Raw genomic sequence first — 57,116 nt, 5'->3', positions numbered from 1 at the left:
CTCTCGAAGCGCCCGACGGCGGCACGGTCGTGCACGTCGGCGTCGTCGGACTGCTCGTTGCTCTGACCGCTGAGGTCGGGCTCACCGGGGGCGGGGGTACCCTCCTGCGAGTCGATCATTGTTGTCGAACCCTTCCCAACGACGGAAGGTCTGCCGCACTCAGGCCGTGCCACTCGTCGAAGCCGTGGCTCCGCTCTATCAACTCGCCTTCGATCTCGTTCGGTTCGATCTCACTGTCCGGGTACTCCTCGTCGCACTTCTCCGCGGTGGAAACCAATCGGAGGCCGCCAACTCCACGTTTTTCGAAGAAACTTGACAAGGCCTTCGGAACGGACGGCGTCTTCGCCCGCAAGACCCACGACGTCAAGAACTCTCCACTGCTGGAAGGGTTCGCCGAGTACGTGGCCCAGGAGGCGAAGGCCGTCGAACTGCGCTTGTTCGATCTCGGGATCGTGCCCGGCCTGCTCCAGACGCAGGAGTATGCGGAAGCAATTGCGGCCGGGGCCGTGCGTCGGGGGAGCGTCACGCAGGACCAGGCCGAGAAGCGAGTGGACTACCTCGCGGCCCGTCAGCTTCGGCTGCGTCGGGACCCGCCACCCCTTGTGCACGTCGTGATGGACGAGAGCTGTATCCGTCGGACTGTCGGTGGACCGACTGTCATGGCTGCGCAGTTGGAGCTGCTGGCCGAACTTTCAGCGCTTCCGCACACAGTCCTGCAAGTTGCGCCCTACGCCATAGGCGAGAACCGTGCCTTCGACCTGCCGGTGAACATTCTCACGCTGCCGAACAGGTCGCTGATGTCCTACGCCGAGTCGTCGCAGCAGGGGCACCTCGAACGGGACAGTGACTCCGTGGTGCCGATTCTGACGGCCTACTATCAGCTACAGGTCGCAGCCCTTTCACCGGTGGAGTCTGTGGCTCTGATCAGCCATCTACGGAAGGACCTGCCGTGAGCGAACCTGAGTGGTTCAAGTCGTCGTACAGCAGCAACGGCGGCAACTGCGTGGAGGTTGCAGCAAATCTGGCGACCTCGGCCGGCATCGTGCCGATCCGTGACTCGAAGGACCCCGAAGGCCCCTCCCTCGTCTTCCCGGCTGCGGAGTTCTCGTCGTTCCTCAGTGCGGTGCGCAATGGGGAGTTCGGCGCCGTCTGATGGTGTCTCCTCGATGCCTGCCGACCGGACCCCGTCGCAACAGTGCGGCGGGGTTCCTCGGGACCACCGTCCACCGCCGCCGTGGTCCGTCCGGACGGACCACGGCGGCGGCGAGGGCGGCGACCCCGCCGTGACCGGCGGGTCAGTGGACCGTGCCGGCGGTCGGGGCGAGCACGCCGGCGGTGACCAGGGCGATGATCAGGATGCCGAGAGCGATCCGGTAGATCACGAACGGCAGGAAGCTGTGGTGCGAGATGTACTTCAGGAACCAGGCGATCGCCGCGTAGCCGACGGCGAAGGCGATCAGGGTGGCGAGGACGGTCGGCCCCCAGGCGGGCGCCGGGCCCTCGCCGATCTTGAACAGTTCGAGCGTGCCGGAGGCGAGCACGGCCGGGATCGCCAGCAGGAAGGAGTACCGGGCCGCGGCCTCCCGGCTGTAGCCGAGGAACAGGCCCGCGCTGATCGTGCCGCCCGACCGTGAGACGCCCGGGATCAGCGCCAGTGACTGGGCGGCGCCGTAGACCAGCGCGTGCGGGAAGGTCAGCGAGTCGATCTGCCGGGCACTGCGGACGGCCCTGCTGCGGTCCGCGGCCGCCAGGACCAGGCCGAAGACGATCAGCGTGGTACCGATGATGCGCAGGTCCCGCAGCTGGGTCTCGATCGTGTCCTGGAACAGCTTGCCCAGCACCGCGATCGGCAGCGTGCCGACGATCACGAACCAGCCCGTCCGCGCGTTCGGGTCCCGGCGCAGTGCGGGCGTCCACAGTGAGCGGATCCAGGTGGAAGCGATCGCGGCGATGTCCTTGCGGAAGTAGATCAGGACCGCGGACTCGGTGCCGAGTTGGGTGACCGCGGTGAAGGCGGCGCCCGGGTCGTCCCAGCCCAGGAGCGCGGAGAAGACTCGCAGATGGGCGCTGGAGGAGACCGGGAGGAACTCCGTGAGCCCCTGGACCAGGCCGAGTACGGCCGCGTGGAACCAGCTGATCACCGGACACCCGCCGCGCATGCCCGCTGTTCGCTTCGCATCGTGTCTTCCCGTTCCGCTCGGAGGAGGAGCCCCGGGCGACGGCCCCGGAACGGGCTGCCTGCCCCCGGCTGCGCGGCGCTCGCGCTCCCGGGTGGCCCGGGGGCGCGGCCAGCATGGCGGAGGCAGGCTGAACGTTTCCTGAAGACGCAGGTCACGGTCACCGACGGGGGTCCGCTACCGCCGATCCGCCGCACGGCGCTGGACGGCCGCGAGCACCAGGGCCGCCGCGCACGCCAGCAGCGCTGCCGCGATCACCAGCGTCCAGCCGCGCCGGAAGCCGTCCAGCACGGCCTGCGGCCCGTGCGGGGTGCCGATCAGGCCGACCGTCAGCGCCACGCCCACCACCGCGCCGATCTGCCGGGCCATCGTGGTGATCGCCGAGCCGGTGGCGAAACGGGTGGGCGGCAGCGCCGCGGCGGCGGACCCGATCAGGGTGGGCAGGGTCAGTCCCACGCCCAGGCCGGTGAGCAGCAGTCCGGGCAGCAGTTCGGTGGCGTAGCCGGGCCGGAGTCCGACGACGGCGGTCCACCAGCCGATGCCGGCGGCGAAGAGCAGGGTGCCGAGCGCGGCGACCCGGCCGGGGCCGAGCCGGCGCACCAGTACGGCGCTGCCCAGGGCGACCGGGGGCACCAGCAGCGGCCCGGGGGCGATGGCGAGTCCGGTCCGCAGCGCCGAGTACTCCCAGGCCTGCTGGCACCACAGGACCGAGGTCAGCAGCATGCCGGCGAAGGCGAGGGTGAACAGCAGGGCCGAGGTGTTGGCGGCGGCGAAGACCGGCACGCGCAGCAGCGGCAGTTCGACGATCGGGGCGTGGTGCCGCGCGGAGCGGCGCAGGAACCAGGCGGTCAGCAGGACGCTAGCGAGCAGGCTGCCCAGGACCCGGACCGAGAGCCAGCCCCACTCGTCGGCCTTGACCAGGGACACGGTGAGGGTGGCGATCGCGGCGGTGAGCAGGACGGCACCGAAGAGGTCCGGCAGCGGCCCGTTCCGCTCGGCGCGCAGCCGGGGCAGTACCCGGGTGCCGACGGCGACGGCGGCGATGCCGACCGGGACGTTGGCGATGAACACCCACCGCCAGTCGGCCTCGACCAGCAGTCCGCCGAGCACCGGGCCGAGGCCGGCGGCGATCCCGCCGATCGAGGCCCAGGCCCGGATGGCGCCGGGGCGCTCGGCCGCGGGTGTGGCGTCGAGCAGCAGGGCCAGTGAGGTCGGCATCAGCGCGGCGGCGCCCGCCGCCTGGAGGACCCGGGCGGCGTCGAGCCAGCCGACGGTCGGGGCGAGTGCGCAGAGTGCGGAGGCGGCGGTGAAGACGGCCAGGCCGGCGAGGAACACCGTCCGGTGGCCGATGCGGTCGGCCAGCCGTCCGGCGGGGACCAGCAGTGCGGCGAAGACGATGGCGTAGCCGTTCAGCACCCAGGACAGGGTGGCCAGGCTGCTGCCGTGGAAGTGCTGCTGCATCGCCGGGACGGCGACGTTGACGATGAACAGGTCGAGGTTCGAGACGAAGACCGCGGCGGCGAGCACCAGGAACACGGCGCGGCGGTGGGGGCGGTCCCGGTCGGCCGGCAGGGTCGGCACGGTCGGCCCAGCCACTGGGTTTGATATTCCAACTGACTTCATGGCCCGGAACGCTAGCGGCAGTGAGTTTGAATACGCAACCCACTGTGGCAGGCTGGTGGAGTGACCCCGCACACCGATGCCCGCACACCGGCCGACCGCCCCGCCACCACCGCCCTGCCGGGCCGTCCCTGCTCCATCGCGGCCGCGCTGCAGGTCCTCGGCGAGAAGTGGGCGCTGCTCGCCGTGCGCGAGCTCTTCTACGGCAATCACCGGTTCGACCGGATCGCCCGCAACACCGGCGCCCCGCGCGACCGGCTCACCGCCCGGCTGCGCGCCCTGGAGGAAGCCGGCGTGGTCGAACGCCGCGCCTACAGCGAGCGTCCGCCGCGCTACGAGTACCACCTCACCGAGGCCGGCCGGGACCTCGCCCCGCTCACCCAGGCCCTGCTCGCCTGGGGCGACCGCTGGCTGTCGCCCGAGCCGCCCGTGGTGCTGCACCACCACCCGGGGCGCTCGGAGCACACGGGCCACCCGGAGCACCGGCACGACCCGGGTGGCCCGGACGACGCGCACGACGCGCACGGCCCGGACGACCCGGACGACCCGCACGACCCGGACAGCCCCGGCCACCCGTTGGACGCGGCCTGGACCTGCCGCACCTGCGGGGTGGAGGTGCGCAGCCCGGACGTCAGCCTGGAGGTCCGCTCCCCGGGCTGGGACCACCGGGGTCCCACCGTCCCCGGCAGTGCCGCGGCGTCAGCACCGTGAACCGGAGCAGAAAAGGGGCGGGGCCGGCACCGAGAACCCTTGGGCTCCCGGGCCGACCCCGCCCCGTCGTGCGATCAGGACCGCGGATCACCGTCCGCGATCGGCACGAGCACGAGCACGAGCACGCCCGCGGATCGTGACGCCGGCCGCTCGGACCGACATGTTCGCGGACCGGAGGTCAGGGGTGGAACCCCACCTCCGGGTCGGCCGCGTTCGGTCCGTCGAGCAGCGGCTGCCGGACGCCCTTCAGCTGCAGGTCGAAGAAGGCGGCGACGTACCGGCGGGTGAGATCGACGGCGCGCCCGCTCGCGATGGTGGTGCCGGGCTGCGGAGGCAGGCCCAGTCCGTCGATGAGCACCGGGAAGTCGGTGAAGCTGTGGTGGTCGGTGCCCTCGACGGTCAGCCAACGCTTCCAGCCGTCGAGGCGGGGCCAGCTCTTCTCCCAGCTCTCGTCCTCGGCCTCGCCGTCCAGCGAGTGTCCGATCATCAGGAACGGCTTGCCGCCGATCCCGGTGGCGGGGACCAGGACGTCCATGGTGCCGTCCAGGTTCACCCCGGCCCGGATCCGGCAGTCGGTGAGCAGGGCCGGGACGGCGGCCGCGCCACCGGCGGAGTGACCGGCCATGCCGATCCGGTCGCGGTCGATCATCCGGGCGTAGCGCCACGCCGGGTGAGTGCGGCCGGTCAGTCGGTCGATGACGAACGAGACGTCCTTCGCCCGGCTCTCGTCCACCTTCGACCAGTCCTTGGGAACGCCGCACATCACACAGGGCAGCGTCCGCCCGTCCGGGAAGGTGGTGCCGGTGTTCTCGTAGGTGTGGTCGACCAGCGCGACGACGTAACCGCGGCTGGCCAGATCCTCGGCGAGGCCGGTGACGACCGTCCGCGCGTCGATGAAGCCGGGTGACAGCACCACCAGCGGGTAGTGGCCGCCCTGTGGACGGGCGCCGGTCGCCGACCAGGTCCGGACACCGGCGAGGACCTCGGTCGGGAGGGTGTTGCCCGGCAGCCGGGTGTCCATCATCGCGCGGGCCGCCGCGGCGGTCATGTAGGGGGCCGGGCCGCCCGTGCCGGCGTGGGCGGGGTAGTACATCGACACCATCAACCGGCGCGGACCGGCGGAGGGCACCCACGGGTCCGGACGGTCCTGGTCCACCAGGTGCAGGATCTCCCGTCCGACCGCGTACGGTCCGGTCGGGCGCGGGAGTTCGATGCGGACGGCGGCCGGGTCGCTCGTCGTGGCGGGGCCGCCGGATGCGGCGGCACCGAACGCGGGGGCGGCACCGAACGCGGGGGTGGCGGAGGAGGCAGCGGCGTTTCCTGTCGGCGGCGGTGCGGCCGGGGCCGGGCCGGCGGCGGCGACGGACAGGGGCAGCGCAAGCAGCAGGGCTGCCGCGCCGACGGTGGCGCGAAGTCGTCTCATACCGGCGACGGTAGGTCGCAGGCACAGGAACTGACGTCCACTCAGCGGTGGACCTGCCCCCTCCGGGAAGGGGCCTTCGCGCCCCCTAGGGGGTTCCTCCCCGGCCGACCGCGGTCCGCCGTCCGCCGTCTGAGCCGGGGCGGTGAATTCCTCACCCGGACGCCGGACCGGGCGTTCGACCGGTGCTGGACCACGGGAAGCAGCGACTCCGGGCTGCTCGGTATGAGGAAGATCCTCGTGCCGGTGTCCTCGATCAACCGTACGATCAACGTCATCGGGCCCTGACCGGCGCGACCGCGCGGCATTCCTCACGGCTGCCGCGCGGCCGCGCGGCGGTCCGGACGACGTGCAGGCCCACGACCGACGCCGCAGCCGCCAGGACGCACGTTCCCGCGCCCTCGCCCCCGCACCCCGCGCCCCCTGGAGCGTGCCGTGCGGGCGGCCCGCTCCTATGGTGGAAGGACCCCCCGCACGGGCAGGTGGATCGTGAACGGACCCGTCATCGACTACCAGGCCGTCTTCCAGGCGCTGCCGGGTCCGGCCGCGCTGCTGACCCGCGGCCTGGTGTACGCGGACGTCAACGACGCCTTCCTGGCCGTGTCCGGACGCACCCGCGAGCAGCTCATCGGCCGCTACCTGTTCGACGTCTTCCCCGACAACCCCAACGACCCCTCGGCGAACGGTGTGCGCAACCTGCACGCCTCGCTCGAGCGGGTCATGGCCACCGGTGAGCGCGACACCATGGCCCTGCAGCGCTACGACGTCGAGGACCCCGAGCGCCCCGGCGTGTGGCACGAGCGGCACTGGAGCCCCGTGAACGCGCCCGTGCTCGCCCCGGACGGCACGGTGGCACTGCTGCTGCACCGTGTCGAGGAGGTCACGGACCTCATCACGGCCCGCGGCTCCCACGACGGCGACCGCGCCCGAGCCCTGGAGGCCGAGCTGTACACGCGTGCCCAGGAGCTGCAGGAGATCAACGAACGCCTTCGCGACGCCCACGCCCGCGAACGCGAGGTCGCCCTCCACCTCCAGGAAGCGATGCTCCCCGCGCCGCGCCCGCTCGGCCACCACCGGGCGGCCGTGCGCTACCGGCCCGCCGCCGGGGCCCTGAACGTCTGCGGCGACTGGTACGACCTTGCTGACCTGGCCGACCTGCCCGGCACGGCCCGCACCACCGTCGCGCTGGCGGTCGGCGACGTCGTCGGCCACGGACTGCGCGCCGCCGGTGTGATGGGCCAGTTGCGCAGCGCCCTGTCCGCGGCCTCCCGGGTCGCCGGCGGTCCCGCCACCGCCCTGGACGTGCTGGGCCTGTACGCCCGCTTCGTCGACGGTGCGGAGAGCGCCACCGCCGTGTCGGTCTTCGTCGACTGGACCGGGCACACCCTCACCTACAGCAGCGCGGGCCACCCGCCGCCCGCCCTGTGCGACCCCGACGGAACCGTGGCCTTCCTCGACCGCGCCACCGATCCCCCGCTCGGCGCCCGCCCGGAACACGTCCCGCGCCCCCAGGCCCGGACCGGCTTCACCGAGGGCTCCGTCCTCGTCCTCTACACCGACGGGCTGGTCGAACGCCGGCGCGAGGACATCGACACCGGGCTCGACCGGCTCGCCCGCTCCCTCTCCCGCCACCGCCGTGCCGACCCCGAGACCCTCGCCGACGCGCTCCTGACCGACCTCGTCCCCCCGGCCGGTCTGACCGACGACACCGCCCTGATCGTCCTGCGCCTCTGACCGCCAGGACCCGCACGCCACCGGTCCCTCCGACGCGAGGAGAGGGGGAGGCCCGTGGCGGGCCTCCCCCTCTCCTCGCGTCGTGTCACGGCATCACGCGACGGCGCACACGGTCACCGGGTGAGATTGCTGGTGAACTCGTTGGCCGCGTCGTCGCAGTGCACCACCTTGTTCGGCCGGTTCCCCGGGCCGTCGCCGATGACCGGAGCCGGGGCGTCGACCGCCCACGGGTTGCCGCCGCTGCCGCGGGTGGCGGCCGAGCAGGAACCGTAGGCGTTGCCGTTGGGGGCGGTGGCGGGGAAGTTGGAGAAGTTCCTCCAGTCCCCGCCGCTGATCCGCTGGTTCGACGGGCGGCCGAGGTTGTCGGTCAGCCGGTCGTCGACGTAGAGGTACAGGTCGGGCATGTAGGACTGGAAGACGATCCCGTTGGACGGGGTCGCGTCGCCGTTGCGCTGGTAGTGCGTCGGCTTCACGGACCCGTCGGCGCAGAAGGCCGCGGCGATGTCCTGCCAGATCGGGGGCGCGTTGCCGATCATGGAGCCGCCCATGTTGTTGTTCCAGGATCCGGTGTTCTTGAAGAACATCGCGTAGACGTCGCCGGCGAACCGCTTCACCGCGTGGTTGGTCCTCAGGCTCGCGTCGACCTTGTCCACCCACGCCTTGACGTTGTCGTTGACCGACTTGTGGCCGATCATGGCGCGGTAGCCGTGCACACCGCCGCCGACGGCGCGGAAGTCGACGCACTGCTTGGCGTCGTCCACCCGTGCCCCGCGGAAGTGCGGGAAGTACGCCTGCCCCGGGGTGTCACCGTCGGTGTAAGGGTGGGAGATCTGGACGTTGCCGTACTCCAGCGCGTCCTGCGTGGTGTAGTCGATGTCCGGTGCCGCGATCCCGTAGTCCGCCTCGATCGTCTTCATGATCCTGGTGACGAAGTGGGGCAGGTGGGCGTTGCCGACCCGGGCCCGGTAGTTCGACCCGGCGCTGCCGTCGACGATCTTCCCGTCCTCGCCGACCACGAACGTCACGCTCACCTCGGACTTGATCTTGTAGCTGTTCGGGTCGCTGAAGGCCTGGGAAGCGGGCCTGGAGACATCAGGACGCAGGTTGGACATCGCCATCCAGACCGGGATCGACATCGCGGGGGCGGAACCGTCCGCGCGCGGGGCCCAGCCGCCGGCCCTGATGTCCTTCGCCCACTGGTCGGCCACGTCCCACGTCTGCTGCCCCGTGCACTCGCCGACGGCCTGCGCCGTCGGGCACCGCGCCTCGGAGGTCAGACCGTGGGCGTCGGCCCCGTCCGGGTTGTTCCACAGCGGCCCCTGGTCGGCCAGGCCCAGCCCCCAGTCGTAGAGGGCCTTCATGGACCGCACGGGCGAGTTGATCTCCGTCGACACCGGCCAGTTGGAGTTCAGCTCCTGGTTCGGGTCGAACACCGCGGCCGCGGTCAGCGAACGCTGGACGAAGGTGCCCCTGATCGGCTTGAAGGCCACTGAGTTCCACGCGATGTCGCGGTCGGCGGTGCCCGCCTTCGAGTAGTTCGTCAGTGTCACCTTCGGCGTGGAACCGAACCTGTACGCGCCCAGGGACACCCACTGGCCGTTGTTCGCGTTCTGGTCGACGTACCGCTCGTACGGACCGCCGACCGCGCCGCTGATGACGTACTTCGCGTCCTTGGTCTGCGCCCCGGTGTCGGGGACGTAGGCGTAGACGGCGGCGAGGTCGTACGACTTGCCCGCCGTCCACTCGCCCACGATCGTCATCCGGTTGCCGTCGCCGCCGTAGTGGTCCTCGTCACGGGTGTGGGTGTACCAGAAGTGGCCGCCGTGACCGCCCCCGATCGAGTGCAGATCGGCCTTCGCCTCGTAGTGCTGGTCCATGTCGGCGTGGAAGGTGAACTGGAACGTGCCCGTCGAGGCGGCCGCTCCGCAGGCCGACCAGGTCGGCGTGCCGGCGGGGACCGAGGTGACGACGTCGGAGCCCGCCGGGGCGCCGGCGCACACCGGAGTGCCGTTCTTCAGCCGGTAGCCGCGGCCCGGCTCGGCCCGCAGGGTCTGGTACTTGATGTTCTCGTGCCCGCAGGTCTGACTGCAGTCGGGCTTCCAGGTCGCGTTCTCCTGGTTCCACCAGAACTGGCGGTAGCAGGCCTCGTCCGGGCAGTCCACCGGGCTGGCGGGGTTGCAGTTGTTCATCGTGTTGCAGAAGGTCCCGATCGGCGGGCTGACCCGGGAGCGGTCGGCGGGGGTGGCCCACCAGGCGGGGTTGAAGCCGGCCGAGTTGAAGCCCGATTCGCCCTTCCAGTCCTGGCGTCCGTCGGTGCCGTAGGAGAAGCCGGCGTCGATGGACCAGGCGGACCAGCCCATCACCTTCATCTGGTACGGCCAGTACTGCGGGGTCGCCGCGTCCCGGATGTTGTTCGGGTTGAGGCTCACATCCATGAACGGGTGGTCCCAGGCACCCTTCTTGTACATCGGGTTGGCGGGGTTGTTGTACCAGCCCAGGCCCCAGGCGCCGCCGTTCCGGCCGGCCTCCGACTTCGGGTTGAAGCCGAGGTTGTAGTTCCAGGCCGCCGTGAACCAGTTCTCCGGACGGGACGGGTCGTCGTTGTTGACCGTGATCCGCTGCCCGTCGGCGTGCACCTCGTTCCACTTGTCGGCGAGGATCTTCATGGAGGCGGCGATGTTGGTGGCGTAGTCGACGGCGATCGCCTTCTGCAGCGCCGGCTCGAGGCTCGTCTCGCCGGGCTTCTCGTGCCCCTTCAGCCGCATGCCGTCGGTGACCTGGCCGACGCCGTAACCGCAGTCGGACTTGTCCCAGTTGATGCGCCAGTAGCCGAGCAGCGTGTCCTTCGCGCTGTGGCCGTAGTACCCGTCCACGGCTGCCAGCGGGCTGCCCGTCTGGCCGGGGATCGCGCCGGACTCGGCCTGCCACAGGTTGGACTCCTGCGCCAGGATGCCGAGCAGCACATTGGCGGGGATCCGTCCGCCGCCCTTCAGCTCCGGGCGGGGGAACAGCCCCTGCGGGTCGATCGTGAGCAGCCCGGCCTGGCCCCGGTAGTCGCCCTGCCGGATCCAGTTGCTGCGCAACTCGCCGCGGACGGCCATGTCCACCGCCCACTCGACCTGGTTGGGCGTCGGCTGCAGCGCCTGCACACCCATGTCGTTGCGGGAGACCGAGCACCAGCGGTCGGTGTCGCGGGGGTCGTGGGAGTCGGGCGCGCCCGCGGCCGCGGCCGCGGGGGGCGTCGTCCGCGGTTCGGCGTCGCCGGTCAGGGCGGGGGACGGATCGTCGGCGGGGCTCGGCTGCGCCGGGGCGACCCGCTGCCGGACCTCCTTGCCCGTCGCCGTGACGGTCGAGGTGACCGTCGTGGTGCCGTCGACCGGGGCCGGGGTCCCGGGACGTGTCCCCGAGGGGTCGGGGGCACCCGCCTCGGGGGCGGCCGCCCCGTCGAAGCCCTTCCCCGCCGCCTTGATCCGCGTCAGTCCGGCGCGGACACCGGGGGTGAGGACGGGGGCGACGGCGAGGTGGCCCTCGGAGGAGACCTCGGTGCCCGCCGGCGCGTCGAGGCGGGTGACTCCGCTCCCCTCCACGTCGACGGTCCGGGGACGGCCGGTGAGGAAGACGCGCCCCTGCGCGCCGGACACCAGCTCCAGCTCTCCGGGGTTCCCGGTGGCGACCGTGAGCGGCTCGTCGCCGCTGCCGCCGTACACCTTCGCCCGCGCGGTCCCCGAGTCCTTGCGGTCCACGAAGCCGACGCGGTCGTCCGCCATGGGGCGGATGTCGAAGGGGATGCTGTCGCCCGCGGCGAGCCGGCTGATCGTGCCGTTGCCGTCGATCCGGACGAGATCGCGGCCCAGACCGGCCACCACACCGTCCTTCACCGGCACCGCCGACGACACCTGCCCCCGCAGCTCGCCCGTCCTGGTGACGACGGTGCCCGCCGTGTCGACGGTGACGACCTGGGTCTTGACCTGCGCCGCGTCGTTCATGTCGCGGTACTGGGTGAAGGCGGCCGTGTGCGTGGTGGTGTTGCAGGCGGGGTCGAAGTAGGCGAGCGTGGCGGTGAACGGCAGCTTCGTCACCTCGCCCGTCCTGGTGTTGACGATCGCCGTGAACGCGCCGCCCTGCATCAGGTCGGGCTTGTTCGTGAAGGCGCGCGGGGCGTACACGGCGGCCACGTGCGAGTCGTCCATGACGCACTGGTTGCCGATCCAGGAATCGGCCGGCATCCCGGGCTCCGCGAGCGCGGCGACCGTCTTCCATTCGTACGCCGCCGCCTCGTCGGCGACGAGTATCTTGAACGCCTCGGCGTCGGCCGCGCCGGTCACCGCACGGTCCTCGGAGGCCTTCCACTCCTTTCCCAGGGTCTGGTCCGGACTGTCCACGCGTAAGGAGGCGGCGGGTGGCGGCACGGCCCCGGCGGAGGGGGCCGGTGCGGCGGTCGCGGGAGGGGCTTGGAGCAGGCCCGCGGTCAGGGCCGCGCAGGCGGCCGCCGCGGCGGCCGGCAGGCATGCCCGTCGGATGGATCGCAAGAGAGAAGTCCCCGTATCTCGTCGTTCGGGGGCTGTGCCCACCCGGGCACAGCCGGGTCCACTCGCCGCGGCGGGGCGGGACGTTGAAGGTCCGGTGCCCCGCCGGGGCGGGTGTCCGCTCGGCCGGTCCGCACATCCGGTGCGGCCGGCAGGTCCCCGGTGGACGGACCGCCGGGCCGGAGGCCGGTCCGGTGCCCGCCCGCCGGGGTGCCGTCCGTCAGTACCGCATCTGCCAGTGCTGCTCCGGCGGGAAGTCCGCGGCACAGGTCCACAGGGTCAGGTAGGTGCCGTTGCCGGACGAACCGCCCTTGTTGGTCAGGCACTTGTCCGAGTACCTGGTGTGCATGGACCAGTCCGAGGACCAGAAGTTCTGGCTGGGGGTGTTGCGGTAGTCCCCGCACGGCCACAGGGTGAGCACCGCGCCGTTGACGCCGTAGGCGTCGCCCTGCGGCGTCAGGCACTTCCCGCTCGCCTTGTGGAAGATCTGGTGGCCGTCGTGGTCCCACTTCTGGAGCTCGTCGCCCGTGCAGTTCCACAGGGTGATGATGGTCCCGTTCGCCGTGCTGTTGCCCTTGGGAGTGGCGCACTTCGCGGGGTACCAGGTGCCGGGGCCGACCGGCGTGAAGAGCTCGCCCCAGAAGGGACCGCCTTCCGCCGAGGCCTGCGGAGCCGTGGCCGCGTGGAAACCCGCCGCCAGGAGGGCCGTCGCCAGGAACACTATTGGCTTGCGCATGACATGCCTTTCATCAGGAACAGCCGTCGTCTGCAACAGGGATCGAATCTAGCCCGCGCCCGGCGAGCCGGACTGTGCGAGGCGTGCAGCGATCCTGCACAGTCCGCGCAGCGCACCAGTACGCAAATGACCGGTCCCCGCGCGCTGTTGTCGCGCGGGGACCGGTCATTCTGCATACGGGGCCACCTGGGCATCGGCCGCCCCGTCGAACCGGCGTCGCTCAGCCGCCCTCGGGCCGCGCGGGCTCCTCCGCCCGTTCGGGCCCCTCCGTCCGTTCGGACCCCTCCGCCTGTTCGGGTCGCTCGCCCTCCTCGCCCCCGTCGTCCTCCCAGCGGAGCAGGTCGCCCGGCTGGCAGTCGAGCACCTCGCAGAGGGCGGCGAGCGTCGAGAATCGCACCGCCTTGGCGCGGCCGTTCTTGAGCACCGCCAGGTTGGCGGGCGTGATCCCTATGCGGTCCGCGAGTTCACCCACGGACATCTTCCGCCGGGCCAGCATCACGTCGATGTCGACCGCGATCGGCATCAGATCACCTCGTTCAACTCGGCCTGCATCCTGGTCGCTTCGACGTCACGGGCGACGGCCTGGGCGAGCAGCATCCGCAGCACGAGCACGATGAGCGCGACACCCAGGATCGCGAGGCCGATCCCGCCCATGATGAGGGTGACGCCGGGGTCGTCCCGCTGGCCCGGCGCGTTCAGGGCCGTGACCGAGAACCACACGAGAGCGGCCGCGACAATCGCGCCGATGATGCCGTCCACGTAGCGGAAGGCCGCGTGGGAGAACACGGTTCCGCGCCGCACCATCGCCACCAGTCGCCAGACACAGACCAGGGCGACCTGCGCCGCCCCGATGCCCAGGACCGTCACCACGCGCAGCGCCGTCAACGGGAGCGTCCCGTCCTCCGGATCGTTCCCGCTGACCAGGGCCCACACCATCATGGCCTGTACGAACACGGTGCCGGTCAGCACCACTACGAGCACGGCGCGCAGCGCGCGCACTGTCAGCTTGCCCATGATCCACCCATCCATCGAGTTGCGATGGGAATCTATCGAATTTCGATAGACGAGGCAAGAGGCGGACCGGGTGCGGCCCAGCAGCCCGCCGGACCCGCCCCGGGCGGCACCGCTCGGCACCGCCCGGCACCGCGGCCGTCGCCGTTCACGGCGGGGCGACGACACCCGGGCACCGCCGCCACCGCGGCACGGGGCCGACACCCGTTCGGGTGCCGACCCCGCGGTGCGCTCAGTGAGCGCCGGTCCGCCGGTGGGCGCGCGTCCGCGGCCCGACCGGGCCTTCGACGGCCGGAATCAGGACGCCGAACGCCAGGCGCGGGACGGGTCCGAGTCGCAGTTGAAGATGACGGTGGGCGTGTTGTTCGTACCGGCCCCGCCGGCCGGACTCAGGCACTTGCCGCTGCTGTGGTTCACCAGGTAGCTGCCGCTGAAGTACCACAGCCGCGACGGGTCGTCGTCGCAGAGGTAGATGACGGTGGAGGTGTTGTTGCCGCCCGCGCCGCCGGCCGGGCTCAGACATTTGCCGCTGTTGATGTTGAGCACCTGCCAGAGGTTGTTGCCCTTGTTGACCAGGTACCACTGGCGGGACGGGTCGGAGTCGCAGTTGTAGATGACGGTGGGCGTGTTGTTGGCACCGCCGCCACCGGCCGGGCTGAGGCACTTGCCGCTGTTGGTGTTCTGCAGGAACGAGCCGAGCCCCGCCCGGGCGGCCCGGTCGGTGGCCGAGGCGGCGGGCGCGGAGAGCAGCGCACCGCCGATCACGGCTGCCGCCGCTACGGCGACAGAGGTCCTGCGGGAGATCCGTGCCACGGTCTGTGCTCCTTCTGATCGAGAGGACAGAGGAACCGGAGTAGCAGAAGAAGCGTCGCAGACGATCGATGGCAGGTCCATGCCCATTCACGAAGCAGGCACAAGGACGTTCTGTCCCGTACGGAAACCGCGCCGCGGCCGGGCCGCGATCCGGCCCGCACGGCACCGTGGTCACGTGGACCACGCGGTCGACCGTGACGCGAAACAGGGTGGCGGACCCGCCTCGAAGTCCGAGAGCATCGGGTCATGTCGGACGGCGGGGCGGGACAGGACCTTCCGGCCGGCTTCGGGCTCCGGCCGTACCGAGGCGGCGAGGACCACGCCGCCATGGCCGCGGTGCGGCTGGGTTGCGCCGAGCGGGATCGGGTCGATGCCCGTTCGGTGCTGGAAGGGCTCCCCACGGCGGCCGAGATCGCCGAAGCCTCCGCCGGACTGGAGGAGCCGTCCGAGAACCAGGTCCTGGTGCTGCTCGACGGGGTCGTCGTCGGCTACTCGACGATCCGGTGGTGGCAGGAGCGGGACGGTACCTGGCTGTACCTGCACCGAGGTCACCTTCTGCCCGAGCATCGCGGTCAGGGCATCGGCTCGGCCATGCTCCGCTGGGCCGAGGAACGGATCCGCCGGCTCGTCGAACTGCACGGAACGGCGCGGACGGCAGTGATGGGTGCGAACGCCACGGTCTCCGAGCCGGACGCCACGGCACTTCTTCGCGCATCCGGCTATCGACGTGTCTTCAGCCTGGTCGAGCTGGAGCTGGGCGATCTGCGGCAGGTGCCCGAGCCGGGCGGCGGACTGCTGGCCGGGATACGGACCGGGCCGATCGGGACGAGCCACTACCGTGCGGCCTGGAAGACGGTCGTCGACTCGTACGCGGACACCGACTTTGCCCAGGGATGGCCTTTCCAGGACTTCGTCGACACCGCCGACCCGGCATGCTGGCGGGCCGCCTGGAACGGGCAGGACATGGTCGGTGTCGCGCTCTGCTCCGTCCGTCGTCACGACCCCACGGTGGGCGAGGTGGAAGAGCTGAGTGTCCGGGCGGACCACCGACGCCTCGGAATCGGCCGGGCGCTGCTGCTGGACGGGCTGCGGAGCCTTCGCGAGCAGGGTGCAACGACCGCCCGGCTGTTCACGGGCACGGCAAATCCGCACCGGTCCTACGACCTCTACGAGAGTGTGGGGTTCCGGCGGCAGAACGAGTACGTCCGATACCGCAGGTCGCTCGCCTGATCGACCGGTCATGGGACTGCCGGGCCGGTCCACAGGACCCGACCGTGCCTCATCACATCGTGCGGGAGAGCTGTTCGCGCACCCATTCGGCATCGGGGTTGGTGCGGGGACGGCCTGCCACGACGACGGTCGGCACGGTCTCGTTGCCGTCGTTGGCCGCCCGAGCTGCCGCGGCGCCCGCCGGGTCGCTCCAGATGTTGACCCAGTGCAACCGGCGGGCACTGCGGCCCAGGCGGACGCGCAGCCGGATGCAGTACTTGCAGCCCGGCCGCCAGTAGATCACCGGCCGGCCGTCGGCCGCGCTGCGGCGCTGCGCCTCCTCCGCGCCGACCGACGCCGGAAAGATCAAGGGCGAGTTCACGCCCGCGAGCGCCAGGAACGCCACCAGGACGCCGGCGGCCGCGCCGGGGTTCCCCGAGCGGGCCGTCCCGGCCGCGACCGCCGAGCCGCTGAGCGCGAAGAGCAATGACAGGATCCATGAGCGCATCACGGTGGTGCAGGCTACCAACGGGTCGGCCCGCCCCTGCCTCCGACCGTCGGTGCCGGCACGTCCACCGCTGTTGTTCGCGCGAACGACTCAGGGTGGCGGAGCGCCTCGAACCGTCGGCGGCGCGGGGCGACGGAGGGTCAGACCGCGACGACCTCGATCCCCGCCTCGGTGAACCGCGCCGCCATGTCGGGCGTCAGACCGGAATCCGTGACCAGCACGTCGATCCGGTCCAGCCCGCAGATCCGGGCGAAGGCGCGTCTGCCGATCTTCGACGAGTCCGTCGCGAGGATCACCTTCCGGGCCCGCTCCGCGAGCAGCCGGCTGATGCCGGCCTCGTCCTCGTGGTGCGTCATCACACCTAGTCTCGGGTCGACGCCGTCCACACCCAGCACGGCGACGTCGAGGACCACCTGGTTCAGCACGCCCTCCGTCAGCGGCCCGACCAGTTCGTAGGTCTGGGGCCGCGCCACGCCACCGGTCACCACCAGCTTGAACTGCGGGCGGACCGCGAGTTCACCGGCGATGTTCAGGGAGTTGGTGACGACGGTGTAGACCGGCCGGGAGGCCGCCTCGCCCCGCTCCGCGGGGCCCCCGCCGGCCCGGAGCACCAGTGCCCGCGCCACCTCGGTGGTGGTGGTGCCGCCGTTGAGCCCGACCACGTCCCCCTCGCCCAGCAGTTCGGCCACGGCGGTCGCGATGCGCTGCTTGTCCGACACCCGCCGCGAGGACTTGTAGCGCATCGGGAGCTCGTAGGAGACGCCGTGCGCGATCGCCCCGCCGCGCGTGCGGACCAGCAGCCGCTGCTCGGCCAGCTCGTCGAGGTCGCGCCGGATGGTCGCCGGGGACACCGCCACCGAGACGGCCGCCTCGTCGACGTCGAGCTTGCCGTCGACCGCGAGGAGTTCGAGCAGCTTGCTCCACCGCTCCTGCTTGGACATGCGCGCGACCCTTCTTCGAACGGAACTCCGGCACCGCGCCGCGCCCCTGCGGGATCCGGTTCGGCCGCCCCTGGCGGCCGGTCCGCCGCCCCGGGACGTGTGCGCGGAGTTGATCGTATCGCCGCACCGCCGGGCCATGCGTGGCCCGGGCGAGCCGCGCACGTCACCGGACATTCGGTGGCCGGGCTCTGGACTCGACAGGCCTTCGGCCTCGATACTGCGCTCATCCATTGTGAACGTTTTCGCAGCTTTGGCGCCATCAGCGCGCATCTTCGATCATCCAGGATGGTTCGATGCCCTTGATCAGCAACACCTCACCGACCCCGGCCGAACCCTCCACCGACGGCCGCCGGCCGGGTTGCGTGATCGCGCTCGACGTCGGCGGCACCGGGATGAAGGGCGCCGTTCTCGACCACGGCATGCGTCCGCTGCACACCGTGCACCGGCCCACCCCGCGCACCGACGGGCCCTCCGCCGTCCTCGACGCCGTCGCCGACACCCTGCTCGACCTCAACCGCTCCGCCGCCGGGTCCGGCCTGCCGGTGCGGCACACGGGAGTGGCCGTCCCCGGCATCGTCGACGACGCCCGCCGGCGCGCCGTCCGGTCGGTGAACCTCGGCTGGAGCGACCTCCCGCTGGCCGCCCTGCTGGAGGAACGGACCGGACTGCCCGTCACCCTGGCCCACGACGTCCGCGCGGGCGGCGTCGCCGAATGCGCGATGGGGGCCGCGCGCGGGGCGGACGACGTCCTGTTCGTCGCCATCGGCACCGGCATCGCCGCGGCCCTCGTCTGCGACGGCCGACCGGTCCTGGCCGGCGGGTACGCGGGCGAGATCGGCCACATCCCCGTCGCGTCCGGGGAGGGGACGTGCGCCTGCGGCGGCTCCGGCTGCCTGGAGACGGTGGCCTCCGCCGCCGCCGTGGCGTCCGCCTACACCGCGCGCACCGGGCGGCCCGTGTCCGGCGCCGCCGACGTGGCCGCCCTCACCGCGCAGGGCGACCCCGTGGCAGGCGCGGTCTGGCACCGGGCCGCGACCGCACTGGCGGAGGCACTGGCCACCGCCACCACCCTGCTCGCACCGGAACTGATCGTGCTCGGCGGCGGTCTCGCCGAGGCGGACCGGCTCCTGCTCGACCCCGTGCGGGGCGCACTGGCGGAGCGTCTGACCTTCCAGCGCCGTCCGGTCGTGGTGCGGGCCGCGCTCGGCGACCGGGCGGCCTGTCTCGGCGCGGGCCTCGCGGCGTGGCGGGCGGCAGGGCTCCCCGTGGCCGAGGGCGCTCCGGTGGCCGCCGGCTCCCCCACCGGGCGTCCCGTGGCCGACGACCGGACGGGGGCCGACGACCGGGCAGGGGCCGACGGCCCGGCGGGGGTCCCGGGCCGATGATCCTCACCGTCACCCTCAACGCCGCGCTCGACGTCACCTGGACCGTCGACAGCCTCCGGCCCCGGACCTCCCACCGCGTCGACGGCGAGCAGGAACGGGCAGGCGGCAAGGGGATCAACGTCGCCCGGGTGCTCGGCGGCCTCGGCCACGACCCGGTGGCCACCGGCCTGGTGGGCGGGGCCACCGGCCGCCGGATCCTCGACGGCCTGCGCAGCACCCGGATCCGCGGCGAGTTCGTCGAGGTGGCCGGTGAGTCGCGCCGGACCCTCGCCGTCGTCTCGCGCGCGGACGGCGACGCCACCGTGTTCAACGGGCGCGGGCCCACGGTGACCGCGGCCGAGTGGCAGCTCTTCCACCGGCGCTACGCCGCCCTGGCCGCGACGGCACGCGTGGTGGTCCTCAGCGGCAGCACCCCGCCGGGTCTCCCGGCGGACGCCTACGCGCAGCTCGTCCGCACGGCGGCGGCGGCCGGTGCGCTCACGGTGCTCGACACCAGCGGCCCGGACCTGCTCAGGGCTCTCGCGGCCGGGCCCGACGTGGTCAAGCCCAACGCCGAGGAGATCGCCGCGGCGACCGGGCTCACGGACCCGGCCCGCGCGGGCGCCGCGCTGCGGTCCCTGGGCGCCCGCGCGGTGGTGGCCTCGGCCGGCGCCGAGGGTCTGCACGCCGTCACCCCGGACGGCACCTGGCGGGGCGCGCCGCCCGAACGGCTGGCCGGAAATCCGACCGGCGCCGGCGATGCCTGCGTGGCCGCGGTCGCCGCCGGGCTGGCGGCGGGCTCGGCCTGGCCGGAGATCCTCCGCACGGCGGTGGCCCTGTCGGCCGCCGCCGTCCCCTGCCCGGTCGCCGGCGAGGTCGACTCCGCCGTGTTCCGGCGGCTGCTCCCCCGGGTCGTCGTCGAGGCGGTCCCGGCGGTCCTGACGACCCCGGCGGCCCCGGCGGTCCCGGAGCGGTGACTTCGCGCGCGCCACAGTTGCTCGATTGTGATTGATAGAGGCAAATTACGAGCAGTTCTTGACAGTAAGCGTGCTCGTGAAACAGCATGCTGAGCAACCGGGCACCACCTTCAACCTCATTGCCTCCCCCTCCGCCCTCTCACGGCAAGGAATCCGCGTGACCGCCTTCGAAACCTCCCGCACCTCGGTCGAGATCGCCTCGCAGCCCGCGACCTGGGCGCGAGCGGCCCGCTCCGCCGGCTCGTACACCGGCGCGCTGCCGCGCCGCGGTGAGCGGGTCGCCGTGGTCGGCTGCGGCACCTCCTGGTTCATGGCCCACGCCTACGCCCGGCTGCGCGAGAGCGGCGGCCACGGCGAGACCGACGCCTTCGCGGCCTCCGAGTTCCCCCTCGGCCGCGGCTACGACCGTGTCGTGGCCCTGACCCGCTCCGGCACCACCACCGAGGTCGTCGACCTGCTGGCGGAGCTCCGCGGCACCGTCCCCACCACCGCGATCACCGCCGACCCGGCGACCCCCGTGATGACGGCCGCCGACCACGCCGTCGTGCTCGACTTCGCCGACGAGGAATCCGTCGTCCAGACCCGGTTCGCCACCACCGCGCTCGTCCTGCTGCGCGCCCATCTGGAGGCCGAGGGCGCCCGGCCGGCCGGGGTGCGCCCGGTGGCCGAAGCCGTCCGGGACGCCGCACCGGCCCTCGACACCCCCCTGCCTCCCGAACTGACCGGCGCCGAGCAGTTCACCTTCCTCGGCACGGGGTGGACGTACGGCCTCGCCCTCGAAGCCGGCCTGAAGATGCGCGAGGCCGCCGGCGCCTGGACCGAGGCCTATCCCGCCATGGAGTACCGCCACGGCCCGATCAGCATCACCGGCCCCGGCCGGGTCGCCTGGCTGTTCGGCCCCGCCCCGCAGGGCCTCGCCGACGACGTCGCCCGGGTCGGCGGGCTCTTCCGGCAGGCCTCGGGGTCCGAGCCCGGCTCGCTCGACCCGCTCGCGGACCTGATCCTCGTCCAGCGGCTCGCCGTGCTGCTCGCCGAGGCCCGCGGCTACGACCCGGACCGCCCCCGCAACCTGACCCGCTCCGTGATCCTCGGCCCCGCCACCGCGTGAACGCCCGCCCGTACCACCGGCACCGCTCCCACCGCCCTCGCCCGTACCGCCTCGGAGAACCCTCATGCCTCTGACACCCACCGGCGACATCGTCGGCCCCGCCCGCACCGGCGCCCACGGCGTCGGGGCGTTCAACGTCGTGCAGATCGAACACGCCGAGGCCATCGTCACCGGGGCGGAACGGGCCGGCCGCCCCGTCGTCCTCCAGATCAGCGAGAACACCGTCCGCTACCACGGTGCGCTCGCCCCGATCGCCCTCGCCTCCCTCTCGCTCGCCCGGACGGCGGCGGTGCCGGTGGCCGTCCACCTCGACCACGCGGAAACCCCCGAACTCGTCCACGAGGCCGTCGAGCTGGGCTTCACCTCCGTCATGTTCGACGCGTCCCGGCTCGACTACGACGCCAACGTGTCCGCCACCCGGCAGATCGCCGAGCACTGCCACCGGGCCGGCGTCTGGATCGAGGCCGAACTCGGCGAGATCGGCGGCAAGGACGGCGCCCACGCACCGGGCGTCCGCACCGACCCCGACGAGGCGCGCGCGTTCACCGCGGCCACCGGCGTCGACGCCCTGGCCGTGGCCGTCGGCAGCTCCCACGCGATGCGCACCCGTGACGCCGTCCTGGACCTCGATCTGATAGCCCGACTGCGCGGCGCTCTCGACGTGCCGCTCGTCCTGCACGGCTCCTCGGGCGTCGGCGACGCCGGCCTCGCCAAGGCCGTCGCCGCCGGCATGACGAAGATCAACATCTCCACCCACCTCAACCGGCTCTTCACCCGCACCGTGTCCGACCGCCTGCGGGCGGCCCCCGACACCGCCGACCCGCGCACCTACCTCGGCCCGGCCCGCGACACCGTGGCCACCGAGGTGACCCGCCTGCTGGGCATCCTCACCGCCGCCCACTGACCCCTGCGGGTCGGGGCGGCGCCGACGCCCGGTCGGTCACCCCGGGCCTGGGCTCTCGCCACATCACCGCCGCCAGGAGACGTGGACCGAGCCAGAAGGTCGCCCGGTTCCCGGACCCGACCGACACGTACGCGCGGAACCACGACAACCCCGTACGCATCGTCGACCACCAGCAGCTCGAACCGGAGGACGGTCCGGTCGACCGATCCACCGTACGAGACCACCTGGCTGCCCGTCAGGAGCGGATCCCGACCACCCGCCCCCCTGCCGCTCGGCCGGTCCGGTGTCCGGCCGAGCGGCAGAGGTGGGTGCTCAGTCGGTGGACGCGGCGTCCGGCGCGGTTGCGGACTGCCGGCCGCAGAAGGCGGTGGCCAGCAGCCTCTGCGAGGTCTGCCAGCCCTGGCCGGTGCTGCGGTAGCCGTTGGTCGAGACCGCCACCAGCCGACGGCCGTCCGGGGTCCCGTAGAGGGCGCTGTTGTGCCCGCGGCCAGTAGTGCCGTTGTTGCCCCAGACGTCGCCGCAGGGCGTGCTCAACCGGTGGATCCCCAGGCCGTACTGGGCACCGCCGCTGGCCGGGGCGACCGTCAGCATCTCGGTGAGCAGCGGAGCGGGGAGCAGCCGCCCACCGAGCAGGGCCCGGAGGAAGGTGGCGAGGTCCGCGGTGGTCGAGATCCCGGCACCCGCCGCGTCCATCTCGCTCGGCTCCATCTCGGAGACGTCCACCGGTCCGCCGGGCAGATCGAGGTAGGTGTGCGCGTGCGGACCGGGGATCGCCGTCGCGTGGACCGGCATCGACGTCCCGGTCAGCCCCAGCCGGTCGATGATCCGGTGCTCCACCTCCCGGCGCCAGTCGTGGCCGGTGACACGGGCGACGATCAGGCCGGCCAGCAGGTAGTTGGTGTTCGCGTAGTGCCAGCCGGTGCCGGGCGGGAAGTACGGCGGGTGGCTGTTGGCCACCGCGAGGAGTTGCCGAGGCGTCCAGCTCCGCCAACGCCCCTCGCGGAGCCAGGTCTCGTGGTCGAGGCCGACGGCGGGATCCTCGGTGTAGTCGAACAGCCCGCTGGTGTGGTCGAGCAGTTGGCGCACGGTGACGGAAGCGCCGCCCGGGACGGCACCCGGCAACAGGCTCTCCACACTGTCGTCCAGCCCGAACCGCCCCTCACCGACCAGTTGGAGGACGACCGTCGCCACGAAGGTCTTGGTCACGCTGGCGATCCGGAACCGGCCGTTCGGCGACGGCGCGGCGCCGGTCGGGAAGTCACCCACGCCCTCCGCGCCCTTCCACACGGTGCGCCCGTTCTCGGTCACCCGGGCGAGGGAGCTGGATGCCCCACCGATGCCGACCACGCCCGCCAACGCCTCGTTCAGGGCCCGGGCGTCCACGTCACCCCGGTGCGGACCGCCACCGGCCGCCTCCGGGTCGGTCCCGGGCCGCGCCTCGCCGACGGACGCGGCCCCGGTCCACCCGGCCCGCTCGGTACCGAGGGCACCGGCCGCCGGGGCGGTCACGCCCACCACGCCCGCGCCGGCCAGCGCGAGCGCGAGGACCCGCAGGGCCGTGCCACGCCGGGCCGGCGCCGTCCGTGCCCTGGCCCGGTGCTCCACCACCCTCATGAGTCCTCCTGATGTCCGTGCCGACGGCGTCCGCGACACTCGGAAAAGTGTGAGGGATTGACACGTTGTCAGGCAGACACGAGGCACGACTTCTGACTTGTGGACGGCTGCGAAGTTCCAGATTTTGCCCCGCTGCTCAGCAGGCTTTGGGCGCAGGACATGTACGAGATCCCGGAGAACGGACAATCCCACTCCCACTCCCGCCACTGCTGTCGGGTCGGACCGCAGACCACAGGCTCCACCCCGGACACTGTCCGTCGCCTCTGTCTGCGCAGCTACCTGGGCTCTCGCCGGATGCTGCGCGGCCGAAATGGCAGTCCGGCAGGACTGAAACGCCTGACAGGCACGTCGCGGACGCGCCAGGATGAGCCAACCGGTTGTGCAACTGCACAGAACCAGAGCCCCAGGGAGCATCATGGAGCCTCTACAGTTCATCGGGATCATCTCCGACACGCCAGAGGTTGACTCGCCGACCATCTGGCGCGACCCGGAGAACGGCGACTTGCTCATCCAGTCCTACAAGGCCAGCGACGAGGACTTGAGCCGCTGCAAGGAGGTCGGTTCGATCCCTGGGCACTCGACCGATGTGCCCGACCACGAGACCGTGATCCGCCTTCCGGAAGAAATGATCAAGTTCGTCGTGGACCTCGCCGCACGGCTGGCCGCTCAAGAGGACAAGAGGGAGTAGCGTGGCCAACCCGATTGCCTCGGCCATGGCCGAGGCCAAGTTCTCTGCCGTGCACCTGGAGATGCGCGACAACTACACTCCGAACGATCCGCAGTTCCAGCGCTATCGGGAGGGTCTGCGCTATCGCCCGGACGAACGGCCGGAGTGGTTCCAGCACTGGACCGACTTCGCCGGCGAGGCGATTGGCCGTGGCGTGGTCATGCGTCGGGCTCGCATCGTCTCCGAGCCGGTCACGGAGTACATCCGGTACGAGCACCACGTGACATTCCTGAACGTGGCCGTCGGCGAGCAGGTTCGCTGGCTTCCGCGCCGGTCAGCAGCAGACATCGCCCTTCCTGGGAGTGACCTGTGGATGTTCGACGACTCCAAGATCATGTTCACCTTCTTCTCGGGCGACGGGGACGTGGTGGACCGGGAGTGGACCGCCGAGCCTGACGTCGTTCGGCTCGTGAAGAGCGCGTTCGAGACCGTGTGGCACAGGGCGACTCCGCACAAGGACTACGTGCTCAAGTAGCAGGACCAGATGCGAACCTCCCGTTCATCGAGCGTCCAGCAGGCCCGGAAGGCTCTGGCCGAACGGCTCAAGGAGATCCGGAAGGACTCCGGGCTCACCGGGCCTGCTCTCGCCCTCGCATGCGGTTGGAGCAAGTCGAAATGCTCCCGCATCGAGAACGCGATCACCGCACCGTCCGAGCAGGACATCAGGGATTGGTGTCGGGCCTGCGGAGCAGCCGACCGCGCCGAGGATCTGGTGGCTTCCCTTCGCTCGGTGGAGACCATGTTCACCGAGTGGCGCCGCATGGAGCGGAGTGGACTCAAGCGCGCCCAGGAGATGGTCCTGCCGTTGTACGAGCGGACCACACGGTTCCGGGCGTACACACCGGGCATCCTGCACGGGCTCCTGCAGACCCGTGACTACACCCGCTCGGTACTCCAGGCCACCCAACGTCGTCGAGTTGCCGTGGACGACGTGGAGGAGGCCGTGCAGGTACGTATGGAGCGTCAGGAGATCCTGAGAGACCACGGGAAGACCTTCGCCTTCATCATCGAAGAGGCATGCCTGCACCACGGTCTCGGTGGTGCGGAGGTAGCCGCCGGCCAACTCACTCACCTCATCGAAGTCGCGGCCATGGCGAACGTGAGCCTGGGGATCGTTCCGAGGGGCTACCTGCGCCACTCGATGCACGTCGAAGCGTTCTCGCTCTACGACTCGGCACAGGCCAACATCGAACTCGTCTCCGGATACCTCCAGATCACGCAGCCTTCCGAAGTAGCCATGTACGTCGGCCGGTTCGCGGAACTGGCCAACGACGCCGTGCACGGTGCCGCCGCTCGTACGCTGATCACGGAGGCGATTGACTCTCTCGGGTGACGGGTGTGCAACTGTGTGCAACTTCCTGGAGAGCGTCTGGCTGAAACTCCTACGGTCTATCACGCACCCCCACCGCCTCGGCGAAGGAGGACAGACCGATGGCGCGACGCAACCCCGAGCGCATGTACCACAAGGCCGTGACCGGCCCCACAAAGTTCGAGCTGCTGCGACCCCACGTCCCGAACCGGGTCGCCATCCTGCGGGAGTGGCCGCCCTGTTCCTGCGGCAGGGACGTGTGTCCGGACAGGGGCATGCGGTGAGTCTTCGCGAGATCGCTGCCCGCCCGCACGTCGTGCCGCCGGACGCCGACCAGTGTCCGGGGTGCGCGTTCTTCGACCGGGCCCAGGCCCAGTACCCGAAGGCCGTGAACCCGACGATCGGGCGCATGCTCGCGCGCAACCGTGCCCGGCACCTCGAGGACGGGGAGTGCGTGGCGTCGGAGGTGGCCGGTGAGTGACCAGGACGCGGCCCCGGCGGCCCCGGACTGCACCGCCGAGGAGTTGGTGAGGCCGGTGGATCCGCTCGCGTGGCGGCCCACCCACCCGTGGCCCGCGAGGGAGACGTCCGGGCCCCGGCCGGTCCTGGCGCCGGAGGACTGGACGGAAGAGCCGCTGTCGGACGGGGACAGGGTACGCCGCGCCCGGCTGCTGGCCCGGGTGCGCGAGGCCAACCACCCCCGGCTGCGCTGATGAACCCCTACGCCGCACCGGAGTTCGGGATCGGCGGCCTCTGGGCGGGCCGGCGGCGGGCGTGGGACGGCCTGCCGCCCCCGGTTCCCGATCGGTGCTCAACTGGAGTCCCCGCCGACCTGCCGGTGCAGCCACGAGTCGAGGACCGCGTAGTCGGCGTCGGTCAGACCGACGCGGGGGTCGACGCGATGGAGCAGGGCGGGTCCCGGGTGGTGGGCGACGACCCACGCCCGATCGGTGTCGGTCACCTCGTCGTCGACCCAGGCGAACGGGCGCCCCTCGGCCCGGGAGACAAGGGTGCGGGTCTTCCAGTGCAGTCCGTGCCACTCGTCCTGCGGGTCGACGGCGGACGGCTCCGGCCAGACGACCACCGCGAGGCGGGGAAGGCCGATGCGGGGAGCGATGCAGTCGTTCGCGTCGGCCATCCATGTCGTGGCCCACACGAGGTCGCACGGGAGCGCCAACAGGCGGGGTCCGTGCGCGGGATCGATCCTGCCGAGGAGCGGATTCGCGTCGTCACCGAGTTCGTCGGGCCCCGTCGCGAAGCTCCGATACGTGTCGGGTGCCGCGCCGAACGGGATCAGAGGTCCGTCGACGTCGAGGAACAGCAGCGGACGCTGCGCGGAGCCGGCCATGGACGCACGATAGCGTTCGCCGGTCAGGCGGCCAGGCCGAGGCCGAGAGTGATTGCGACGGGGGCGAGGTAGAGGAGGGGGCGGTCGGGCCGGATGTGACAGCGGCGCCGGAAGGTCTTTCGCCGGGCCCGGTCCCGCCCGGCGGACGGCCGGTCCAACGGGTCCGGCGGGCGCCCGGCCACCGGTGCGCTGTCGTCACGGTGACCGGGCTCTGAGCGTGGTGGACGAGTCCGGACGGCGAAGGGGGGATGTCCGCCGTCCGGACGTCGCACTCGCCCACCGCACCCTCTTGTCACCCCGATCCGCCGTCGCAAACCACCTCGGTCGGACACCGGTCGCGGACGCGCGGCGGGCTTGCGGGAGGTGGCCTGCGGGACGAGGCCTGCGGGAGGAGGTCAGCCGCCCGCCGGGGTGGCGGGGTGCCCATCGGCGCCCGCGGCGTTCCAGGCGGCCTCGACCATCCGGAAGATCTCCTCGAGCGCCGCGTCCGGATCGGCCGCCTCCCGGGCCAGGGTGAAGGCGTCGACCGCGAATCGTGCGATCGTCCGGCAGGCCGTGGTGCTGTACCGCGGCCCGGTTCCCTCGGTGACGGCGTCACCTGCGGCGATGGCGGCGGCCAGCGACTCCGCGTGGCGCAGCCTCATGGTCGCCTCGTACTGCCGCAGGTCGGGCGAGGTGTCGATCAGGTGCCAGACCGGTGCGGCGCCGTCGGCGGTGCAGTGGTGCACCAGGGCCCGGATCTCGCGGTGGAGCGCGGGAACGAGCGCCTCGTCCGGGGCCCGGCCGGCGACCGCGTGGACGAGTCGCTGCTCGAAGTCCTGGTCCTGTTCGAAGACCAGGGCCTCCTTCGAGGCGAAGTGGGCGAAGACGGTGGTGACGGCGACGTCGGCCTCGGCGGCCACGTCACGGATTCCCACCGCGTCGTAGCCGCGTTCGAGGAACAGCCGCAGTGCGGTGTCGGCGATCTTCTGACGGGTGGCGGCCTTCTTGCGTTCGCGGCGCCCGGTCAACCCGGTCGACCCGGTGCTCTCGGTCATCCATCCACGCTATCAGGTGCAAAATCCTCACAACTACAAAACACTAACGGTTAGTGCTACGGTCGTCCGCATGAAGAAGATGGTCTTTGCCGAGTTCGGCGGCCCCGACGTCCTGCACCTCCTCGACACCGACGAGCCCCGCCCGGGGCCCGGCCGGATACGCATCGCCGTCCGCGCCGCAGGCGTGAACCCCGTCGACTGGCGGATCCGCGAAGGCCAGATCCTCGGCGCCCACCCCACCCGACTGCCCTCGGGACTGGGCCTGGACGCCGCCGGGGTCGTCGACGCGGTCGGGGAGGGCGTCCGCGGAACACAGGTCGGGGACCACGTGTTCGGCGAAGGCATCGACACCTACGCCGAGTTCGCCGTCCTGACGGCCTGGACCGCCATGCCCGCAGGCCTCACCTTCGAGGAGGCCGCCGGCTACCCCTCGGTGGTCGAGACCGCACTGCGGATCCTGGCCGAGGTGGGCGTCCGCCCGGGGCAGACCCTGCTGGTCAGTGGCGCGGCGGGCGGCGTCGGCTCGGCCGTCCTGCAGATCGCCCGCGACCGCGGCATCCGCGTCATCGGCACGGCCGGAGCCCACAACCAGGACTACCTGCGGAGCCTGGGCGCCCTCGCCACGACCTACGGCGAGGGCTGGCCCGACCGGGTGCGCGGGCTCGGCCGGGTCGACGCCGCCCTCGACCTGGCCGGCTCGGGCGTGGTCCCCGAACTCGTCGAACTCACGGGCGACGCACGGAAGGTGGTCTCCATCGCCGATCTCGGTGCACCCGATCACGGCGTCCGGTTCTCGGGCACGGCCGGGAGCGTGCCGGAGGCACTCACCACGGCCGTGGACCTCATCTCACGAGGAAAGCTCCACATCCCCGTCGAGAAGTCGTACCCGCTCGCCGAAGCGGCGTCGGCCCACATCGACAGCCGCGCCGGCCACACCCGCGGGCGCCGGGTCCTCGTGGTGCGCTGAGCACGGCGGCCCGGTGGCGACACCTCGCGCTCCGGGCGCGTGGGGCGCGGCACATTTCCCCGTCCGGCCGTTCGACCGCCCTCACGGTCGAACAGCCGGACAGACTGCGGGGCCACGCGTTCGGCTACGCGTTCGGCCCGGTGCCCGTCACAGGATCTCGATGGACTTCACCTGCGGCGGGCGGTTCGGGAACGTGATGTCCGTCCACCGGTTGATCCTCACCGAGTCGCCATTGGCGTCGTAGTAGATGAGGTCGTTGTTACCGGTGGAGATCCGGTCGACCCACCAGTTCCCGAAGTCGGTCCGGCCGGCGTTCGCGTAGCAGTCCACACTGTCCCGGCCCCCGCTGTGGGACCAGATCTTCAGGAAGTTCTCGCCTCCCCGGCACTCGACGTGGTCGATGGCGAACGCGTTGTTCGGCACGGCCACGGTGAAAGCGGCCGCGGCGGCGAACGTGGCGGCCGCGGCGCTCATGAGCTTCTTCGCCTTCGAGATCTTCGAGATCATGGATTCTCCTCGCACGAATCGAATACTGAATCGAATACTGAATCGACACTGCACGGAACAACCTTCGCGTTTTGCATCGTGCCCGATCAGCATCCCGCCGGAGAAAGGAACGGTCAATTGCCGTTCCGCCGAACCGACTCCGTGTCGGCCATGTCCACCCGGAATTCCCCGTGCCGGGCGGGACGGAAGTGGCGGGCGGGACCAGTGCGCCTGCCCGGAGGCGCGGGGCGGCGTCGCTCGCACCGGGACCGGCCGTTGCCCCCATCGCGGCCCCGACCTGGGCGAACGTGCGTGCCGGGCCGCCGGACGGGGTGCGCCGGCGCACCGCCGTGCCGGTGGATGAGTGGAACCTGCCACGCCGTACCCGCCCAACAGGCGCGCAGCAGGCGCGCGTTCTACCCTTCACCACCCCCGCGCACGCTCGAGCCACGTGCGGGCGGCTCCGGCCCGGTTCCGGCCCGACTCCCCCGCGGCACGAGAACCCGACAGCGACACGAAACGCCGACAGCGGCCCGCCGGGGACGGCGGGCCGCTGCGACCGGTAGTGGTACCGGCAGTAAAGGTGGTGCGGCGACTGCTACTTGAGGCCGGTGTGGATCGCGTTCACCAGCTCGCCGTTGGCGGTGTCACCGCTGAACTCCCAGAAGAAGGCGCCGCGCAGGTTCTGCGCCTTGGCCCAGGCCATCTTGGCGGTGATGGTCGCCGGGGTGTCGTAGCTCCACCAGTTGGTACCGCAGTGGGCGTAGGCGGTGCCGGCGACCGTGCCGGTGGCGGGGCAGGTGTTCTTGAGGACCTTGTAGTCCTCGATGCCGGTCTCGTAGGTGCCGGCCGCCGCGCCGGTGGCCGTGCCGCCCGGGGCGGACTGGGTCACGCCGGTCCAGCCGCGGCCGTAGAAGCCGATGCCCAGCAGCAGCTTGGAGGCGGGCACGCCGATCGACCGGTACTTGGCGATGGCATCGGCCGAGTTGAAGCCGGCCTTCGGGATGCCGTCGTAGGCGGTGAGCGGGGAGTGCGGGGCGGTCGGGCCCTTCGCCGCCCAGGCGCCGAAGAAGTCGTACGTCATGACGTTGATCCAGTCGAGGTACGGCGCACCGGCCGCGTAGTCGGCCTTGTCGATGTTGCCGCCCTGCGAGGCGTCGGCGGAGACCGCCACCGTGACCAGGTCGCGGCCGAACTCGGTGCGCATCGCCTGGACCATCTTCTTGAACGAGTCGGCGCCGCTGGTGTCGCAGGTCAGGCCGCAGGCGTTCGGGTACTCCCAGTCGAGGTCGATGCCGTCGAAGACGTCGGCCCAGCGCGGGTCCTCGACCAGGTCGTGGCAGGACTTGGCGAACGCGGCCGGGTTCTGCACGGCCTGGCCGAAGCCGCCGGACCAGGTCCAGCCGCCGAAGGACCAGATCACCTTGATGTGCGGGTAGAGGCGCTTGAGTTCGCGCAGCTGGTTGAAGCTGCCGCGCAGCGGCTGGTCCCAGGTGTCGGCGACGCCGTCGACGGACTGGTCGGCGGTGTAGGCGCGCTCGTAGTCGGCGTAGGCGTCGCCGATGGTGCACTTGCCGTTCTGGACGTTGCCGAAGGCGTAGTTGATGTGGGTGATCTTCGCGGCGGAGCCGGAGGTGACCAGGTTCTTCACGTGGTAGTTGCGGCCGTAGACGCCCCAGTTGGTGAAGTACCCGAGCTTGACCTGGTCGCCGGTGACGATGTCGCCGCCGGTGGTGCGCACGGTGCCGGGAGCACTGGCGGGGCCGGTCAGGTCGGCGGTGTCGCGGGCGACGACGGTGTAGGTGTAGCTGGTGCCCGCGGTGAGGTTGCTGTCGCTGTAGGTGAGGCCGGTCACCGTGGCGACCTTGGTGCCGTTGCGCAGGACGTCGTAGTTCTTGACGCCGGTGTCGTCGGTGGCGGCGGTCCACGACACCTTCAGCGAGGTGTCGGTGATGTCGGAGCCGACCGGGGTGCCGGGCGCGGAGGGCGCCTGGTTGCCGGGCAGGTCGGTGCCGTCGCAGGAGGCGCCGTTGAGCTTGCAGCCGCTGGGCGCGCCGGGGCCCGCGCCGTTGAAGCCGAAGGTCACGGTGGCACCGGGGGCGAGGGTGCCGTTCCAGCCCTTGTCCTTGGCGGTCCAGTGGTTGCCGGTGCTGGTGACCGTGGCGTCCCAGGCGGAGGCGACGCTCGTGCCGGCGGGGAAGTCCCACTCGATCGTCCAGGACGTGAGCGTGGTGGTACCGGTGTTCTTCACCGTCCACTTGCCGTCGAACCCGGAGCCCCAGTCGGAGCCCTTCGCGAAGGTGGCGGTGGCCGCGGCGGCGGCCTGGGCGGGGGTGGACAGGCCGACGACGGCGACCAGCGGCAGGGCGAGCGCGGTCAGGCCGGCTGCGGCGGCCCTCAACCTCTTTGTGGGCAGGACGGAACGAGTCAGCAAGAGGGGGCTCCTCGACGTGGGGGCGGACAGGGGTGGGGGAGTCCGTGACCGCACACTGCGCGACGTCCGCCGCAGGGTGCTCCGGCGAGACTAGAAAGGTCCAGACCAACCAGTCAAGAGGTTCAGACCACTTTTCCTTTACCTTCTCTTTGCCGAAACCGGGCACGCCGGACCGGAGCCCCGATGACGTGCCCGGATCCGACGAATCGTCATGCCGGGTCCTCGTCGGACGACTTGGGCGGGGCCGCGGAGGCGGTCACGACTCACCCGGGTGGGGCACCCCGCCCCTGCGGAGGGGTGCCCCCGGGCCGGCCCGCCCGAGCGGGGGTCAGTCCTGCTCGCGCCGCGTGCGCCGCAGAGCGACGAGCCTCAGGACGACATTGGCCGTGCCGACGGTGATCTGGAGGAGGGTGAGCACGGGCTGGAGCACACTCAGGTCGTGGGCGAGTCCGGAGAGGACGGTCATCTTCGCTTCCCTTCCGCGGCAGGAACGTCCGGCCGTGAAAGGAGCCTCGCCGCGCGGACGTTCCCCGTCCGGTCCGCTTGGCACGGAGCGGGGAATGCGCGGAGAATCACGGGTGGTCCACGCGGGGAACCGGATTCTCCGCACGGGGAATCGGGGGTCTCGATGCCACGACGACGCCGCGCGGTCGACCCGGCCGCACCTGCGGCGGTGCGCGAGCTGGCGCTGCGGCTGCGCGAGGTCGCGGAGGCGGCGGGGTTCCCGACCAACTCCGGGCTCGCCGCCGCCTCCGGACTCGGCGAGACGGTGGTCGGCGAAGTGCTGCGGGGCGTACGGGCTCCGACGACCGGCACCCTGGGCAAGCTCCTGACGGCCTGCGGCATCGCACCGGACCGGTCGTGGGAGACGATGCGTTCCCGGGCGCAGGCCGCCGACCAGCAGAACCGGGCGCGGACCGCGGAGGCCGACCGGCAGGCCGCCGCACGCCGCGAGGTCACCGGCACCCACCGGTCGGCGGCCGAACTGGCCCGGCGGCATCTGCTGCTGCGGGGTCGCGCGCACCTCGGGGCCGACGGCGACCTGCCGTCGGTCGGATCGGTCCGGGACCGTGCCCTGCTGCGCATCCACCCCGCACCGCCCGTGCGCGGGTACCGCGGCGACGTGGTCCTGGATCCCGAACTGCCCAGCTACGTCGAGCGCGACCGCGACCTCGAGCTGCGCGCGGAGCTCGGCCGTGCGCGCGACCACGGCGGACTCGTGCTCCTCCAGGGGCCGTCCGCGGCCGGCAAGTCCCGGGCGGCGGCGGAGGCCATGTGGAGCTGCCTGCCGGGCTGGCAGCTGCTGATCCCCGTCGTCTCCGCGGACCTCGCGCCGCTCGCCGATCCCCGGTTCGACCTGTCCCGCACCGTGGTGTGGCTCAGCGACCTCCAACTGCACCTCGGCCCGGGCGGCGCGCACGTGCACGCCTTCGACCGGCTGCTCGCCCACCCGGGCCGCCCGGTCCTCCTGGCCACGATCAGGTCCAGCGAGCGGGCCGCCCTGCGCGGCGACGGCGAGGAGGCCGGACCGCACGACGGTCAGCAGCGCGCGGTCGCCACCGCGGGCGACCTCCCGATGGTCCAGGACCTGCTGGGCCGCGCCCGCACCGTGGTGCTGGAACGGCTGTTCACGGCGGCCGAGCTCGGACGCGCCGGGCGACTCGACGGTGACCCGCGCATCGCCACCGCCCTTCCCGGGACGAACCGGTTCGGCCTCGCCGAACTCCTCGCCGCCGGACCGGAGCTTCGGGACCTGCTGGCGGCGCACACCGGCGACGCGGACGGTCAGTTCGTCGGCGCCGCGCTCGTCCACGCCGCCGTCGACTGCGTCCGCGCCGGATGGAACCGCCCGGTCCCCGTCGAGCTGCTGCGCGGGCTCGTGCCCCAGTACGTGCCCGCCGAACTGCGTGGCGACGTCACGGCCGAGTCCTTCGACACCGCCGTCGCCTGGTCGACGCGTCGCCGGCGCGGCTACAGCCGACTGCTGATCCCCTCCGTCGACGACCGCCGCGCGCTGAGCGCGTTCGACTACCTGGTCGACGACGCCCAGGCCCAGCACGGCCGGGCCGTCCCGGAGGCGGTCTGGCACGCCCTGGTCCCCGCGGCCGACCCCGAGACGGCGCTCACCCTGGGCGAGCGGGCCCTGAACGCGCTCGCCGGCAGCGCCGCGGAGGCCGCCCTGGGCAAGGCACTGGACAGCGAGGTGGCCGACGTCGCCGCCGACGCGGCGCGGCGGCTCGGCCGGCTCCACCTGGACCGGGGTGAGGCTTCCCCGGCGGAGGCCGTCCTGCGGCGGGCGGAACGGTCGAGCGGATGGCGGGACGACCTGAACGCGTACCTGGTCGACTGCGGCCGGTACGACGAGGTCCTCGACCGCTGGATCGCGGACACCGACGTCACCGGGCCCCGCCGCGAGCCGGCCGGCCTCTTCGCGGCCCTGACGGCGTGCGCGCGCTGGACCGACCTGGAACGTCTGCTCCTCGAGCGGAACTCGAACGGCCCGGCCCGGCACACGCTGAATGCCGAGCTACGGGCCGTGAAACGGCTCCGCTGGAGCGATCGCGGGCAGCGGCTCACCCTCCCCTTCCCGGCCGTCGTGCTGCGCAACACCTCCCCCAACGGCTCGTCGTCGTGGCAGTGGTGGCGCCGACGGATCGCCTCGCTGTCCCAGCCGGCGCACCGGCGGCCCGCGACGGAGCATGCCGAGGGCCGGCTCGACGCCCAGGACCCGTTCGTCTCCGAGAGGGAGCGCCTCGTTCGGTCGGCGGCCGAGTGGGACCACGGCCGGTCCCTGTACGGCTGGAGCCACCTGCTGTTCTTCCTCTCCTCCCACGGCCGGCGCGACGAACTCGAACCACTGCTGCACCAAGCGCTGGCCGACGGGGCCGCGGGCGTCGCCGACGTCCTGGAGCGGCGGCGCGCGATCGCCCGCCGCATCGCCGCGCCCGCGCTGCCACCGGTCCCCAGCGACGGCGAGGACTTCTCTCCCGCACTCGCACGGGAGTTCGGGAATGTCCCCGAACACCTCGACCCACGGCCCACCGAACAGCTCGACCGGTACCTGGCCGCGATGTTCCACGAGTTGCATCCGGGGCCGGCCGCCCGCGACTTCACCGAGGCCGAGGCAGAGCAGGAAGCCCGACGCACCGGCCACGACCTGCCGGTCCTGGAGTACTTCCGCCGGGCCGGCCGGTGGCACGAACTGCTGGACCGCTGCCGGCCCTTCCCGACGATCGTGCCGTGGCCCCAGCTCGAACTCGGCTACCACGTCCTGGCACACGTCCGGCTCGGTCGGTGGCCGGAGGCCGAGGCCGTCGCACACCACGCCTTCGAGGCGGGCGAGTCGTCGCTCGGCCCGGTACTGGCCGAGACGCTCCTCCACCGGCCCGACGGTCCCGCCCAGGCACAGCGGCTGCTCCACCGGCTCATCGGCACCGCGCCCCGACGCCCCGTCAACCGGCTGATCCGGCTGCTCCTCGACACCGGGCGCACCGAGGACACCGAACGGGCCATCGGACTGGTCCGCCGCCACGGCGAGATCGCTCCACCGCCCTGCGGACAGGTCACCGCCGCCCTGATGGCGCTCCATCGGCTGCCGGCGATGGAGCCCGTCTGCCGCGAGCTCATCCACAACGAGCGCTGGGAGGACAAGCGCGCGTCCGGTTGGGAGGAGTCGACCCAGGGCATGTGGACCGCGCTCGCCGCCCACTACGACGCGCTCGCCGGCCCGGACCGCGCGGACGACGAACTGCGGCAGGCCGTCGACGACGGCGACCTCGGCGCGCGCCATGTGCTCGCCCGCCGCCTCGATCGAGCCGGCGACGACAGCGGTGCACTGGGGCTGCTCGACCGGATCGACACCGCCGGTTGGAACCGCCGCCTCGACGCCGTCCTCTGCGGAGCGCTGCGCGTCCGGCTGCTGCACCGCCGGCAACAGCACGACGAGGCGGCCCTGGACCTGCTGCTGACCGCCGATCCGCTGCTGCTCCGCCGGCTCGGCGACCTGGACCCCGCCTTGAACGCCCCGGAGATCTCGGACGTCCTGTGGTGCGTCCGCGCCGCCGTCCCCGACCTGGAACCGGGCTACCGGTGGCAGTACCACCACCTCCGCCGCGCCGTCGGCGAACCGGAGTGACGGACCCGAGCGCTCCGAAGGCCCGCCGCCCGGTGAAGCACGCCCGACCTCTCCCCGTCCGGCCGGACACCTCGGGGTCGGGCGGGCCGCGAGAGCCCGGCCCGCCCGACCCCGAGGGTGTTCAGGCGGTCAGACCGGGCTGCAGGGGCGCAGCCGGGGGCAGGGCTCCGGCCTGGGGGACGGGTTCGGCGGCGGGCCCCTGTAGCGCCTCCAGGTCCGGGTTCTCGGCCGTCCGCAGTTCGGCGGGGTGGGCGGCAGCGCCCTCGCCCGACGGGTGGGACAGGTCGGACGGGTGCGACGGACCGTGCTCGGTGGTCCGGGTGGCTTCGGCGCGCACGATGGCGCCGATGGCGGAGAAGACGTCGAAGGGCATGGTGGATCTCCTGCGGTACGGCATGAAAGAGGGGACGCAGGAAGCCGGGCCGGGCCCCGCACCGCCGTGTCGCGCGGCGCGTGGAGCCGAAGTCGCCCGGCGGGCCCTCTCAGCAGCGCAGGACCACACCTCGTGCACCGATGGCCTCGGTCCCGGTCCGTCCGGAACACCTGGTCGTGGGCGAGGCGGTCCGGGCAGGATCGTGCCCCGCGTACGCCTCACCCGGAGGCAGCGGCGGCTGCCCGCACCCCGCCACGCACGCCGGTCCCGCGCGGTGGGCACCGGAGTGCACCGGGACGGTCCCGTGGCTCCGACGACGCTCGGCGGGTTCGGGGCACTCGTCGGTGCTCGGGGCGACCAGCGGCAGCGGATCCGCTCCCCCGACCGGAGCCTCCTGGACAGTGACGCAGTGCGCACCGGCCACCCACGGCCGGGCCTCGGCGGCATCCGCCCCGCCCAGCAGGACCAGTGCGGCGCCCAGCAGCGCCGTCACGGCACACCGGACCACGGAGTGCCAGTGCCGGGGCGCACACCGCATACAACGAACCTTCCCGAGGAGTGGGCCCCAGCCAACTCCTCCGACCGCCCCCGAAGCACGCCCGGCTCACCCGGTGGTGACAGGAATTCACCCGTGTGGGCGCACCGGCGGCACCTGCGCGGGCCCGGCGGTCAAGCTGACGGGGCCGCCCGACGGGGCCGAACGCCGACACTCGGCAGGCTGACATCCACCGGTCCGGAAGTGTGCGGGCCCGCACACTTCCGGACCGGTGGGGAGGTCCGGTTCGACGTTCCGTTGCCCGGGCGGTCCGTCCTTCGGTCACGTTGCCCGTGAATCCATCGCGAGAACGACGGAAGTCGGGCTCCGCCGGGCCGGGTCACGGCCGGCGCGGGTCACGGCCGGCGCGGGTGCCGGGTCAGCTGGCTCCGGTGGTCGGCACGGTGAAGGTCTCGCGGGGCCCGAAGTCGCTGTACGTCACGGTGATGACGCTCGTGACGGTGGTGCCGTCCTTGGGTATCTTCATGGACTGCGTCTGGGCCACGATACGGCCGGCCCGGTCGATCCAGACGTCGTAGTCCTTCGCGGCGACGCCCTTCTCGGTCATGTTCCGGTGTTCCTCGGGGTCGATGGCCTTGATCTGGGCAGCCGTCAGGCGGGCCCCGAGGTGGAAGGCCGGGACCCCACTCTTCTGCTCCATCCCCTTGCGGGCGGCTGGGCCGGCGTCGACGAGGGCCTTGGCGTAGAGGCCCGCACCGTTGTCGTCCGTGGCGTCCTCGCTGTCGCCGGTCGGGCCCCAGGTGCTGCCCGGCTTGGTCTTGTCGCGCATGAAGATGCCGTTGCCGGTGTTGACCGACTCCATCCAGAGAATGGGTTCGTCGCTGCCGCCGAGTGTCATCCTCGTCTCGGTCCGGCCCTCGTGGCCCGGCGTGTTGACGTTGGTCCGGCCGGTCGCGGTCATCACGGTTCCCTGACCGTTCGCGGTCGCGGTCGTCTTCATGTTCAGCGTCGCGGCATAGGGCGTCCGGTCGGGGTTCGCCAGGGCCACCGCCGGGTCGAACGCACCGGAGGCGTCGACCGGCGCACCCGCGGGACTCGGGGTCGCGGTGGGCGTCGGGGTCGCGGTGGGCGTGGGCGTCGCGGTCGGCGTCGCGGTCGGCGTCGGCGTCGCGGTCGGCGTGGTTGCACTCGGAGTGCCGCTCGCGTTCGCGCTCTGCGCGACGGGGCCGCCCGCAGCCGACGGGGCGGACGTGTCGTCGTTGCAGGCGGCCACGGCGGACAGGGCGAGCACCGTGGCAGCGGCAATCAGGGTGGTACGGCGGATCGTCACAGAGATCTCCGGTCAAGTGGGGTGAGCAGGGAGAACACTTGCACGAACCACTGACATTCTCGAGCGAGATCTCGGGAGCAGGTCTCGGCGGGCGTCCGCCGCGAGTACACGCTTGACACGCCGACCGGCCACGGTCGGCGCGCGCTTCGTCTCCGCGAGGGCATCGCGGACCCCGATGTCCGTCGGCGAGTCCGACGATGGACGGTGCCGGACCTGCCGGCCCCGGGTCCGTACCGCCACCGGGGGCCGTGCCGGTCAACAGCTCGAAAGTACGATCGGCCGGGGCCGTCGGCAGGGTCGGACGTGGAAGGAGAATATTGTGGACCGCCCCAGGATCGAGTGGCTGCTGCATGAGCAACTCCCCGATGCCCTCCGCACCTGGAAGGCGTGGCAGGTCGAGGACATCCTGTGTGAGTTCTGGAGGCGTACGAGAGGGTGCCCAAGGACGCCGTCCGGCCCACCGGATGACCACTTCCCCGCACGGAACCGCCCAAGCTCCGTCGGAGTGTGGGGCCGGCGGCCGTTGTCACCACCCCGGCCGTCCGGGCCCGTCGTCAGCGGAGCGGGAAGCGCAGGTCAATACCTGGGTCCCGAGTCGCAGTACCGTCAGAGGTCACTGCGCACCTCACCGCTGACCGACGCCCCGACCGTCGAGGCGGTCGACCATCACGGCCTCCTTCCGGTGCAGCAGGTCGCGGTCGGCGGCGGGCAGCGATGCCAGGGCGTCGACCAGGACCTGACCGCGCGGAACGTGGACCGTGCTGCTCGACCAGATCCGGCATCCCGAGCACCAGGCGAGAGCGACGCAACGCTCGAAGCCGGAGGATTCGGGCGGGCGGAGGCGGTACACGTAGGACCGGACCGGCTCGTGGCAAACGGCGCAGAGCCGGCGGACGCCGTCGAGGACCGACCAGCCGTCACCTCGCTTGCGCCAGGACTTCCGGCCCGCGGGTGCTCTTCAAGTCGTCATGGCGATCATTCTGCCTCGACGCAGCCCCGCCTGCCAGGAGCAGGCGGACTCGGACGCCGGGTGGCCACCGACCTGCCGCGCGGGCAGTCGCGCCGGAGCGGCACTACCGCCTGCAACGCACCGGGCCTGTCGCGGAGTTCGGCGGCGCCACACCCCCAAGCGCGAAAGCCCGGCCCCCGTATCCCTGTTCCACCAGGATGAGAAGACCACAGTTCGGATATGGTGCGGCCATGACCGATGGCCTTCCTTCCGACGTGGCCGATGTCCTCGGTGTCCTCCTCGACGGCGACGATCCGGTCCGCGTGGCACTCCGCGCCCAGATACCCCACCTGAGTGTCAGCGGGCGCTGCACGTGCGGCTGCGGCACAGCCTGTTTCGACCTCGACACCGCCACGGTCCGGCCGGCACCGCCGACGCCCGACGTGATCGTCGCCGATGCCCAGATCCTGCTGAAGAACGGTGATTGTCCCGGCGAGGTCCTGGTCTTCGCCGAGGGCGGCTACCTCTCCTCGCTGGAGGTCTGCTCCTGGAGCGACACCACCGAGGTCACGCTGGGCCTGGCCCGACGACGGCTGTGCGGTTGACGCAGGTACGCCCGTAGCGGGCAGGGGTACCGGTCCCGCTCCGCTTGCGCCCTGCGGCCGAGCCTGACAGGCTCTGCCGCCGACAAGCCAAGATCAAGCGGGTGGGGTAGATGGCTGGCCTGGACGACCTGGTGCGACTGTTCGGCCCGCCGCCGGGCCGAGCGGTGGCCGCCAACGACTGGGCCGAGGTCGAGGACTATGTCGGCTCAGCGCTGCCCGGGGAGTTCAAGGCCTTCCTCGACGCCTACGGCACCGGATTGGTCTGCGGGGAGCTCGTGGTGTTCCATCCCCGCGGGTCCAGCCCCCTGCTGGACCGGATGCGCGGGATCCACGAGTCGTTCGGTCGGTCGTGGCGACGCGACCCGGCCGATTACCCCTTCCGGTTCCACCCCGCACCGGGCGGCCTGATCTCCTGGGGGTACGACTACGGCGGCGACGAGCACTTCTTCTGGCCGTGCGACCCGGACCCGGATCGCTGGAAGATCGTCACGAACATCAACGGGGGCGACCCGGAGGTCTTCGACGGGACGTTCACCGACTTCGTCCTCGCCTTCGTCGAGAGCCTGCGCTACGTGGAACCGCAGCACGGGATCGACCCGGCCGCCCGGGAGTTCCTGGAGCCGGAAGACCTGGACGAACTGCGGGAGCGCGGCGAGACCGGACGACCGGTCGAGCCGAGCTTCGAGGCGTTCTGATCCGCGCCCGGGGCCGCGCCGACGCCGGCAGGTCGTCAGTGGCGAGGGGCTTCCATCGACCCGCGATGCAGTCGGGCGACCGGCGGCTCGACACGAACAACACCGCGAGTCAAACCAGTTGGCGCCAGCTGCGGTAGGAGTGCGGGGGCTCGGCAAAGCCTCCGTCGCTGAACGGGCCGGGCAGCGTACCGGACAGGGTGGCAAGGAGAAACTCGCCGAAGCCCAGATCGAACCGGATCCAGCGCTCCTCTCCGTAGCGGGCCTGGCGCTTGAAGACCACGATGTCCCAACTGTCCGGATCCCGGGCCTCGCAGAGCCAGAAGACCACGTCACCGTTGGCGCTGCTCGCGAAGCGGAGAAGTCGCCTCTTCTCCAGGTCCTCCGGGTTCGTACCGGCAAGGGCCACCGGCTCCTCCCTCGGATCGAAGTCCAGTGCGTCAAGGAGGCTGCCGTACGGCGAGCCGGCCACCGGCGGCGTGCTGACGCCGAGGTAATCGTCCAGTTCGCCACCCCCGTAGAGCGTGACGAAGTCGCGGTAGTCGGCGGGCAGACGCAGGCCCGTGGTCCGTGCCAGCTCCTCCCAGTCCACGGTGTCGCCCTGGCCGCCCGGCTCCCCGAGCAGAGCGGCCAGGCGGGTGACGGCCTGGTGGACCATGGCGAACTCCTCTGCGGGTGGCGCGATTCGAACGGTCACCGTACCGCCCCGTGTCCTGGGCTGGCGCCCCCGGGCCCCGCCTGTTGTGGGTGGTCACCCACAGGCGGGCCCAGGGGCCGTGGCGCCGCTGCCTCGTGGCTACGCCGTGGGGCCGGATGCTCGTGGTCGGGCCGGTTCGGTGGGGTGGGGGTGCCGGGTGCGGCGACGCAGGATGGCGAGGGCGATGGCGGTGGTGGCGGCCAGGAAGGCGAGGACCATGCCGACGTTGCGGAGCAGCAGGTCGAGTGTGCCGGTCGAGGTGCTGGTGTGGAGGGGTGGGGCGATCGTGAGCGTCCAGGGCAGGACGGCGAGCGCGATGCCGCCCGCGTGCAGGGGGTCGGCGTTCGGCCTGGCGAGGCGCAGGAGGTGCGCGAGGCCCAGGACAAGGGCCGCCCAGACCGGGGAGAGGTCGAGCAGGGCCTGCTGGAGGGGCGGGAGGACGAGGTGGGGGTAGTCCTCTGGCCGGAAGTCGAGCCACAGGGCGGTCAGGCCGCTCAGCGGCAGGGCGACGGCTGCGGCGGAGCCGATCGCCCAGGAACGGCCCCGCCGGGAGAGGTCGACGGCGTCGGGCGGTGCGATCAGCACCAGGAGAGCCGTGACGGTCCAGAGGCCGGGCAGTTCGGGAGTTCCGACGGACGCCGTGATCGGCGGGAGAAGAGCCGCCACCAGGAGCATGGCCCGGGCCGGGGCCCAGCGGCCGAGGGTGGCAAACAGCAGGCCGAGAATCCACGGCGCGCTCTGCGCGGCGCCCGCCTCCCAGTGCGCGTCGGGACCGGCGGGAAGGGTGCCGAACAGCAGGTGAAGCAGGCTCAGGGCGGCGCCGCCGGCCAGCAGGGGCGGCGCGGCACCGGCGAGGATCCGGCCGGCGGGATCGCTCGAGCCGAGCCGGGTGCGCAGTCGCACGGCGTGTGCGGCGAGGGCGGCCCACTCGCGCAGGGCGGTGCGGGGGCCGGCGTGCTGGACGGCGTCGGCGAGAACGGCGTTGATCTCCTCGCCGTGCGCGGCTCGGTACGCCGCCGGGTAGAGGCTGTCGAGGGGAAGACGCCGCAGCAGGGCGGGAAGGGCGGTGCGCTCGTCGGTCATGCCGTTCCCCAGTTCGTGCGCAGCGTGGGCCGGAGGCCGCCGAGGGCGAGCCGGCGTTCGGCCTCGGCCACGCCGGCGCGCAGCCGTTGGGTCTCCTCGGTCAGGGTGGCCCGGCCCTGCTCGGTCAGCTCGAAGCTGCGGCGCAGTCGGCCGGCCACGACCTCCTCGTGGGCGATCCGGACGAGGCCCTGTTGGAGCAGGCGGTCCAGGGCCGTGTAGAGGGTGCCGGTGAGCATCCTGGTGCGGCCTTCGGTGATCGCCAGGACTTCCTGGAGGATCGCGTAGCCGTGCCGGGGCTCGTCGGCCAGTGCGGTGAGTACGAGCCTCGCCGGTTCCTGCAGCTGACGGTCTGCCATGCGGGAACCATAGATCATTGATTTACATATGTCGATGATTTATCCATCGGAGGCGGAGGCCGTCCCGGTGTGCGGCGGAGCGCGTCCCGGGCGACCGGCGGCCGACGTCCCGGTGTGCGGTGGGGCGCACACCGGGACCGACCGGGTCACCCGCCGATCACGTGGGCGGCGATCGCCCTCGGGGTCGGTGCTTCGGCCAGCTCGGCGATCCGGACCGGGACGCCGAACCTGCGCTGGACCTGGGCGATCATGCGGATGAAGAGCAGCGACTCCCCGCCGAGCGTGAAGAAGTCGGAGTCGGGCCCGACGGTCGGCACCCCGAGCAGTGAGCGCCAGATCTCCGCGATCTGTTGCACGGTCGGGTCCTCCTCGGTCGCAGTCGGGACAGGATCGGGGTCCGGGGCCGGGACCGGGACCGGGCCGGTCGCTGACTCCGGCGCCGGGGCGGCCGGGGCCACCGGTGTGTCCAGCCAGTGGCGGGCGGCGGCGAAGGGGCGGGCGGGCAGGGGTGCCCGGACCGCCGGGGTCCCCGCGCGCACCGCCGTCCAGTCCAGTTCGACGCCCGCGGCCCACAGCGCGCCGAGGCCGCTCAGCAGGTCGGCGCGGCGCGGCTGCAGTGCCACCACGGGCGTCCGCCGGGCCTCGGGGATCTGCCGGGCGCTGCCGATCAGGCCGCTGCCCGGGCCCACCTCGACGAGCACCGCCCGGCTTCGGGCCGCCGCCGTGACCACCGCGTCCTGGTAGCGCACGGGGCTGCGCAGCTGCTCCGCCCAGTAGCCGGCGGGCCGGAGGCCGCCGGCAGGCAGGAGCCGACCGCTGACGGTGCTGATCACGTCGATCCCGCCCGGCTTGGCCTCGACCGTCGCGGCCACCGTGTCCAGCGCGGCGGCGGCCCCGGCCATCATCCGGGAGTGGAAGGCCCGCTCGGTGGGCAGGACCCGGTGCTGGATGCCCGCGGTGTCCAGCCGGGCGCGCAGCCGGGTGAGCGCGTCGGGCGGGCCGGACACCACGACCACCTCCGGCGCGTTCACCGCGGCGATGTCGAGCCGGTCCGGTCCGGCGAGTTGTCCGCGCACTACGTCCGGCGCGGCGAGGACCACGACCATGCCGCCCTCGGGGGCCCGCCGCATCAGCGCGCCCCGCTCGGCGACCAGGCGCAGCGTGTCGGCCAGCTCGAGTTCGCCGGCCAGGCACGCCGCCGCGTACTCCCCCACCGAGTGCCCGAGCAGGGCGGCGGGCCGGACCCCGAAGGAGCCGAGCAGCCGGCCCAGCGCGTACTCGTGCAGCACCAGGGCGGGCTGGGTGAGGTCGGTGCGGTGGATCAGGCCCTGCGGGTCGCGGCCGACCAGCAGGTCGCGCAGGTCCACGCCGAGGAGGTGCCGGGCGAGTTCGTTGCCGCGGTCGATGTCGGCGGCGAAGGACGGGTAGCGGCGGTAGGCCCATTCCGCCATGCCGGGTGCTTCGGCGCCCTGGCCGGGGAGCAGGAAGACCACCTCGGGCCGGCGCAGCGCGGTGCGCACGGGTGCGCCGGTCAGGGCGCGGGCCGCGCTCACCGCGTCCGGGGCGGCGACGGCGATCCGGTGGGCGAAGTGCCGGCGGTGCTGCTGCGTGGTCAGGGCGACGTCGGGCAGCGGGAGGCCGGGGTGGTCGGCGAGGTGGCGGGCGAGGCGTTCGGCGGCGCTCCGCAGGGCCGGTTCGGTGGGGGCGGAGACCAGGACGACGTCCGGGGCGGTCGGGGTGGGCGGCGCCGGGTCGGCGGGTGCCTCGGTGAGCACGACGTGGACGTTGGTCCCGCCGAGGCCGAAGGAGCTGACGGCGGCCCGGCGCGGTCGGCCGGCCGGGGCGGTCCACTCCCGGGCGACCCTGTCGACGGTGAACGGCGATGCCGGGTCGTCCAGTTCGGCCCTGGGCCGGTCGAGGCCGGCGAGCGGCGGGATCCGCCGGTGGCGCAGGGCGAGGACGGCCTTGATGAGGCCGGCCACGCCGGCGGCGGCCGACAGGTGTCCGATGTTCGCCTTGACCGAGCCGAGCGAGCAGGTGCCCCGTCCGTCGCCGAACACCTCGCGCAGCGCGGACAGTTCGATGGCGTCGCCGACCTCGGTGGCGGTGCCGTGCGCCTCCAGGTAGCCGATCGTCGACGGGTGGACGCCGGCGGCCGCGTAGGCGCGGGTGAGCACGTCGACCTGGCCGCCCGCCCCGGGGGCGGTGTAACCGACCTTCGCCGCACCGTCGTTGTTGACGGCCGAGCCGGAGATCAGCGCGTGGACCCGGTCGCCGTCGCGGACCGCGTCCGCGGCCCGCTTGAGGACGACCATGCCGACGCCGCTGCCCGGCACGGTGCCGTTGGCGGCGGCGTCGAACGGGCGGCAGGCGCCGTCGGGCGACATGATGCCCTTGGGCTCGTAGCGGTAGCCGGCCTGCTGCGGGAACTCCAGGTCGACGCCGCCGGCCAGGGCGAGGTCCGAGTCCCCGGTGCGCAGGCTCTGGCAGGCCAGGTGCACGGCGACCAGCGAGGTGGAGCAGGCGGTCTGGACGCCGATCGCGGGTCCGTTCAGGCCCAGCCGGTAGGCGATCCGGGCCGCGAGGTGGTCCTTCTCGTTGGCGAGCACCACGGACAGCAGTCCCTGCTCGGCCAGGAGTTCCGGGTCGGCCAGGACCTGCTGCTGCAGGTAGTAGTTGAATCCGGAGCCCGCGAACACGCCGACCCGGCCCGCCGGCCGGTCGGTGATCAGTCCACCGCTCTCCAGCGCCTCCCAGGCGGTCTCGAGCAGCAGTCGGTGCTGCGGGTCCATCAGGTCGGCCTCCCGCGGCGGGATGCCGAAGAACTCGGCGTCGAACAGCTCCGGACAGGCGAGCAGGCCGCGGGCCGGCACGTAGGCCGGGTCGGCCAGGTCGGCGGCGGGCACTCCGGCCGCCCGCAGTTCCTCGCGGGACAGCCGGGCGACCGCCACCCGCCCGGCGAGCAGACCGTTCCAGTACTCGTCGAGGTCGGCGGCGCCCGGGAAGCGGCCGGCCATTCCGACGATCGCGATGTCGTGGCCCGGCCCGTCGCTCGCCCGGTCGTTCGGCTTGTCGTTCATTCGGTCGTTCAGCTCGTCGCTCATCTCATCACCCCCGTCGATTCGTCGTTTCGTCGTGATGTCGTTTCGTCATGTCGTGCGCAGATGCTGGGCAAGGGCCTGGACGGTGGGGTACCGGTACAGCTCCGCCAGAGATATTGGTCGCGCGCCCAATCGCTGTTCCAGGCGGGTCCGGACCATGGCGAGGGTGAGCGAGTCGCCGCCGACGTCGAAGAAGGCCTCGTCGAAGTCGAAGTCGTCGGTCCCGAGCACCTCGGTCCAGACGTCACGGATCAGCTCCTCGGCGTCGTCGGTGGCCAGGTCGACCGGTGCGACCGGTGCGACCGATGCGACCGGTTCGGCGACCGACGCCGCACCGACTGCCGACTCCGCACCGCCCCGGTCCGGCCCGGGGGCGGCGGGCTCGGGAGCAGCGGGAACAGCGGCCGCAGCGGGCACAGCGACCGCGGGCACAGGCACAGGCGCGGGCACGGGGTCGAACAGCGCACCGAGGGCCCGCAGGTCGACCTTGCCGTTGCGGTCCAGCGGGAACCGCGGCACCGCCTGCCAGCGCTGCGGGCGCTCGTAGGGCGCGAGCACCGGCTCGACAGCCGCCCGCACCCGGTCCAGGACACCCGCATCGGCCTTGACCGCCGCGCAGAGCCGCTCACCGGCCAGCAGCACGACGGCGTCCAGCACCCCGTCCTGCTCCTTGATCCGCCGCTCGACGGCGACCGGTTCGATCCGGTGCCCGGCGACCTTCAGCTGCCGGTCGACGCGGCCCAGGAAGAGCAGCCGCCCGTCCGCGCCCCAGCGGGCCAGGTCGCCGGTGCGGTACTCGCGCTCGCCGGCCGGCTCGTTGAACGACTGCGCGGTGCGCTCCGGATCGCCCAGGTAGCCGTCGGCCAGTCCCGCGCCGGTGGCCCGCAGCTCACCCACCGCCCCGGGTGGCACCGGCCGCCCGTCCGGGCCGGTGATCCGCACGCCGGTACCGTGCACCGGGCGGCCGATCGGGAACGGGTCGGACACCTCGGACACACCCTCGACGTGGCACACCGTGGTGAACGTGGTGTTCTCGGTGGGCCCGTAGCCGTTGGTGACCCGCAGTCCGGGCGACTGCTCGAGGACCCGCCGGACGTGCGCCGGTGAGACCACCCCGCCGCCGGTGAACACCTGGCGCAGCCCGCGCAGCGCGTCCGGCCGGTGGTCGGCCACCAGGTGGAACAGGCCGGCCGTCAACCAGGCGTGGGTCACGCCGGCGGCGGGAAGGAAGCGCGCCAGGCTGTCGGGTGTGGGCTCCACGGGCGGGTGGACGACCACGGTCGCCCCGCTCGCCAGCGGCACCAGCAGCTCCAGGGTGGAGGCGTCGAAGGCCAGCGGGGACAGCCGCAGCATCGACGTTCGCGGCCCGTCGGCGGCGGAACGCTCCGCGTCGGCCGAACGCTCCCCGTCGGAGGCAGGGCCCGCTCCGGAGGCAGGGCCCGCGTCGGAGGGAGGGCCGGCGTCGGAGGACGCGGACGGGACCAGGGGCGCGAACAGGTCCTCGTCGTCCACCAGGCGCAGCACCGCGCGGTGCGGGACCACCACACCCTTGGGGACGCCGGTGGTTCCCGACGTGAACGAGACGTAGGCCGCCCGGGCGGGCTCCGGCCGGTGCGCCGGGAGTGCGGCACCCGCTCCGGCGGGCAGCCCCGCCGGGAGCACCCGGCCGGGACCGGCCTGCGGGCGGCCGGGCCCGGCCTGCGGGCACCGGGGGACGCCGGCGAAGGCCGGGTCGTCCGCCGCCCCGCCGATCCGGGCGGCGGCCGCGACCGCGACCGCGATCGCGGCGCGTCCGGCCGCCGGGGCGGCCGGGTCCACCGCCACCCAGGCGGCGCCCAGGCGCAGGGCGCCGAGAACGGCCACCGCCTCCGCCGCCGACCTCGGCAGCTCCAGCACCACCCGGTCACCGGCGCGGACCCCGCACCCGTGCAGCAGCCCGGCCTGGTCGAGGGCGTACGCGTGCAGTTGCCGGTAGGTCAGCGTGTGGCCCGCGTCGGGATCGAGCAGCGCCGTCGCGTCGGGACGCTCCCGCACCCGCCGCTCGAACCGGCCCCACAGGTCGTCGCCGGTCGTGGAGTCCGTGCCCAGGCCGAGTTCCCGCAGCCGCGCCAGTTGGCCGGCGGAGAGCCCGGCGATCCGTCCGACGGGGGTCTGCGGCTCGGCCGCGTCCCCCCAGTCCCCCGCTCCCCCTGCGTGCCCCGCCAGATCCGCCAGCACGGCCTGCAGCGACTCGGCCAGCTCGCCGACGTCCGCCGCACTCTGCGCCGAGGTCGCGTACTCGACGGCGAGCCTGGGCCGCGGCGACCAGGACTGCACGTACAGCAGGGCGTCGAAGGCCGATCCCGCGCAGTGGCCCTCGTACACCCGCCAGGTGCCGCCCGCGGTCCCGAAGGAGTCGGGGACCAGGTCGTGGTGGGCGGCGAAGCCCAGCTGCGCCACCGGGTTACGGGTCCCGTCGACGGTGCCGTCCAGGCCGGTCACCACGCGGTCGAACGGCAGGTCGGCGTCCGCGAGCGCGTCGGCGAGCGCACCGGCGGTGGCCCGCACGTGCTCGGCGACCGTCCGGGTGTCGTCGATCCGGCAGCGGACCGGGACGATCCGGGTGCAGAGCCCGACCACGTCCTCCATGCCGGCCTCGGAGCGGCCCGCGGCCGCCACGCCGAGGACCAGGTCGCCGGTGCCGATCCGGCGGGCCGCGGCCAGCGACCACGCCGCGAGCAGCACCGAGGTGACCGTGGTCCGGCAGCGCCGCGCCAACCGGTCCACGCCCTCGCCCACCTGTTCCGGCAGCTCGAACACCAGCCGGGCGCCGGCACCGTCGGTGCCGCCCGTACCAGCGGCACCACCCGTACCGTCGGCACCGGCCGGGTCCGGCCCGCCGGGCAGCGTCGCCACCAGCGGGGCGCCGTCCAGCCGCCGCCTCACCCCGGCCACGGCCACCGCCAGGTCGCCGGAGGCCTCCCGGGCGGCCAGCCGGGTGCCGGTCCAGTCCGGCGACGGTCCGGGCCCGGGCAGCGCGTCCGGTCCGTCCTCGTACAGCCGGGCGAAGTCGCGCCACAGCACACCGATGCTCCAGCCGTCGGCCAGCGCGTGGTGCACCAGCACCGAGAGCAGCGTCTCGGTCCCGGCGAGGGTGCGGACGAACACCACGGGCGGCCGGTCGAAGGGGCGCAGCAGTTCCCCGGCACGCGCGGCGTACAGCTCGTGCACGGTGCGCACCGCGTCGGTCCCGGCGGGCAGGGTCTGGTGCAGCAGCCGCGGCTCGTGGGAGGCGGGCAGCACGACCCGGCGCACGGTCCTCGGGGCCCCGGAGGCAATCGGCTCACCGGTGGAGCCCGTGAACATCGTGCGCAGCGATTCGTGCCGCGCCGTGAGGGCCCGCAGCGCGGCCCGGGTGCGCCCGAGGTCGAGCGGCTCCGGCGGCCGCAGGGTGAAGAGCAGCCGGTAGGGCTGGTCCTGGCCGGCCAGGTGGGCCGCGAGCATGGCCCGCTGCCCGGGCAGGAGCGCGCGCGGCTGCGGGGCGGCGGCCGGGTCTAGGGGCGGCGGGGCGCTCGGTACGAAGTCCCGGGCGCCGGCCAGCACGGCGGCCAGCGGGTCCGGGCCGAGCAGCCCGGCGACCGCGACGTCGCGGGCCAGCCGCCGCTGGCCGTGGGCGCCGAGTGCGATCGCCTGGAGCGAGGATCCGCCCAGGGCCGTGAACGACTCGGCCCGGTACCGGGTGTCGGCCTCGTCGGCCGACAGCCCGAGTACCTCCGCGACCAGTGGCAGCCAGTCGGCCGCGCGCCCGGGGGCGACGGTCATGCCCGACCGCCCTCGGTCCCCGCCGGCTCCGGCTCGTCCCGGCCGGCCACGGCCAGCAGGTCGCCGTAGCGGGGGTTGTGCAGCACGTCGGCGAGGTCGACGGGGCGGTTGAGCTCCTGGCGGATCAGGGTGCTCAGCCGCAGGGCGCTCAGCGAGTGGCCGCCGAGGTCGAAGAAGTCGTCGTGCTCGTGGACCTCGTCGACGCCGAGGACCTCCATCCAGAGCTGCTCGAACTCGGCGATCCAGTCCTGTTCGGTCCGAGGGTTCATCACAGGTGCCTCTCCTTCGCGGTGGCGGGGATCTCCAGGTAGTGCCGGGTGGGGGCGAACGGGTAGCCGGGGGCGGGGACCCGGCGGCGGCCGCGGTCCCCCTCCTCGTTCCAGGGGCCACCGATCCCCAGCTGCCAGAGCAGGCCGACGGCGGCCAGCATCCGGTCGTAGGCGCTGCTCATCTCGGGCAGTTCGACGCCCATGTGCGGGAAGACCTGGGTGCCGACCTCCAGCCAGGTGGCGGGCTCGGGGTCCACGGCCGGCGGGGCGAACGTGCCGTCGCCGGGCTCGTCGAACCGGCTCGCCCAGTAGTCGGCGTCGGCGGCCTGCGCCGCGGTGACCGGCGCGCCGTCGACCGGGGAGTACAGCCGGGCGGTGGGTGCGGCCGGTCGCCAGTCGGACGGCCGCCGCCCGAGGGCCAGTTCGATGCCGGTCGCGAGGTCGAACACCCCGGCGGTGCAGGCGGCCGCGACCGCGCCGGGGCCGTTGCCGGCCAGGGCGACCGGGCGGATGCCGCGGCGGTCCAGGGCGTCGGTCCAGGCCATCGCGACGGCGAACCGGCCCACCCGCTCCTTGGTCGCCGGGTCGGCGTCCTCGCCCAGCGGGCGCAGCGCGGCGTAGCCCTGGTCGATGATCCGGCGGAAGTCGGGGTCGATGTGGTAGCAGTGCCCGCAGCCGGGCAGTCGGCCGCCGCCGGTGAGGTGGTAGCCGACGCCGCGTTCGGCGGCCCGCGGGTCGGTGCGGCGCACCGGCAGCAGCGGCTTGAGGTCCTCCTCCGGCATCCGGACGGTGAAGCCGCGCCAGGGGAGCTCGGTCCTTCCGGTGCGCAAGGTGTAGGCGACGTCGCCGAGTTCGGCCGGCGGCAGGTCGGCGAGGAAGGCGTCGACCCGGGCCAGGCTCGCGGTGGCCGCCTCCTCCGTCCTGGCCGAGACCAGCAGCAGTTCGCTGGCCGGGCGGCGGGGCCTGCGGGGGGTGACCGGCGGGGCCTCCTCCAGAACGATGTGGGTGTTGGTGCCGCCGATGCCGAAGGAGCTGACGCCGGCCCGCCGCACGCCGTCGACGGCCGGCCACTCGGTCGCGGTGGCGGGCACCCAGAAGACCGACTTCTCCAGTTCGAGGGCCGGGTTGGGCGCGGTGAACAGGCCCACCGGCGGGATGGTGCGGTGCTTCAGCGCGAGCACGGTCTTGATCACGGCGGCGACCCCGGCGGCGGTGTCCAGGTGGCCCATGATGGACTTGAGGGCGCCCAGGGCGGCCTTCGGACGGTCGCCCCGGTCGGTGCCGAACACCGAGCGCAGCGCGGCGAGTTCGATCGGGTCGCCGAGCGGGGTGGCGGTGCCGTGGGTCTCGATCAGCCCGATGGTGTCGGGGTCGATACCGCCCGCCGCGAGCGCAGTGCGGATGGTGGTGGCCTGGCCCTCGACCCCGGGCGCGGTGAACCCGGCCTTGCGGGCGCCGTCGTTGACGGCGGCGGTTCCGGCGATCACCGCGTGCACGGTGTCGCCGTCCCGGATCGCGTCCTCCAGGCGCTTGAGCACCAGCACGCCGCCGCCGTCGGCGTCCGCGGTGCCGTCGGCGGCCACGTCGAAGGTGCGGCAGTGGCCGTCGCGGGAGAAGGTGCCGCCGGGGGCGTAGAAGTGGCCGCGCCGGGTGGGCGGGCCGGAGGAGGCGGCGCCGGCGAGCACCATGTCGGCCTCGTAGGTGAGCAGGCTCTGCACCGCGAGGTGGATGGCGACCAGCGACGTGGAGCACGCGGTCTGCACGGAGAAGGCCGCGCCCTGGAGGTTGAGCTTGTAGGCGATCCTGGTGGCGGCGTAGTCCTTGTCGCTGGAGGTGAGCACTCCCAGTCCGCCGGCCGATTTCACCGCGCGGACGTTCGGCCACAGGATGTCGAGCAGGTAGACGTTCATCCCGGTGCCGACGTACACGGCCGTGCGGTTGCCGTCCGCGCCGATCGGCGGGTAGCCCGCGTGCTCCAGCGCGCCCCAGGCGCATTCGAGCAGGATCCGCTGCTGCGGGTCCATCAGGACGGCGTCCTGCGGCGAGTAGCCGAACAGCCGGTGGTCGAAGTGGTCGTAGTCGTCCAGGACGGCGCGGGCCGGGATGAAGTTCGGGTTGTCGGCGACCTCCTCCGGGACGCCCCAGCCGAGGAGTTGCTCGCGCGTGAAGAAGGAGATCGACTCGACGCCGTTCTCGATGTCGTGCCAGTAGCGGTCGAGGTCGCGTCCGGCGCCGGGGAGCCTGATCCCCATGCCGATGATCGCGATCCGGTCCTGCCCCTGTTCGTCGGACATGCTCGTGCCCCCTGTTCGGTCAGACATGCTCGGGCCCCCTGGTGAGTCGGCGCCGTCGGGCGAGTTCGTCGCGGCCGTGCTTGCGCAGCGCGGTCCGGTCGTCGGCGGGCACGGCGGTCCGCGCCTGCCGGAAGTGCGCGGCGCAGGCGGCGACCGTGCCGTGCCGGAACAGGTCGGTGACCGAGAGGTCCAGCCCGGTCTGCGCCATCCGCTCCCGTACGGTGATCAGCGCGAAGCTGCTGCCGCCCACGTCGAAGAAGTTGTCGTTCGGTTCGAGGTCGGGCCGGCGCAGCACGTCGGCCCAGATCGCGCGGATCCGCGCGGTGAGCGAGTCGCCGTTCGCCGGTCCGTCGCCCGTGGCCGGCGGGGCGGTGCGGCGCGCCGGAGTGGCGGCGGCGGTGGCGTGCTCGGCGAGCAGGCGCCGCCGGTCGACCTTGCCGTTGGCGTTGAGCGGGACGCGCTCGACCGGCAGGATCCGGGACGGCACCATGTAGCCGGGCAGTTCGTCGCGGACCAGGGAGCGCAGTTCGCGCTCGTCGCCCGCCCCGGGGTCGGCGCAGACGAAGGCGATCAGTTCCTCGGCCTCGACCACGGCCACGCACTGGCGCACGCCCGGGCGGCGCAGGAACGCCGCCTCGACGTCCGCGAGTTCGACCCGGTGGCCGCGTACCTTGACCTGGGTGTCCTCGCGGCCGATGTACACCAGCCGGCCGTCGGGCGCCCAGCGGACGATGTCCCCGGTCCGGTAGAGCTCGCCGGGGGCGTACGGGTCCTCGCCGAACCGGGCGGCGGTGAGCTCCGGCTCGCCGATGTAGCCGGCGGCGACCAGCTCGCCGGCGAGGTACAGCTCACCGGGCACGTTGACGCCGGTGGGCCGGCGGTTCTCGTCGAGCACGTAGCAGCGGTTCGCCGGCAGCGGCACACCGATGCTGCCCTCCCGCACCCGGCCCAGTTCGGCGGCGGGCACCTCGATCACGGTGTTGACGACGGTGGCCTCGGTGACCCCGTACATGTTGACGAAGACGGCGGGCAGCCGCCGCGGGTCGACCAGTCCGGCCAGCCGGGACCAGCTCAGCGCCTCGCCGACCAGGACCACGTAGCGGACCGGGGAGCGGCCGCCGTCCGGGGAGCCGTCGCCGTCCAGGGTGTCGAAGAACGGCGGCAGTACCCGGTAGAGCAGGCTGGGCGTGAGGTTGACCACCGTGACGCGTTGCGCGTGGATCAGCCGGGCCAGCCGCTCGGGGTCGAGCACGTCCTCCTGGTCGGCGATGACCAGTCGGCTGCCGGTGGTCAGGGCGCCGAGGATCTCCAGGACCGACACGTCGAAGGAGAAGTTGTGGGCGGCCAGCCAGCTGTCGCCGCCGTCGGTGTCCAGGCCGCACGGGCGCGGGCCGAACAGGGCGTCCAGGCCGCGGTGGCGGACCATCACGCCCTTGGGCACCCCGGTGGATCCGGAGGTGTACATCACGTACGCGACGTCCGAGGGTTCGGGCCACCGGACAGCGTGCTCCGGCGCACCGTCGGCGCGGTCGGCAAGGTCGGCGCCGTCCGCGCGGTGGGCGTCCAGCCGGACCGTGTCGCGGCCCTCCGTGAGCTGCCGGGCGAGGTCGGCGGTCTCCTCCTCCATCAGGACGACGGCCGGTCCGGAGCTGTCCAGGATGTGTTCCAGACGGCGGCGCGGGTGCGCGGGGTCGAGCGGCACGTAGGCGCCGCCGGCCTTCCACGTGCCGAGGATCGCCGCGAGCATCGCCGGGGAGCGGCCGAGCAGCAGTCCGACCCGGGTCCCGGTGCGCACGCCGGCCCGGCGCAGCGCGGCGGCGATCCGGCCGGACCACTCGTCGAGTTCCCGGTAGTCGGTCGTCCGTCCCCGGTGCACCAGCGCCACGTCCTGCGGCGCGGCGGCGGCGTGCTCGCAGAACAGCCGGAGCACGGACGGGCGGTGTTCGGACGCGTGGGGCTCGGACGGGGACTCGGACGGGCGGCGCTCGGACGGGCTGTCGCCCGGTGACCGCCGGACCACCGACCTCCGGACCGGCGACGGCCGGACCGATGACGGCTGGACCGGCGGGTTCCAGCCCTCGACGAGCAGCCGGTGCTCCCGGGCGTCCACCATCACGGGCTCGCCGTCCGGGTCGTCGACCAGGGACTCCAGCAGCGCGTGGAAGTGCGCCACCAGCCCCTCGACGGTCGCCGCGTCGAACAGCTCGGTGCTGAAGTCGGCGCGCAGGAACGGCGAGCGGGTGGAGACGTCCAGAGTCAGTCCGAGGTCGAACCGGGCCGCCTCGATCTCGACGTCGACCTCGGACACCGTCAGCCCGGTGAAGTCCGGCACGGTGAAGGTGAAGTTCTGCACCGTCAGCATGGTCTGGAAGACCGGGGCGTGGCTGAGCTGGCGCTCCTCGCCGACCGCCTGGACGATCCGCTCGAACGGCACGTCCTGGTCGCCGAGCGCGGTCAGCGCCGTCCGCCAGGTCCGGGTGACCAGGTCGGCGAAGCCGGGCTCGCCGCTCAGGTCGACCCGCACCGGCAGCGTGTTGACCAGGCAGCCGACCAACTGCTCCTCCGCCTCGTCCAGCCGGTTGGCGACCGGGACCCCGATCACCACCTCCGGCTGGCGGGCGTGCCGGGACAGCACCCTGGCGTAGGCGGCGAGCGCCACCGCGAACAGCGTGACCCCGTGCTCCTTGGCCCAGTCGGTCAGCCGCTGGACCAGCTCCGGATCGACCGGACGGCGCAGCACCGCACCGCGGTGGGTGAGCACACCGGGCCGGGGCCGGTCGGTGTGCAGGGCGAGCTTCGGAGCGCCTGCGAGCAGTTCGCGCCAGTGCTCCAGACGCCTGGTGTGCTTCTCCCACAGCGTGCGCTGGGCCTCGGCGTAGTCCAGGTAGGAGGCGCCCGGCGCGGGCGCCGACCGGCCGTTGTACTGCGCCGCGATGTCGTCGAGCAGCAGTCCGACCGCCCATCCGTCGCAGGCGATGTGGTGCACCAGCACCACCAGCGCGTGCCGGCCGGTCCCCCAGGAGACGATCCGGGCCCGCAGCACCCGGCCGTCGGCCAGCGCGAACGGCACGGCGGCCTCGGCGGCCACCAGGTCGCGCAGGTGGCGGTCCTGGGCCGGCCGGTCGGCCGGCGGGTGGGTGACGGCGGTGACGTCGGGCTCCGCCGTGTCGTGCACCAGCTGAGTCAACTCGCCGTCCCGCACGGCGAACCCGGTGCGCAGCACCGCGTGCCGGGCAGTGACCGCGCGGACCGCCGCGGCCAGCCGGTCGTGGTCCAGCGCACCGGTCATGCGCAGCGCGAACGCCACCACGTAGGCGGGGTTGCCCGGTTGCAGCTCGTTGAGGAAGTAGAAGCGCTCCTGCGTGAACGATGCCCTGCCGCTGCGCTCCCGCGTGAACGATGCCCTGCCGCTGTCGGTCATACCGCCCCTCCGGTGTCCATGACGGCCTCCGGGCGGGCGCTGCCCGCCCTCGCGTCGGCGCTGCGCCGCGCGGCGGGCCCGATCAGCGCGGCCGCGGCGAGCATCAGCCCGGCGATCGCGATCCAGCCCCAGAAGCCTGCCGAGATGACCAGGCCGGAGAAGAGCGCCGGCCCGGCGATGTTCTGGGTCGCCACGTGCAGGTCGAACGCGCCGAGGTACTCGCCCTCGGCGTGCTTGGGTGCCAGCCCGAAGGCGAGGCCCCAGGCCGAGGCGGACTGCATGACCTCGGCCACGGACAGCATCAGGGCGGTCACGACGATCGCCGCGGTGGCCGCCGCGGTCTGGTGCCACAGGGCGGTGACCGAGGCGGCGGCGCAGCCCGCCGCGATCCACAGCCCGGCCCGGCGGGCCGTCGCCGCGGCGCCCGCGACCGTCTCGGCGCCCTTGCTCGCCCGCACCTGGAAGAGGATGACGAAGACGGTGTTGACCACCAGGAGCAGCGGCACCAGGAACGGCCGGACGGCGGCGCGCTCCAGGGCCCACAGCGGCAGCACCACCATGAGCAGGCTGATGTGCGAGGCGAGCACGGTCGACAGTCCGACCACGCCGAGGAATCGCAGGTCGCGCACGGCGCCGAAGGGCCGGGGCCGCTGTTCCGGGTCACCGGGCGGCCCCTCCGGCAGGCGGGTCACCAGCAGCGCCGCGAGACCGAGCAGCACCGCCGCGACCGCGGGGATCAGCACCAGCAGCCGGGTGCTCAGCGCGGCCGCGGCGGCGATGCCGATGCCCGCGCTGAAGCCGACGTTGAACACCGTACGCATGGTCGCGTTGAGCCGGACCCGCTCGCCCTCCGGGATCACGGTGGCCAGCAGCGCGTTCTCGGTCGGTCCGATCCCGTAGTCCAGGAAGCCGACCAGGGTCACCAGGACGTAGAACTGGACCGCGTCGTCCACCGCGGAGTACAGCCCGAAGCCGGCCGCGACGGCCGCGAACAGCAGGAACAGCAGCGTGCGTTTGCGCATCCGGTCGGCGATCATGCCGAAGAGCACCGAGGAGAGCAGTCCGGCGAAGCCCGCCAGCGACAGACCGATGCCCACCTCGGCGGCGGTCAGCCCGACGTGCAGGGTGAAGTAGACGATGCTGCCGGAGAGGAAGACGCCCTTGCCGGTCGCCTCGGCGAACCGGATCGCGAGCAGTCGCCGGCGCAGCGCGTCGGCGGGGATCAGCCGGCCGAGCAGGCCGGTGGTGTTGTCCACGGACCCGGGCACCTCAGTACTCACCCCGTCCGTACGCGAGGAGCGTGGCGACCCGCTCCGGCTGCGGTGCGCGCGCCGCCCCGAGCGGGGCCAGCACCCTGGCCCAGCCGTCCAGCCGCTCGGCGTCGAGTCCGGCGGCCGCCGCCAGGCCGTCGCGGCGGTCCACCATGTCCGCGAGGTCCGCGCCCTCCAGCACGTAGTCGGCCGCGTCGAAGCACCGTTCGCCGACGCAGGCGATCGGACTCCGGGCCACCAGGCCCCGGCGGTCCGAGGTGAGCACATTGCCCAGGTGCAGATCACCGTGGAGAAGCACCCGTTCGGGTTCGGTGGCCAGCAGCCGGTCGGCGATCCGCCTCGCCTCCGCCAGCTCGGCACCGCCCTGCTCGGCCCAGCCGAGCATCATGCCGAGCCAGTCGGCGGCCTGCCGGGGCGCGCTCGCCGGGTCGCCGACCGTGTGCAGGTCGTCCAGGAACCGCGCGTAGTCGGCGGGGGACGGCGGCCGCGGCAGGTCCTCGACCGGAGTGCCGGGCCGGACCGCCTCCAGCAGCGCCGCGCCCCGGCTGCTCCCGTGCACCTC

At 73.0% G+C, this 57,116-nt stretch carries 48 protein-coding genes (2 of these 48 running past the window's edge); 18 read left to right on the top strand and 30 right to left on the bottom strand.

Annotated features, from left to right (window positions below; all coding sequences use genetic code 11):
• A protein-coding gene (locus BLU95_RS45390) for a hypothetical protein (RefSeq protein WP_286158608.1) crosses the window boundary here: on the bottom strand, positions 1–119 show its 5' portion. It extends 7 nt beyond the left edge of the window; 119 of the gene's 126 nt are visible here — the first part of the coding sequence; it begins with the start codon at positions 117–119; its stop codon lies off the left edge, out of view.
• Between the two features lie 147 nt (positions 120–266).
• On the opposite strand from BLU95_RS45390, the gene BLU95_RS39240 reads away from it, so the two are divergent.
• Both BLU95_RS39240 and BLU95_RS39235 read left to right on the top strand, forming a co-directional pair.
• Entirely contained in the window at positions 267–953 is a 687-nt protein-coding gene (locus BLU95_RS39240) for a DUF5753 domain-containing protein (RefSeq protein ID WP_231978120.1), read from the top strand.
• Positions 950–1,153: a DUF397 domain-containing protein gene (locus tag BLU95_RS39235; protein WP_093864226.1), complete on the top strand. Its 204-nt coding sequence runs from the start codon at positions 950–952 to the stop codon at positions 1,151–1,153. Before BLU95_RS39240 ends, BLU95_RS39235 begins: the two co-directional genes overlap by 4 nt.
• Positions 1,154–1,295: 142 nt before the next feature.
• On the opposite strand, the gene BLU95_RS39230 is transcribed toward BLU95_RS39235, so the two are convergent.
• Both BLU95_RS39230 and BLU95_RS39225 read right to left on the bottom strand, forming a co-directional pair.
• Complete coding sequence (locus BLU95_RS39230) at positions 1,296–2,138, bottom strand: undecaprenyl-diphosphate phosphatase (protein ID WP_093865451.1); 843 nt, start codon at positions 2,136–2,138, stop codon at positions 1,296–1,298.
• A 216-nt stretch (positions 2,139–2,354) separates the two neighbouring features.
• Positions 2,355–3,773 carry an MFS transporter gene (locus BLU95_RS39225; protein WP_197698676.1) on the bottom strand — a complete coding sequence of 473 codons (1,419 nt, stop codon included), beginning with the start codon at positions 3,771–3,773 and terminating at the stop codon, positions 2,355–2,357.
• Between the two features lie 87 nt (positions 3,774–3,860).
• Here BLU95_RS39225 and BLU95_RS44790 point away from each other — a divergent pair, with 87 nt between their 5' ends.
• Complete coding sequence (locus tag BLU95_RS44790) at positions 3,861–4,508, top strand: winged helix-turn-helix transcriptional regulator (RefSeq protein WP_231978119.1); 648 nt, start codon at positions 3,861–3,863, stop codon at positions 4,506–4,508.
• A gap of 178 nt (positions 4,509–4,686) precedes the next feature.
• On the opposite strand, the gene BLU95_RS39215 is transcribed toward BLU95_RS44790, so the two are convergent.
• A complete protein-coding gene (locus BLU95_RS39215) occupies positions 4,687–5,931 on the bottom strand; it encodes an alpha/beta hydrolase family protein (protein WP_093864224.1) in 1,245 nt (414 codons plus the stop codon).
• Positions 5,932–6,417: 486 nt separating this feature from the next.
• On the opposite strand from BLU95_RS39215, the gene BLU95_RS39205 reads away from it, so the two are divergent.
• Complete coding sequence (locus BLU95_RS39205; RefSeq protein ID WP_093864222.1) at positions 6,418–7,662, top strand: PP2C family protein-serine/threonine phosphatase; 1,245 nt, start codon at positions 6,418–6,420, stop codon at positions 7,660–7,662.
• 113 nt (positions 7,663–7,775) lie between these two features.
• On the opposite strand, the gene BLU95_RS39200 is transcribed toward BLU95_RS39205, so the two are convergent.
• From BLU95_RS39200 to BLU95_RS39180, 5 genes are all read right to left on the bottom strand, one after another.
• Entirely contained in the window at positions 7,776–12,044 is a 4,269-nt protein-coding gene (locus BLU95_RS39200; RefSeq protein WP_093864221.1) for a golvesin C-terminal-like domain-containing protein, read from the bottom strand.
• 364 nt (positions 12,045–12,408) lie between these two features.
• Complete coding sequence (locus BLU95_RS39195) at positions 12,409–12,924, bottom strand: RICIN domain-containing protein (RefSeq protein ID WP_093864220.1); 516 nt, start codon at positions 12,922–12,924, stop codon at positions 12,409–12,411.
• A 220-nt stretch (positions 12,925–13,144) separates the two neighbouring features.
• Positions 13,145–13,447: a helix-turn-helix domain-containing protein gene (locus tag BLU95_RS39190; protein WP_231978118.1), complete on the bottom strand. Its 303-nt coding sequence runs from the start codon at positions 13,445–13,447 to the stop codon at positions 13,145–13,147.
• On the bottom strand, positions 13,447–13,938 hold the full coding sequence (locus tag BLU95_RS39185) for a DUF2975 domain-containing protein (RefSeq protein WP_093864219.1): 492 nt from the start codon (positions 13,936–13,938) through the stop codon (positions 13,447–13,449). The genes BLU95_RS39190 and BLU95_RS39185 overlap by 1 nt, the downstream gene beginning before the upstream one ends.
• Positions 13,939–14,232: 294 nt before the next feature.
• Complete coding sequence (locus tag BLU95_RS39180) at positions 14,233–14,748, bottom strand: RICIN domain-containing protein (RefSeq protein WP_159425213.1); 516 nt, start codon at positions 14,746–14,748, stop codon at positions 14,233–14,235.
• A gap of 246 nt (positions 14,749–14,994) precedes the next feature.
• On the opposite strand from BLU95_RS39180, the gene BLU95_RS39175 reads away from it, so the two are divergent.
• Positions 14,995–15,978 carry a GNAT family N-acetyltransferase gene (locus BLU95_RS39175; RefSeq protein ID WP_093864217.1) on the top strand — a complete coding sequence of 328 codons (984 nt, stop codon included), beginning with the start codon at positions 14,995–14,997 and terminating at the stop codon, positions 15,976–15,978.
• 52 nt (positions 15,979–16,030) lie between these two features.
• On the opposite strand, the gene BLU95_RS39170 is transcribed toward BLU95_RS39175, so the two are convergent.
• Together BLU95_RS39170 and BLU95_RS39165 are read right to left on the bottom strand one after the other, a co-directional pair.
• Positions 16,031–16,468, bottom strand: a complete 438-nt coding sequence (locus BLU95_RS39170; protein WP_093865450.1) for a glutaredoxin domain-containing protein — start codon at positions 16,466–16,468, stop codon at positions 16,031–16,033.
• A 137-nt stretch (positions 16,469–16,605) separates the two neighbouring features.
• The gene (locus tag BLU95_RS39165) at positions 16,606–17,406 is read right to left on the bottom strand and encodes a DeoR/GlpR family DNA-binding transcription regulator (RefSeq protein ID WP_093864216.1); all 801 of its coding nucleotides are present in this window, start codon (positions 17,404–17,406) and stop codon (positions 16,606–16,608) included.
• A gap of 293 nt (positions 17,407–17,699) precedes the next feature.
• Here BLU95_RS39165 and BLU95_RS39160 point away from each other — a divergent pair, with 293 nt between their 5' ends.
• The 4 genes from BLU95_RS39160 to BLU95_RS39145 all read left to right on the top strand — a co-directional run bounded on the left by BLU95_RS39160 (position 17,700) and on the right by BLU95_RS39145 (position 21,759).
• The gene (locus BLU95_RS39160; protein WP_093864215.1) at positions 17,700–18,791 is read left to right on the top strand and encodes an ROK family protein; all 1,092 of its coding nucleotides are present in this window, start codon (positions 17,700–17,702) and stop codon (positions 18,789–18,791) included.
• Positions 18,788–19,747, top strand: coding sequence for a 1-phosphofructokinase family hexose kinase (locus BLU95_RS39155; protein ID WP_093864214.1), 960 nt, complete (start codon positions 18,788–18,790; stop codon positions 19,745–19,747). Before BLU95_RS39160 ends, BLU95_RS39155 begins: the two co-directional genes overlap by 4 nt.
• Before the next feature lie 157 nt (positions 19,748–19,904).
• Positions 19,905–20,855, top strand: a complete 951-nt coding sequence (locus BLU95_RS39150) for an SIS domain-containing protein (protein ID WP_093864213.1) — start codon at positions 19,905–19,907, stop codon at positions 20,853–20,855.
• A 64-nt stretch (positions 20,856–20,919) separates the two neighbouring features.
• Positions 20,920–21,759, top strand: coding sequence for a class II fructose-bisphosphate aldolase (locus BLU95_RS39145; protein ID WP_093864212.1), 840 nt, complete (start codon positions 20,920–20,922; stop codon positions 21,757–21,759).
• A 312-nt stretch (positions 21,760–22,071) separates the two neighbouring features.
• Here the strand turns inward: BLU95_RS39145 and BLU95_RS39140 are convergent, their stop codons facing one another.
• Entirely contained in the window at positions 22,072–23,373 is a 1,302-nt protein-coding gene (locus BLU95_RS39140; protein WP_107452651.1) for a serine hydrolase domain-containing protein, read from the bottom strand.
• 415 nt (positions 23,374–23,788) lie between these two features.
• Here BLU95_RS39140 and BLU95_RS39135 point away from each other — a divergent pair, with 415 nt between their 5' ends.
• The 5 genes from BLU95_RS39135 to BLU95_RS39115 all read left to right on the top strand — a co-directional run bounded on the left by BLU95_RS39135 (position 23,789) and on the right by BLU95_RS39115 (position 26,122).
• Entirely contained in the window at positions 23,789–24,061 is a 273-nt protein-coding gene (locus BLU95_RS39135) for a hypothetical protein (protein WP_093865449.1), read from the top strand.
• Between the two features lies 1 nt (position 24,062).
• On the top strand, positions 24,063–24,575 hold the full coding sequence (locus tag BLU95_RS39130) for a DUF6879 family protein (RefSeq protein WP_093864210.1): 513 nt from the start codon (positions 24,063–24,065) through the stop codon (positions 24,573–24,575).
• Positions 24,576–24,584: 9 nt separating this feature from the next.
• Complete coding sequence (locus tag BLU95_RS39125; RefSeq protein WP_093864209.1) at positions 24,585–25,433, top strand: helix-turn-helix domain-containing protein; 849 nt, start codon at positions 24,585–24,587, stop codon at positions 25,431–25,433.
• 205 nt (positions 25,434–25,638) lie between these two features.
• Positions 25,639–25,890 carry a hypothetical protein gene (locus tag BLU95_RS39120; RefSeq protein ID WP_159425212.1) on the top strand — a complete coding sequence of 84 codons (252 nt, stop codon included), beginning with the start codon at positions 25,639–25,641 and terminating at the stop codon, positions 25,888–25,890.
• Positions 25,883–26,122, top strand: a complete 240-nt coding sequence (locus BLU95_RS39115; protein ID WP_093864207.1) for a hypothetical protein — start codon at positions 25,883–25,885, stop codon at positions 26,120–26,122. Before BLU95_RS39120 ends, BLU95_RS39115 begins: the two co-directional genes overlap by 8 nt.
• 98 nt (positions 26,123–26,220) lie before the next feature.
• Here the strand turns inward: BLU95_RS39115 and BLU95_RS39110 are convergent, their stop codons facing one another.
• Both BLU95_RS39110 and BLU95_RS39105 read right to left on the bottom strand, forming a co-directional pair.
• On the bottom strand, positions 26,221–26,757 hold the full coding sequence (locus BLU95_RS39110) for an HAD domain-containing protein (protein WP_093864206.1): 537 nt from the start codon (positions 26,755–26,757) through the stop codon (positions 26,221–26,223).
• A gap of 395 nt (positions 26,758–27,152) precedes the next feature.
• On the bottom strand, positions 27,153–27,794 hold the full coding sequence (locus tag BLU95_RS39105) for a TetR/AcrR family transcriptional regulator (RefSeq protein ID WP_093864205.1): 642 nt from the start codon (positions 27,792–27,794) through the stop codon (positions 27,153–27,155).
• Positions 27,795–27,864: 70 nt separating this feature from the next.
• Between BLU95_RS39105 and BLU95_RS39100 the strand changes: the two genes are divergently transcribed.
• Entirely contained in the window at positions 27,865–28,761 is an 897-nt protein-coding gene (locus tag BLU95_RS39100) for an NADP-dependent oxidoreductase (protein ID WP_093864204.1), read from the top strand.
• A 147-nt stretch (positions 28,762–28,908) separates the two neighbouring features.
• On the opposite strand, the gene BLU95_RS39095 is transcribed toward BLU95_RS39100, so the two are convergent.
• From BLU95_RS39095 to BLU95_RS42755, 3 genes are all read right to left on the bottom strand, one after another.
• Entirely contained in the window at positions 28,909–29,268 is a 360-nt protein-coding gene (locus BLU95_RS39095; protein WP_093864203.1) for a beta/gamma crystallin domain-containing protein, read from the bottom strand.
• Between the two features lie 577 nt (positions 29,269–29,845).
• Positions 29,846–31,681 carry a glycoside hydrolase family 18 chitinase gene (locus tag BLU95_RS39090; protein ID WP_173862206.1) on the bottom strand — a complete coding sequence of 612 codons (1,836 nt, stop codon included), beginning with the start codon at positions 31,679–31,681 and terminating at the stop codon, positions 29,846–29,848.
• A 328-nt stretch (positions 31,682–32,009) separates the two neighbouring features.
• Positions 32,010–32,147, bottom strand: coding sequence for a hypothetical protein (locus tag BLU95_RS42755; protein ID WP_159425211.1), 138 nt, complete (start codon positions 32,145–32,147; stop codon positions 32,010–32,012).
• 162 nt (positions 32,148–32,309) lie between these two features.
• Here BLU95_RS42755 and BLU95_RS39085 point away from each other — a divergent pair, with 162 nt between their 5' ends.
• Positions 32,310–35,816, top strand: a complete 3,507-nt coding sequence (locus tag BLU95_RS39085) for a hypothetical protein (protein ID WP_159425210.1) — start codon at positions 32,310–32,312, stop codon at positions 35,814–35,816.
• A gap of 121 nt (positions 35,817–35,937) precedes the next feature.
• Here the strand turns inward: BLU95_RS39085 and BLU95_RS39080 are convergent, their stop codons facing one another.
• The 3 genes from BLU95_RS39080 to BLU95_RS39060 all read right to left on the bottom strand — a co-directional run bounded on the left by BLU95_RS39080 (position 35,938) and on the right by BLU95_RS39060 (position 38,865).
• Positions 35,938–36,189 (bottom strand): hypothetical protein, encoded by a 252-nt coding sequence (locus BLU95_RS39080; protein ID WP_093864201.1) that lies wholly within the window; start codon positions 36,187–36,189, stop codon positions 35,938–35,940.
• Between the two features lie 914 nt (positions 36,190–37,103).
• Entirely contained in the window at positions 37,104–38,015 is a 912-nt protein-coding gene (locus BLU95_RS43510; protein WP_159425209.1) for a hypothetical protein, read from the bottom strand.
• A gap of 625 nt (positions 38,016–38,640) precedes the next feature.
• On the bottom strand, positions 38,641–38,865 hold the full coding sequence (locus BLU95_RS39060) for a hypothetical protein (protein WP_093864197.1): 225 nt from the start codon (positions 38,863–38,865) through the stop codon (positions 38,641–38,643).
• Between the two features lie 350 nt (positions 38,866–39,215).
• Here BLU95_RS39060 and BLU95_RS39055 point away from each other — a divergent pair, with 350 nt between their 5' ends.
• Both BLU95_RS39055 and BLU95_RS39050 read left to right on the top strand, forming a co-directional pair.
• Complete coding sequence (locus BLU95_RS39055) at positions 39,216–39,569, top strand: hypothetical protein (protein WP_093864196.1); 354 nt, start codon at positions 39,216–39,218, stop codon at positions 39,567–39,569.
• A 110-nt stretch (positions 39,570–39,679) separates the two neighbouring features.
• A complete protein-coding gene (locus BLU95_RS39050; RefSeq protein WP_093864195.1) occupies positions 39,680–40,264 on the top strand; it encodes a hypothetical protein in 585 nt (194 codons plus the stop codon).
• A gap of 109 nt (positions 40,265–40,373) precedes the next feature.
• Here BLU95_RS39050 and BLU95_RS39045 read toward each other — a convergent pair whose 3' ends face one another.
• The 10 genes from BLU95_RS39045 to BLU95_RS39000 form a co-directional block, all read right to left on the bottom strand.
• Positions 40,374–40,919, bottom strand: a complete 546-nt coding sequence (locus BLU95_RS39045) for an SMI1/KNR4 family protein (protein ID WP_093864194.1) — start codon at positions 40,917–40,919, stop codon at positions 40,374–40,376.
• A 138-nt stretch (positions 40,920–41,057) separates the two neighbouring features.
• Positions 41,058–42,041 carry a hypothetical protein gene (locus BLU95_RS39040; RefSeq protein ID WP_093864193.1) on the bottom strand — a complete coding sequence of 328 codons (984 nt, stop codon included), beginning with the start codon at positions 42,039–42,041 and terminating at the stop codon, positions 41,058–41,060.
• Positions 42,038–42,397 carry a PadR family transcriptional regulator gene (locus BLU95_RS39035; protein ID WP_093864192.1) on the bottom strand — a complete coding sequence of 120 codons (360 nt, stop codon included), beginning with the start codon at positions 42,395–42,397 and terminating at the stop codon, positions 42,038–42,040. The genes BLU95_RS39040 and BLU95_RS39035 overlap by 4 nt, the downstream gene beginning before the upstream one ends.
• A 146-nt stretch (positions 42,398–42,543) precedes the next feature.
• The gene (locus BLU95_RS39030) at positions 42,544–45,501 is read right to left on the bottom strand and encodes a type I polyketide synthase (RefSeq protein WP_093864191.1); all 2,958 of its coding nucleotides are present in this window, start codon (positions 45,499–45,501) and stop codon (positions 42,544–42,546) included.
• 45 nt (positions 45,502–45,546) lie between these two features.
• A complete protein-coding gene (locus tag BLU95_RS39025; RefSeq protein WP_093864190.1) occupies positions 45,547–49,299 on the bottom strand; it encodes an AMP-binding protein in 3,753 nt (1,250 codons plus the stop codon).
• Positions 49,296–49,568 carry an acyl carrier protein gene (locus BLU95_RS39020; protein ID WP_093864189.1) on the bottom strand — a complete coding sequence of 91 codons (273 nt, stop codon included), beginning with the start codon at positions 49,566–49,568 and terminating at the stop codon, positions 49,296–49,298. Before BLU95_RS39020 ends, BLU95_RS39025 begins: the two co-directional genes overlap by 4 nt.
• A complete protein-coding gene (locus tag BLU95_RS39015; RefSeq protein WP_159425208.1) occupies positions 49,568–51,862 on the bottom strand; it encodes a type I polyketide synthase in 2,295 nt (764 codons plus the stop codon). The genes BLU95_RS39020 and BLU95_RS39015 overlap by 1 nt, the downstream gene beginning before the upstream one ends.
• Positions 51,863–51,881: 19 nt before the next feature.
• The gene (locus BLU95_RS39010) at positions 51,882–55,283 is read right to left on the bottom strand and encodes a non-ribosomal peptide synthetase (RefSeq protein ID WP_093864187.1); all 3,402 of its coding nucleotides are present in this window, start codon (positions 55,281–55,283) and stop codon (positions 51,882–51,884) included.
• Positions 55,280–56,539, bottom strand: a complete 1,260-nt coding sequence (locus BLU95_RS39005; protein ID WP_159425207.1) for an MFS transporter — start codon at positions 56,537–56,539, stop codon at positions 55,280–55,282. Before BLU95_RS39005 ends, BLU95_RS39010 begins: the two co-directional genes overlap by 4 nt.
• Positions 56,540–56,552: 13 nt before the next feature.
• Positions 56,553–57,116 carry the 3' portion of an aminoglycoside phosphotransferase family protein gene (locus tag BLU95_RS39000; RefSeq protein ID WP_159425206.1) on the bottom strand. Its footprint extends 219 nt past the window's final position, so only the last 564 of its 783 coding nucleotides appear in the window; its start codon lies off the right edge, out of view; it ends in the stop codon at positions 56,553–56,555.

Origin of the sequence: Streptomyces sp. TLI_053 (genome assembly GCF_900105395.1) — a bacterium.
Lineage (GTDB): Bacteria > Actinomycetota > Actinomycetes > Streptomycetales > Streptomycetaceae > Kitasatospora.
This window is presented reverse-complemented; position numbering and strand designations above follow the sequence as displayed.

What these genes read in the sequence shown, in the direction of transcription:
- BLU95_RS39105 (WP_093864205.1), bottom strand. Translation starts at nt 27,794, where the DNA reads ATGACCGAGAGCACCGGGTCGACCGGGTTGACCGGGCGCCGCGAACGC.
- BLU95_RS39010 (WP_093864187.1), bottom strand. Translation starts at nt 55,283, where the DNA reads ATGACCGACAGCGGCAGGGCATCGTTCACGCGGGAGCGCAGCGGCAGG.
- BLU95_RS39025 (WP_093864190.1), bottom strand. Translation starts at nt 49,299, where the DNA reads ATGACCGTCGCCCCCGGGCGCGCGGCCGACTGGCTGCCACTGGTCGCG.
- BLU95_RS39140 (WP_107452651.1), bottom strand. Translation starts at nt 23,373, where the DNA reads ATGAGGGTGGTGGAGCACCGGGCCAGGGCACGGACGGCGCCGGCCCGG.
- BLU95_RS39100 (WP_093864204.1), top strand. Translation starts at nt 27,865, where the DNA reads ATGAAGAAGATGGTCTTTGCCGAGTTCGGCGGCCCCGACGTCCTGCAC.
- BLU95_RS39085 (WP_159425210.1), top strand. Translation starts at nt 32,310, where the DNA reads ATGCCACGACGACGCCGCGCGGTCGACCCGGCCGCACCTGCGGCGGTG.
- BLU95_RS39095 (WP_093864203.1), bottom strand. Translation starts at nt 29,268, where the DNA reads ATGATCTCGAAGATCTCGAAGGCGAAGAAGCTCATGAGCGCCGCGGCC.
- BLU95_RS39045 (WP_093864194.1), bottom strand. Translation starts at nt 40,919, where the DNA reads ATGGTCCACCAGGCCGTCACCCGCCTGGCCGCTCTGCTCGGGGAGCCG.
- BLU95_RS39175 (WP_093864217.1), top strand. Translation starts at nt 14,995, where the DNA reads ATGTCGGACGGCGGGGCGGGACAGGACCTTCCGGCCGGCTTCGGGCTC.
- BLU95_RS39020 (WP_093864189.1), bottom strand. Translation starts at nt 49,568, where the DNA reads ATGAACCCTCGGACCGAACAGGACTGGATCGCCGAGTTCGAGCAGCTC.
- BLU95_RS39190 (WP_231978118.1), bottom strand. Translation starts at nt 13,447, where the DNA reads ATGCCGATCGCGGTCGACATCGACGTGATGCTGGCCCGGCGGAAGATG.
- BLU95_RS39110 (WP_093864206.1), bottom strand. Translation starts at nt 26,757, where the DNA reads ATGGCCGGCTCCGCGCAGCGTCCGCTGCTGTTCCTCGACGTCGACGGA.
- BLU95_RS39125 (WP_093864209.1), top strand. Translation starts at nt 24,585, where the DNA reads ATGCGAACCTCCCGTTCATCGAGCGTCCAGCAGGCCCGGAAGGCTCTG.
- BLU95_RS39195 (WP_093864220.1), bottom strand. Translation starts at nt 12,924, where the DNA reads ATGCGCAAGCCAATAGTGTTCCTGGCGACGGCCCTCCTGGCGGCGGGT.
- BLU95_RS39165 (WP_093864216.1), bottom strand. Translation starts at nt 17,406, where the DNA reads ATGTCCAAGCAGGAGCGGTGGAGCAAGCTGCTCGAACTCCTCGCGGTC.
- BLU95_RS39145 (WP_093864212.1), top strand. Translation starts at nt 20,920, where the DNA reads ATGCCTCTGACACCCACCGGCGACATCGTCGGCCCCGCCCGCACCGGC.
- BLU95_RS39160 (WP_093864215.1), top strand. Translation starts at nt 17,700, where the DNA reads ATGCCCTTGATCAGCAACACCTCACCGACCCCGGCCGAACCCTCCACC.
- BLU95_RS39035 (WP_093864192.1), bottom strand. Translation starts at nt 42,397, where the DNA reads ATGGCAGACCGTCAGCTGCAGGAACCGGCGAGGCTCGTACTCACCGCA.
- BLU95_RS39185 (WP_093864219.1), bottom strand. Translation starts at nt 13,938, where the DNA reads ATGGGCAAGCTGACAGTGCGCGCGCTGCGCGCCGTGCTCGTAGTGGTG.
- BLU95_RS39135 (WP_093865449.1), top strand. Translation starts at nt 23,789, where the DNA reads ATGGAGCCTCTACAGTTCATCGGGATCATCTCCGACACGCCAGAGGTT.
- BLU95_RS39155 (WP_093864214.1), top strand. Translation starts at nt 18,788, where the DNA reads ATGATCCTCACCGTCACCCTCAACGCCGCGCTCGACGTCACCTGGACC.
- BLU95_RS42755 (WP_159425211.1), bottom strand. Translation starts at nt 32,147, where the DNA reads ATGACCGTCCTCTCCGGACTCGCCCACGACCTGAGTGTGCTCCAGCCC.
- BLU95_RS39040 (WP_093864193.1), bottom strand. Translation starts at nt 42,041, where the DNA reads ATGACCGACGAGCGCACCGCCCTTCCCGCCCTGCTGCGGCGTCTTCCC.
- BLU95_RS39030 (WP_093864191.1), bottom strand. Translation starts at nt 45,501, where the DNA reads ATGAGCGACGAGCTGAACGACCGAATGAACGACAAGCCGAACGACCGG.
- BLU95_RS39055 (WP_093864196.1), top strand. Translation starts at nt 39,216, where the DNA reads ATGACCGATGGCCTTCCTTCCGACGTGGCCGATGTCCTCGGTGTCCTC.
- BLU95_RS39015 (WP_159425208.1), bottom strand. Translation starts at nt 51,862, where the DNA reads ATGTCCGACGAACAGGGGCAGGACCGGATCGCGATCATCGGCATGGGG.
- BLU95_RS39215 (WP_093864224.1), bottom strand. Translation starts at nt 5,931, where the DNA reads ATGAGACGACTTCGCGCCACCGTCGGCGCGGCAGCCCTGCTGCTTGCG.
- BLU95_RS39050 (WP_093864195.1), top strand. Translation starts at nt 39,680, where the DNA reads ATGGCTGGCCTGGACGACCTGGTGCGACTGTTCGGCCCGCCGCCGGGC.
- BLU95_RS39080 (WP_093864201.1), bottom strand. Translation starts at nt 36,189, where the DNA reads ATGCCCTTCGACGTCTTCTCCGCCATCGGCGCCATCGTGCGCGCCGAA.